General features: G+C 54.0%; 43 protein-coding genes, 1 rRNA gene, 4 pseudogenes and 1 riboswitch (2 of these 49 running past the window's edge). Of the genes and pseudogenes, 28 read left to right on the forward strand and 20 right to left on the reverse strand.

Going from position 1 to position 57,671, the window contains the following annotated elements; all coding sequences use genetic code 11:
* Together JMJ04_RS18135 and pyrF are read left to right on the forward strand one after the other, a co-directional pair.
* On the forward strand, positions 1-295 hold the 3' portion of the coding sequence (locus tag JMJ04_RS18135; protein ID WP_201371849.1) for a phosphoribosyltransferase family protein. 368 nt of this gene lie to the left of the window's left edge; the window shows 295 of its 663 coding nt (coding positions 369-663); its start codon lies off the left edge, out of view; its stop codon occupies positions 293-295.
* 122 nt (positions 296-417) lie between these two features.
* Positions 418-1,257, forward strand: coding sequence for an orotidine-5'-phosphate decarboxylase (gene pyrF, locus JMJ04_RS18140; RefSeq protein ID WP_201371850.1), 840 nt, complete (start codon positions 418-420; stop codon positions 1,255-1,257).
* A gap of 103 nt (positions 1,258-1,360) precedes the next feature.
* Here pyrF and JMJ04_RS18145 read toward each other — a convergent pair whose 3' ends face one another.
* From JMJ04_RS18145 to JMJ04_RS18165, 5 genes are all read right to left on the reverse strand, one after another.
* Complete coding sequence (locus tag JMJ04_RS18145; RefSeq protein ID WP_201371851.1) at positions 1,361-1,750, reverse strand: MazG nucleotide pyrophosphohydrolase domain-containing protein; 390 nt, start codon at positions 1,748-1,750, stop codon at positions 1,361-1,363.
* A gap of 158 nt (positions 1,751-1,908) precedes the next feature.
* Positions 1,909-2,478, reverse strand: a complete 570-nt coding sequence (locus JMJ04_RS18150) for a putative glycolipid-binding domain-containing protein (protein WP_201371852.1) — start codon at positions 2,476-2,478, stop codon at positions 1,909-1,911.
* 21 nt (positions 2,479-2,499) lie between these two features.
* Positions 2,500-4,548: an arginine--tRNA ligase gene (locus tag JMJ04_RS18155; protein ID WP_201371853.1), complete on the reverse strand. Its 2,049-nt coding sequence runs from the start codon at positions 4,546-4,548 to the stop codon at positions 2,500-2,502.
* Positions 4,549-4,946: 398 nt separating this feature from the next.
* The gene (acs, locus tag JMJ04_RS18160) at positions 4,947-6,890 is read right to left on the reverse strand and encodes an acetate--CoA ligase (RefSeq protein ID WP_201371854.1); all 1,944 of its coding nucleotides are present in this window, start codon (positions 6,888-6,890) and stop codon (positions 4,947-4,949) included.
* A gap of 365 nt (positions 6,891-7,255) precedes the next feature.
* Positions 7,256-8,440 (reverse strand): acetyl-CoA C-acetyltransferase, encoded by a 1,185-nt coding sequence (locus tag JMJ04_RS18165; RefSeq protein ID WP_201371855.1) that lies wholly within the window; start codon positions 8,438-8,440, stop codon positions 7,256-7,258.
* 169 nt (positions 8,441-8,609) lie between these two features.
* Here JMJ04_RS18165 and JMJ04_RS18170 point away from each other — a divergent pair, with 169 nt between their 5' ends.
* From JMJ04_RS18170 to JMJ04_RS18210, 9 genes are all read left to right on the forward strand, one after another.
* Positions 8,610-9,209 carry a DUF3267 domain-containing protein gene (locus JMJ04_RS18170; RefSeq protein ID WP_201371856.1) on the forward strand — a complete coding sequence of 200 codons (600 nt, stop codon included), beginning with the start codon at positions 8,610-8,612 and terminating at the stop codon, positions 9,207-9,209.
* 116 nt (positions 9,210-9,325) lie between these two features.
* On the forward strand, positions 9,326-9,946 hold the full coding sequence (locus tag JMJ04_RS18175; protein WP_201371857.1) for a Chromate resistance protein ChrB: 621 nt from the start codon (positions 9,326-9,328) through the stop codon (positions 9,944-9,946).
* A gap of 127 nt (positions 9,947-10,073) precedes the next feature.
* Positions 10,074-10,226 (forward strand): hypothetical protein, encoded by a 153-nt coding sequence (locus JMJ04_RS18180; RefSeq protein WP_201371858.1) that lies wholly within the window; start codon positions 10,074-10,076, stop codon positions 10,224-10,226.
* Positions 10,227-10,429: 203 nt separating this feature from the next.
* Positions 10,430-11,314 (forward strand): hypothetical protein, encoded by an 885-nt coding sequence (locus JMJ04_RS18185; protein WP_201371859.1) that lies wholly within the window; start codon positions 10,430-10,432, stop codon positions 11,312-11,314.
* 3 nt (positions 11,315-11,317) lie between these two features.
* The gene (locus JMJ04_RS18190) at positions 11,318-11,881 is read left to right on the forward strand and encodes a cob(I)yrinic acid a,c-diamide adenosyltransferase (protein WP_007905259.1); all 564 of its coding nucleotides are present in this window, start codon (positions 11,318-11,320) and stop codon (positions 11,879-11,881) included.
* 51 nt (positions 11,882-11,932) lie between these two features.
* A complete protein-coding gene (locus JMJ04_RS18195; RefSeq protein ID WP_201371860.1) occupies positions 11,933-15,139 on the forward strand; it encodes a DEAD/DEAH box helicase in 3,207 nt (1,068 codons plus the stop codon).
* Positions 15,140-15,760: 621 nt separating this feature from the next.
* Entirely contained in the window at positions 15,761-16,822 is a 1,062-nt protein-coding gene (locus JMJ04_RS18200; protein WP_201371861.1) for a PAS domain-containing protein, read from the forward strand.
* On the forward strand, positions 16,765-18,150 hold the full coding sequence (locus JMJ04_RS18205) for an ATP-binding protein (protein WP_201371862.1): 1,386 nt from the start codon (positions 16,765-16,767) through the stop codon (positions 18,148-18,150). Before JMJ04_RS18200 ends, JMJ04_RS18205 begins: the two co-directional genes overlap by 58 nt.
* A gap of 10 nt (positions 18,151-18,160) precedes the next feature.
* The gene (locus JMJ04_RS18210; RefSeq protein ID WP_201371863.1) at positions 18,161-18,526 is read left to right on the forward strand and encodes a response regulator; all 366 of its coding nucleotides are present in this window, start codon (positions 18,161-18,163) and stop codon (positions 18,524-18,526) included.
* Positions 18,527-18,837: 311 nt separating this feature from the next.
* Here JMJ04_RS18210 and JMJ04_RS18215 read toward each other — a convergent pair whose 3' ends face one another.
* The 4 genes from JMJ04_RS18215 to JMJ04_RS18230 form a co-directional block, all read right to left on the reverse strand.
* Entirely contained in the window at positions 18,838-19,593 is a 756-nt protein-coding gene (locus JMJ04_RS18215; RefSeq protein ID WP_201371864.1) for a DUF3995 domain-containing protein, read from the reverse strand.
* Positions 19,594-19,825: 232 nt separating this feature from the next.
* Positions 19,826-20,485 (reverse strand): response regulator, encoded by a 660-nt coding sequence (locus JMJ04_RS18220; protein WP_307811696.1) that lies wholly within the window; start codon positions 20,483-20,485, stop codon positions 19,826-19,828.
* Positions 20,486-20,517: 32 nt separating this feature from the next.
* Positions 20,518-21,969, reverse strand: coding sequence for a HAMP domain-containing sensor histidine kinase (locus tag JMJ04_RS18225; RefSeq protein ID WP_236038063.1), 1,452 nt, complete (start codon positions 21,967-21,969; stop codon positions 20,518-20,520).
* A gap of 196 nt (positions 21,970-22,165) precedes the next feature.
* Positions 22,166-22,894 (reverse strand): hypothetical protein, encoded by a 729-nt coding sequence (locus tag JMJ04_RS18230; RefSeq protein WP_201371865.1) that lies wholly within the window; start codon positions 22,892-22,894, stop codon positions 22,166-22,168.
* A 511-nt stretch (positions 22,895-23,405) separates the two neighbouring features.
* On the opposite strand from JMJ04_RS18230, the gene JMJ04_RS18235 reads away from it, so the two are divergent.
* The 3 genes from JMJ04_RS18235 (at position 23,406) to JMJ04_RS18245 (ending at position 26,808) form a co-directional block, all read left to right on the forward strand.
* Positions 23,406-24,332, forward strand: coding sequence for an SWIM zinc finger family protein (locus tag JMJ04_RS18235; protein ID WP_201371866.1), 927 nt, complete (start codon positions 23,406-23,408; stop codon positions 24,330-24,332).
* 252 nt (positions 24,333-24,584) lie between these two features.
* Entirely contained in the window at positions 24,585-25,250 is a 666-nt protein-coding gene (locus JMJ04_RS18240) for an RNA polymerase sigma factor (protein ID WP_201371867.1), read from the forward strand.
* Positions 25,237-26,808 (forward strand): hypothetical protein, encoded by a 1,572-nt coding sequence (locus JMJ04_RS18245; protein WP_201371868.1) that lies wholly within the window; start codon positions 25,237-25,239, stop codon positions 26,806-26,808. Before JMJ04_RS18240 ends, JMJ04_RS18245 begins: the two co-directional genes overlap by 14 nt.
* A gap of 23 nt (positions 26,809-26,831) precedes the next feature.
* Here JMJ04_RS18245 and JMJ04_RS18250 read toward each other — a convergent pair whose 3' ends face one another.
* The 6 genes and pseudogenes from JMJ04_RS18250 to JMJ04_RS18275 all read right to left on the reverse strand — a co-directional run bounded on the left by JMJ04_RS18250 (position 26,832) and on the right by JMJ04_RS18275 (position 35,606).
* A complete protein-coding gene (locus JMJ04_RS18250; protein WP_201371869.1) occupies positions 26,832-27,608 on the reverse strand; it encodes a PHP domain-containing protein in 777 nt (258 codons plus the stop codon).
* Positions 27,609-27,772: 164 nt separating this feature from the next.
* The gene (locus JMJ04_RS18255) at positions 27,773-29,089 is read right to left on the reverse strand and encodes an RNA-guided endonuclease InsQ/TnpB family protein (RefSeq protein WP_201371870.1); all 1,317 of its coding nucleotides are present in this window, start codon (positions 29,087-29,089) and stop codon (positions 27,773-27,775) included.
* Positions 29,052-29,647, reverse strand: a pseudogene (locus JMJ04_RS18260) (IS607 family transposase); the annotation flags it as partial. The pseudogene JMJ04_RS18260 and the gene JMJ04_RS18255, both read right to left, overlap by 38 nt.
* 87 nt (positions 29,648-29,734) lie before the next feature.
* The gene (locus JMJ04_RS18265) at positions 29,735-30,427 is read right to left on the reverse strand and encodes an O-methyltransferase (RefSeq protein WP_201371871.1); all 693 of its coding nucleotides are present in this window, start codon (positions 30,425-30,427) and stop codon (positions 29,735-29,737) included.
* A gap of 143 nt (positions 30,428-30,570) precedes the next feature.
* Positions 30,571-30,801: pseudogene (locus JMJ04_RS18270) on the reverse strand (RRXRR domain-containing protein); the annotation flags it as partial.
* Positions 30,802-31,163: 362 nt separating this feature from the next.
* A complete protein-coding gene (locus JMJ04_RS18275; protein ID WP_201371872.1) occupies positions 31,164-35,606 on the reverse strand; it encodes a DUF6788 family protein in 4,443 nt (1,480 codons plus the stop codon).
* A 294-nt stretch (positions 35,607-35,900) separates the two neighbouring features.
* On the opposite strand from JMJ04_RS18275, the gene recD2 reads away from it, so the two are divergent.
* The 3 genes from recD2 to JMJ04_RS18290 all read left to right on the forward strand — a co-directional run bounded on the left by recD2 (position 35,901) and on the right by JMJ04_RS18290 (position 39,811).
* Positions 35,901-38,216 carry an SF1B family DNA helicase RecD2 gene (recD2, locus tag JMJ04_RS18280; protein ID WP_201371873.1) on the forward strand — a complete coding sequence of 772 codons (2,316 nt, stop codon included), beginning with the start codon at positions 35,901-35,903 and terminating at the stop codon, positions 38,214-38,216.
* A 133-nt stretch (positions 38,217-38,349) separates the two neighbouring features.
* On the forward strand, positions 38,350-39,231 hold the full coding sequence (locus JMJ04_RS18285) for a sulfurtransferase (RefSeq protein WP_201371874.1): 882 nt from the start codon (positions 38,350-38,352) through the stop codon (positions 39,229-39,231).
* A 184-nt stretch (positions 39,232-39,415) separates the two neighbouring features.
* Complete coding sequence (locus JMJ04_RS18290; RefSeq protein WP_201371875.1) at positions 39,416-39,811, forward strand: iron-sulfur cluster assembly scaffold protein; 396 nt, start codon at positions 39,416-39,418, stop codon at positions 39,809-39,811.
* Positions 39,812-39,924: 113 nt separating this feature from the next.
* Here JMJ04_RS18290 and JMJ04_RS18295 read toward each other — a convergent pair whose 3' ends face one another.
* Together JMJ04_RS18295 and JMJ04_RS18300 are read right to left on the reverse strand one after the other, a co-directional pair.
* Positions 39,925-40,683, reverse strand: coding sequence for a uracil-DNA glycosylase family protein (locus JMJ04_RS18295; protein WP_201371876.1), 759 nt, complete (start codon positions 40,681-40,683; stop codon positions 39,925-39,927).
* A complete protein-coding gene (locus JMJ04_RS18300) occupies positions 40,664-41,290 on the reverse strand; it encodes a flavin reductase family protein (RefSeq protein ID WP_201371877.1) in 627 nt (208 codons plus the stop codon). Before JMJ04_RS18300 ends, JMJ04_RS18295 begins: the two co-directional genes overlap by 20 nt.
* A gap of 423 nt (positions 41,291-41,713) precedes the next feature.
* Positions 41,714-41,853: riboswitch (cobalamin riboswitch) on the forward strand.
* Positions 41,854-41,900: 47 nt separating this feature from the next.
* Between JMJ04_RS18300 and JMJ04_RS18305 the strand changes: the two genes are divergently transcribed.
* The 5 genes and pseudogenes from JMJ04_RS18305 to JMJ04_RS18330 all read left to right on the forward strand — a co-directional run bounded on the left by JMJ04_RS18305 (position 41,901) and on the right by JMJ04_RS18330 (position 48,126).
* Positions 41,901-43,004: a FecCD family ABC transporter permease gene (locus JMJ04_RS18305; RefSeq protein WP_201371878.1), complete on the forward strand. Its 1,104-nt coding sequence runs from the start codon at positions 41,901-41,903 to the stop codon at positions 43,002-43,004.
* Complete coding sequence (locus JMJ04_RS18310) at positions 42,998-44,380, forward strand: ABC transporter ATP-binding protein (RefSeq protein WP_201371879.1); 1,383 nt, start codon at positions 42,998-43,000, stop codon at positions 44,378-44,380. The genes JMJ04_RS18305 and JMJ04_RS18310 overlap by 7 nt, the downstream gene beginning before the upstream one ends.
* 296 nt (positions 44,381-44,676) lie before the next feature.
* The gene (locus tag JMJ04_RS18315) at positions 44,677-44,964 is read left to right on the forward strand and encodes a MoaD/ThiS family protein (RefSeq protein ID WP_201371880.1); all 288 of its coding nucleotides are present in this window, start codon (positions 44,677-44,679) and stop codon (positions 44,962-44,964) included.
* A gap of 105 nt (positions 44,965-45,069) precedes the next feature.
* A pseudogene (locus tag JMJ04_RS18325) lies at positions 45,070-46,373 on the forward strand (MFS transporter).
* 214 nt (positions 46,374-46,587) lie between these two features.
* The gene (locus JMJ04_RS18330) at positions 46,588-48,126 is read left to right on the forward strand and encodes a YifB family Mg chelatase-like AAA ATPase (protein WP_201371883.1); all 1,539 of its coding nucleotides are present in this window, start codon (positions 46,588-46,590) and stop codon (positions 48,124-48,126) included.
* Positions 48,127-48,226: 100 nt separating this feature from the next.
* Here the strand turns inward: JMJ04_RS18330 and JMJ04_RS18335 are convergent, their stop codons facing one another.
* Positions 48,227-49,189 carry an LLM class F420-dependent oxidoreductase gene (locus JMJ04_RS18335; protein WP_201371884.1) on the reverse strand — a complete coding sequence of 321 codons (963 nt, stop codon included), beginning with the start codon at positions 49,187-49,189 and terminating at the stop codon, positions 48,227-48,229.
* Positions 49,190-49,986: 797 nt separating this feature from the next.
* Here JMJ04_RS18335 and JMJ04_RS18340 point away from each other — a divergent pair.
* Both JMJ04_RS18340 and JMJ04_RS18345 read left to right on the forward strand, forming a co-directional pair.
* Positions 49,987-50,955: an RIO1 family regulatory kinase/ATPase domain-containing protein gene (locus JMJ04_RS18340; protein ID WP_201371885.1), complete on the forward strand. Its 969-nt coding sequence runs from the start codon at positions 49,987-49,989 to the stop codon at positions 50,953-50,955.
* Between the two features lie 192 nt (positions 50,956-51,147).
* Entirely contained in the window at positions 51,148-52,059 is a 912-nt protein-coding gene (locus JMJ04_RS18345; RefSeq protein WP_201371886.1) for a diacylglycerol/lipid kinase family protein, read from the forward strand.
* Between the two features lie 3 nt (positions 52,060-52,062).
* On the opposite strand, the pseudogene nth reads toward JMJ04_RS18345, so the two are convergent.
* Both nth and JMJ04_RS18355 read right to left on the reverse strand, forming a co-directional pair.
* Positions 52,063-52,778 (reverse strand): annotated as a pseudogene (gene nth / locus JMJ04_RS48720) (endonuclease III).
* Positions 52,779-53,099: 321 nt separating this feature from the next.
* Entirely contained in the window at positions 53,100-53,387 is a 288-nt protein-coding gene (locus JMJ04_RS18355; protein ID WP_007904990.1) for a hypothetical protein, read from the reverse strand.
* A 540-nt stretch (positions 53,388-53,927) separates the two neighbouring features.
* Between JMJ04_RS18355 and JMJ04_RS18360 the strand changes: the two genes are divergently transcribed.
* The 4 genes from JMJ04_RS18360 to JMJ04_RS18375 form a co-directional block, all read left to right on the forward strand.
* The gene (locus tag JMJ04_RS18360; RefSeq protein ID WP_201371887.1) at positions 53,928-55,151 is read left to right on the forward strand and encodes a GTP-binding protein; all 1,224 of its coding nucleotides are present in this window, start codon (positions 53,928-53,930) and stop codon (positions 55,149-55,151) included.
* A 28-nt stretch (positions 55,152-55,179) separates the two neighbouring features.
* Positions 55,180-55,974 carry a hypothetical protein gene (locus JMJ04_RS18365; RefSeq protein ID WP_201371888.1) on the forward strand — a complete coding sequence of 265 codons (795 nt, stop codon included), beginning with the start codon at positions 55,180-55,182 and terminating at the stop codon, positions 55,972-55,974.
* A gap of 104 nt (positions 55,975-56,078) precedes the next feature.
* Positions 56,079-56,942: a prephenate dehydrogenase gene (locus JMJ04_RS18370; protein ID WP_201371889.1), complete on the forward strand. Its 864-nt coding sequence runs from the start codon at positions 56,079-56,081 to the stop codon at positions 56,940-56,942.
* A gap of 655 nt (positions 56,943-57,597) precedes the next feature.
* Positions 57,598-57,671: ribosomal RNA gene (locus JMJ04_RS18375) — 16S ribosomal RNA — on the forward strand (it continues 1,405 nt past the right edge of the window).

Raw genomic sequence — 57,671 nt, forward strand, 5'->3', positions numbered from 1 at the left:
TGTCCTGGTGGTAGAGGATATTTTGACCACGGGCGGCTCGGCGCGCCAGACGATTGAGGCGGTGCGCCGCTATGGCGGTAACGTGATCGGCTTGAGCGTGCTGTGCAATCGTGGCAATGTGGGACCTGAACAGGTTGGAGGCGTTCCCATTCATGCGCTAGTCGAACTCCCGCTGCAAACCTATACCGCCGAGGAGTGCCCCTTCTGCCGCGACGGGGTTCCGGTCAACACCGAACTGGGGAAAGGGCGTGCCTTCCTGGCCAAACAGCAAGCCGCCGACGCACAGAAGTTGTAGGGTCCAAGCTGGCTTGGATTTCAAGCGCTGAGGGTGCGGATCTCGTAGGAGCAAGTCTATGCAAGCATGGACCCTATAATAGTATTCGCCGATCAGGTTATTTCATAAAAGGGGACATACAGATGAACTTTGCCGAGAAACTTCTCGCCGCCTCGCGTCGACAGGAAAGCCTGCTCTGTGTTGGACTGGATCCCGATCCTGGACGCCTGCCTGCTTCGCTACGCCAGGAGCCGGTGATGAGTGCAATTGTGCGTTTCTGTCAGGATATTATCGCAGCGACGGCCCCATATGCGTGCGCCTTTAAGCCGAACCTGGCCTTCTTCGAGGTCCTGGGGCCGGCGGGCCTCCAGGCGTTCCAGGAAGTAGTTCAGGCTGTACCTGCGCATATTCCCGTGATCGCGGATGCCAAGCGCGGCGATATCGGCAATACCGCGCGTGCATATGCGAAAACCTTTTTTGAGACCTATGGCTGCGATGCCGTGACGGTCAATCCCTATATGGGCTATGATAGCGTGGCTCCCTTCCTGGAGTATCGCGACAAGGGTACGCTCCTGCTGTGTCGCACCTCCAATCCAGGAGCGCGCGACATGCAGGATTTGCGCGTGCAGGATGAGAGCGGGACGCTACGCCCCCTCTATGAGGTTGTCGCCCAGCGCGTGCAGTCCTGGAATACTGCGGGCAACTGCGGGCTGGTGGTTGGGGCGACCTATCCCGAGGAACTGCGCCAGATTCGCACTATCTGTCCCCAGATGCCGATCCTGATTCCGGGGATTGGTGCCCAGGGAGGCGACCTGGAGGCGGCGGTCCAGGTGGGTGTGGATGCGCAGGGTGAGCTTGCGATTATCTCTTCCTCGCGTGCCATCCTCTACGCTAGCGAGGGCGAGGACTTCGCCCAGGCCGCGGCGGCAGAGGCCCGGCGCGCACGCGATCAGATCAACGCCGCACGCCAGAAGCAGGGTTAGTTGTTTCGGCTCTGACGCCTGACCGGGAGCGCGTGCGGCGCTTCCAAGCATGAGGGAATGGGCATGATTTGTGGGCATTCGCCCACAAATCATGCCCATTCCCTCATGCTTCTTTTTCTGCTTTATACTTCCAGGTACGATGCAGATTCTTGGCCATTTTCTCCAGGTAGGCCTGTTGTAGATCGACGCCGGTATAGTTGGCTAGCTTAAAGATGTAGGCCAGGCAATCGGCTAGCTCCTGGCCCAGATTTTCACGATGGATAGTCAGGGCCTCCTCAAGTGTTTTTACTTCTTGATCCGTGTGGGCAGGATCGATCATGAAATAGACCTGCTTCAGTACCTGCGCGACTTCGCCAATCTCTCCACTTAACATCGTCATGTTTAAGAAGATGTCAGTCGCGAAGCCTTTCTGGGCGTCCAGCCAACGGTGAAAGGCCTGGAAGTCTTCGATGGTATGCATCTCATTGGGAAAGTTTGTTGTCTCGCCTTGCATTTTTTGATCCCTCAAAGGCAACGTGGAGGTTGCCACACTTGCCACAAAATTTTGTAGAGAATGCTGCGTGAGCGTAGTGAGTGTCGCATGATGTTCTGAATGGTCCATGCGATACTTGCTACGCTCATGAATAAAAGACGTCTGATTGGTGATCTCGATTAGCGGACGGTGAGTTGCTCAAAGAGATGTGGATAGTTAATGACGAGGCCGTCATCATCAACCGTGATCTCGGTGCTGAACTCGCTATCCAGTGACTCATAGCGGTAGACGCGCTCGCCTGGAAGATTGCTCAAACAAGTGTAGCGCTGGCGGATGGGTGTGACCTGCATGTCAGGCAAGGCGACATACGCTACCAGAATTTCCTTTGACTCATCGACTGCCAGTTGCAGACGACGAATGGGCAACGTATTGGTAAAAGGGGAGATGGAGATGTCGATATCGATGCAGCCTGCCAGGTCTGGGATGGGTTCTCCTTCTGCAAAGAACCAGTTTCCTTTCCCATCGGCGCACAAGTGGAGGTCAGCCTGCAAGCGTCCCAGAATATCGATATCAAACTGGGTGACTTGCCAGTCGGAGTTACAACGGACAACATAATGGGCGCGTAAGGGCATCCCTTGTTCCATGGTAATGGCCTGCCCATCGGCGAGCACCTCCTCTTCACGAGCATGGAGGAAGAGGTGCTCAAGACCGGGCTGACCGAGATGGGACCATAAAACAGAACGTTTCACGGTAACTCTCCGCAGTGGTGTCTAGATGCGCTCCAGGGGTTCAAAGCCTAGAATGCGCAGGACATTATTCATTGTTTGAACCGTGGCTTGAACGAGCAGGGCGCGGAAGGCCTTCATCTGTTCGTTCTCTTCTTTCACGATTGGAGGCGTATGTTCGTAGAAATCGCTGATATGAGCTGCCAAGTCGTAGGCATATGTGGCTAGTGCCGAAGCCGACATCTGCTCAGCTGCCTCCGCCAGGCGGCGTGGGTAGGCATCAATGTGCCGCAACAGTTCCCACTCGCTCTGCTCAAGCTGTTCTGGTAGACCATTCAGCCTGGTAGGAATAGTATAGCCAGAGGCCTGCAAACGGCGCAAGATGCTGTTTGAGCGCGCATAGGAGTACTGGAGGTAGACGCCGGTATCGCCATTGGGGCGGAGCACCTCGTCTATATCCAGGGCGATGATCTGTTGCAGGTTGAAGCGAATCATGAAGTAGCGAATCGCCGACGCTGCCAGCACAGATGCCGTCTTCTCATCGATCTCGGGGCGTTCATCCTGGCGGCGAACCTCGCGCATGCGCTGTTCCGCTGTGGTGATCAGGTCATCGGCCTTGATCTCGATGCCTTTGCGTCCCGACATGGCGTAGAAATCGCGGCCATCGGAGGTATCGATGCCCAGGCTGGCGGCGGTCGCGGCCGAAAGCGTGACGACCTCGTAGCCCAGGTGTTTTGAGTTCTCGGCTTGCTCGGTGTAACCTAAGCGGCGCAGGCTTTCGTATACAACCTGCTGCGGGTAGGACTGGCGCACATCGATGACGTTGACCACGCGCTGGGCATGGCCAAAGCGTTTGGGATCGCCCTCCTGCTCAGGTTTGAAGGCATCCTTAGGCGTGCGCATGGTCCAGAGTTGGCGCCCATCATGCTGGGTACCCCAGGGCACGAAGTGGAACTGAACGTTGAACTCGGGATCGTCGGTAATGCCAAACTTCCAGAGCTGGTTGGCGATATCCTTGGCGGTGTAGGTCGCGGTCCCATCGCTACGCACCAGGATCTTATCGCTCATGCGCTCACCATCGCTCTCGCCGTCCCCAAAGGGGAGAATCCAGCAGCCAGCGGCGGGGCCAGCCTCAGGCTTTTCGAGCAAGTTATGCTTGCGCAAGAAGTCGAAGGTATGCTGCCAGAGTCCGGCCTGCAAAATCGCTGACTCCCAGGTCAGGAGATCATAGGAGATGTTGAGGCGTCCCATGGTCTTAAGATGGGCTTGCACGATCTGGTGTGAGAGATCAGCGGCCATCGCAGGATAATCGGGGCCAGCCTCTGGTTCATCGCCATGTTCAATGGAGTGTAGCACCTGGCGGCGTAACTGAATCGCGGCGATACCCTGCTCCGACTCCTTCTGCTCATAGAGCCTGTTCACGGCCACATAGATGCGTGAGCAATAGTAGTCAAACGACTCGTCGGGAAGCTGCTCATTGCCTTCGGCCAGTTGTAACTCGCCCTTTTGCAGGAGCAGCATGCCAACTACCACATCCGCGACCTGGACGCCCGAGTCGTCGATATAGTTCTCAGCCTCGACATGGTAGCCCTGTGAGCGGAGCATACGCACGACGGTATCGCCCAGGCAGGAGTTACGCAGGTGGCCGACGTGCGCGGCCTTATTGGTGTTGATCGCGGTATGTTCAACGATGATGCGTTGATTAAGCCCGACCTGGCTCTGACCAAAGTCGGGACCCTCTTCGAGCACACGCTCGATAATGCTGCGGCCCACACCCGCGCGGTTTAAGCGGAAATTCACAAAGCCGGGCTTGGTCGCGTTGACATTCTCAAGCTCAGGAACGTGCAGCCCATTGATATAAGTCGCCAGTGCCTCCGCGATTTGCAGAGGGGGGCGACCGAGCTTATTCTTGACCCAGGGCATGACGGGAATAGAGTAGTCGCCAAAGCTGGATTGGGCTGAGAAGCGCAGGTCGATAGGAAGCTGTTCGGCGTCGTAAGCGATTCCCTCACGTTCAATGTATGCAGCCGCCGCACGCTTAATTAGCGTGGTCAAATAGGCATGAAGATCTTGTTTTTGCTGTACTTCGGGCATATGGCTCTGCCTCACTCACCTGGCGGGCGACATGCGAGCCTCCTGGATAGATGGAAAAGGCTCTGTCGCCGCGCTTTCCTTTCGTGTTTTCACCCTTAACAGGGAGGCGTTTTTACAGAGGAACGTGCCAAACCTCGCGAACCCCCTCCAACCATCCCAGAAAAGAAGATGCGTGTGGGGGCCTAAAAGGAATATCTTCTCTTCTTAGCATATAGACTGAGTTGTGTTCTACTATAACCTAGCTTTGATGTACGGTCAAGATTAGAAGGGGAAATAGCAGGGGTTTTCGAGCCTAGACAGCATGAGAGACGACATTAAAAATAAGTTGATAGTGAGGTGCCCTATGCAGCCTTAGGCTGCATAGGGCACCTCACTATCAACTTATTTTTAATAAATCATTATGCGTCGAGGGTGCTGGTATCACCGACCGGCTCGCCGAGCTCGCGGGCGCGAATGACGCGGCGCATAATCTTACCCGAGCGGGTTTTGGGCAGGCTCGGCACAAATTCGAGCTCGTCAGGTACGGCCAGGGGACCAACGTTGGTGCGCACATGGAGCTTCAGTGTCTTCTCCATCTCGTCGGAGGCCTCATGGCCATCCTTGAGGATGACAAAGACCTTAACGTGCTCACCCTTGACCTCGTCTGGCTTGCCAATAGCGGCAGCCTCGGCTACCGCGGGATGGCTGACCAGGCTGGACTCGATCTCCATAGAGCCCAGGCGGTGTCCGCTGACCTTGATGACGTCATCAACGCGGCCCTGGACGCGGAAGTAACCATCCTGGTCTTTTGTCGCGGCATCGCCAGCGAAGTAGACATCGGGAATGGTATCCCAGTAGGTCTGGTAGCGTGCGGGATCGCGATAGATAGTACGCATCTGCGAGGGCCAGGGATGGCGCACGATCAGGAAGCCGCCTTTGTTCTCTCCGACCGCCTTGCCGTTTTTGTCCACGATATCGGCCTCGATGGTGGGGAATGGACGCGAAGCGCTACCGGGCTTGAGCGGTAGGATGACGGTTGGACTGATCAGGATCGCGCCGGTCTCGGTCTGCCACCATGTATCCATGATGGGGAGTTCGTCGCGACCAATATTGCGACGGTACCACATCCAGGCCTCGGGATTGATGGGTTCACCCACGGAGCCGAGAACGCGCAGACTGGAGAGATCATGCTTCGCGGGCCACTCTTCGCCAAAGCGCATCAGACCACGGATACCGGTGGGCGAGGAGTAGAAGATGCTGACCTTGAACTTCTCGATGATGCTCCACCAGCGATCGGGGGCGGGATAGGAGGGAGTGCCCTCGAAGAGGACGCTGGTCGCGCCATTCATCAAGGGGCCATACACGATATAGCTATGTCCCGTGACCCAGCCGATGTCGGCCGAGCACCAGTAGACATCCTCGGGCTTCATATCGAAGACAAACTTCGTTGTGGTGTAGGTGCCCACGGCATAGCCAGCCTGGACATGCACAACGCCCTTGGGTTTGCCAGTGCTGCCGCTGGTATAGAGGATATAGAGCAGGTCTTCGCTATCCATGGGCTCGCAAGGCACAACTGTGTCTTCGGGAATCTCTTTAAAGAGCTCATCAAGGTAGAAGTCGCGCCCCTCCTGCATGTTGATCTCGCTGTCCAGGCGACGTACAACAAGCACCTTCTCCACGGTTGGCGTCTCTTCCAGGGCCTCGTCAGTGATCTTCTTGAGCTGGATATGTTTGCCGCCGCGATAATTGCCGTCCGCCGTAATCACGACCTTGGCTCCCGCGTCATTGATACGCTCACGCAGGGCGTTGGCGGCAAAGCCACCGAAGATGACGGTATGGACCGCGCCCAGGCGCGCGACCGCCAGAAGGGCGGCAACTTGTTCGGGGATAGCAGGCATGTAGATAGCGACGCGATCGCCTTTCTGGATGCCCAGGTTTTGCAGGGCTTTGGCCATGCGATTGGTCAGGACATAGAGCTGCTCGTAGGTCAGCGTGCGGTTGGAGCCATCGTCACCCTCCCAGTAGAAGGCAACCTTGTGGCGCGTCTCGCTCTCCAGGTGGCGATCCAGGCAGTTGTAGACGATATTGAATTTGCTGCCGGTGAACCACTTGAAGAAGGGCTTCTCCGTCCATTCAAAGGTCTTCGTCCATGGCTCGAACCAGTGCAGTTCTTTAGCCATGTCTTCCCAGAACTCGAAACGGTTCTCCAGTGACCACTGATAGAAAGATTCGTAGTCATTGAAGCCCTTGGAGCGCATATAAGCGGTAATGTTGGCGTTTTCTACGACATCGCTGGGTGGGGGAAATAGGCGATCCTCAGTTAAAATAGTGTCTGTATCCTCGAAGTTGAGGTTATTACCCATTGCGATTCCTCCTGGTTAGTTCCTATCGGAAACCTGAGCGCGCTTGTCCCCGAATGGGGGAAGCGCTAGTCGCGAGAGCGACGTTGGTTTCCGCATAAGAAGTTAGTAAGATACTTCGTTGTCTTTCAATAGATACCTTTGAATGCAACGTGAGGCACGTGTGATGAAAGGCGCTGAAGTCCACTGTTCACCATTGAAAAGCGGTCCTTATCGCATCCCTAGTAGTAGCCCATTATAGCATAAACCATGTGCCTGCGATTGGCGAAACTTCTCGCGCCTGTGGCGCTTACTGAGGTAAGAGGTGTAGCGCTCTGGAGCTTGCCGCAGGCAAGCTCCAGAGCGCTACACCTCTTACCCTGAATTTGTTAGCCAACGTTCTCGAAGACGGCTGCGATGCCTTGCCCGCCACCGATGCAGAGGGAGGCCGCGCCATATTTTAAGTGGTTGCGACGAAGCTCATTGAGCAGCGCGAGGGTGATGCGTACGCCGCTGGCGGCCAGGGGATGGCCGATAGAGATGCCGCCGCCATTAACGTTGGTCTTGTCGCGATTCAGGCCTAGCTCTTTCTCCACGGCCAGGTACTGCGAAGCAAAGGCCTCATTAACTTCCACGCGGTCCAGTTGGTCGAGGCCGAGATCGGCGCGCTTGAGCGCCTGGCGGATGGCATTAGCGGGACCGATGCCCATGATCTCAGGGGATACGCCGACAACGCCCCAGGAGATCATGCGTGCCAAGGGCTTGAGGTTATGCTTTTTGACGGCGTCCTCGGTGGCCAGGATCACGCAGGCGCCGGCATCGTTGATGCCGCTAGCGTTGCCGGGAGTGACGACGCCGCCCTTGCGGAAGCGTGCTGGGAGTTTGGCAAGGGCTTCAAGCGAGGTATCACGAATGCCCTCATCCTGGGCAAAGGTGATTGCGTTGCCCTTGCGATCCTTAAGCGTGACGGGGACGATCTCTTCGGCCAGGTAGCCTGCCTGCTGGGCCTTGCGTGCCGCGACCTGGCTGCGCAGGGCATAGGCATCTACCTCTTCGCGTGAGAGCTGATACTTCTCGGCCAGGTTCTCGGCTGTGATCGCCATGCCGCAGCCAATATAGCTGTCAACCAGGGCTTCCCACAGGCTATCTTCGAGTTGGGGCGCGGCGCCTAGCTTGAAGCCGTTGCGGGCGCCACGGATGACGTGGGGGGCCTGGGTCATATTCTCGCCACCGCCCGCCAGCGCGATCTCTCCCTCGCCCAGGCGCAGCATTTGGGCGGCATTGACGATGGCTTGCAGGCCAGAGCCACAGAGGCGATTTACGGTGAGCGCCGGGGTCTCTATAGGCAGTCCTGCTTTCAGTGCCACATGCCGCGCGAAGTAGATCGCGTCTTTGCTCGTTTGAATGACATTCCCCATCACCACCTGGTCCACCTGCTGGGGATTGACACCACTACGCTGGAGTGCCTCCCTGGCTGCGATGACACCCAGGTCGATAGCTGACACATCGGAGAGCGAACCCTGGAGGACACCCACAGGGGTTCTCGCGCCCGCGATGACATAAATATCTTGCATGTATCACCTCTCTGTGTTTACAAAGCACCATGCTTATCTTTCCTCAGTCTAGCACCTGAGACGAATTCTATGCAAGAATGGACTTCTCGGGAAGGGTAATAAAATATAAAAATTGTGTATACTTACATATGAAGCGTGCCTAGCATCTAGGTATACAAGGAGGGATACGATGAAGGCTGTGACAAGTCTACCACAGGGATATACCCCGTGTGGCGAGGTGAATTTCGCGAAAGATAAAAAGCGCGCCTGGATCCTCAATGGTGTTGGTTTGCTGCTCTTTATCTTGTTTGCCTTGGCTTTTGCCTATATTGCTTTCTTGTTTCATCGGGAGAGCCTGGGCCGGAGTGCATCGGTGACGATTGGTGGCTGGCAGTTGTTGGAGGGCATTCTGGCGATGGCATTTACCGTGTTTGGTTGTATGCTTGTGCATGAGTTAATACATGGAATCTTCTTCTGGGTGTTTACGCGAGCCTGGCCACACTTTGGCTTTAAGTGGATCTATGCCTATGCCTCGGCGCCAGAATGGTACATTCCGCGTACGCCGTTTCTCATTATCAGGCTGGCACCTTTTCTCCTCATCACGCTCATTGGTGTTGCTGTACTGCCATTTGCCTCACTGGGTCTCAGCCTGTTTCTCTGGCTTCTATTGACACTAAATGCGGCGGGCTCTGTCGGCGACTTCTATGTGATTATACGTTTGCTCTTTGCGCCCTCTCCCCTGCTGGTGCATGATTATGGAGATGGCATGACCTGGTATCGTGGTATCTAAGCACCTCTAGTGCTCTACGCTTGACTTTATTCACCTATTTCGAGTACCATTGCTATAAGCTATTATGCGTAACATGTGTTACGTGTGCCACTCAATGAATGAGGTGTAGCGAGAAAATGCCCGAGCATGATGCGATGCGCTGGTTACAATTGACGTACAAAGTACCAAGCGAGCCGTCCCAGAAGCGCGTTTGGGTATGGCGACGCTTGCAAAACCTGGGTGCATATGCCTTGCAGAACTCGGTATATCTCTTGCCGCATTCGGAAGAGGTGGAGAAGCATTTTACGCAGCTTGCCCACGACATTCAAGAATTGGGGGGCGAGGCCAGTCTCTTCTCCGTGTTCGCGCTGGATGAAGCCGACGAGCGACGCATCTTGCAGGCCCTCTTAGATGCACGTAACAGTGAATATTCTGCTGTGGTACAAACCTGTAGTCAGTTTTTCTCACATGTGGCGTCTGCGCTACAGGAGTCACAAGAAGAAACTCCCCCTTCACACGAGACCCTGAGCGATCTCCTGGAGAAGGTTCACTCCCTCTTTCGCTCTGCTCGGAGGCATGATCTGCTAGGAAATATGACTGCCACCAGGCGCGCCATGGCCGCCGAAGCCTTGATGCTTTGCGAACAACTCTTCCGCGTCTCCCTTGAGCGCGATCATGTCAAAGCTCGGCGTGTGCTGGAGCGCTATCAGGATACGATCTCTCCCTTGCCAGATCCAACTCTGACAAAATTGCCATAATGCATTGCTTTTCCGCCGTCGTTTGGGTACAATTGCTGTAATGTTACAACCGATTACGAGCCTCAATCGTATCATTTGTACAGAGGTTACTTATCACCCTGAATAGATGTTCACTAAGGGGAAAAAGATGCAAAAACAAATACCATCGCGCAAAGCTGGCGCTAAAGCGGTTGCTCTTGATCGCAGCAAAGAACTCAAACGTTACTATACCTATGTGCTTATTGCGACTCTTCTATGCGCGGCATTCGCCCTTAGTCTCTACGCGATCTTTGGTCTTTAAACCGTTTTAAGACTGGTTGCATACAATGCTGGCACTCTGACTGCAAAGAGGGGTGCCTTTTTCTATGTCCAAAAGTGGGAAGTGTTGTTGGGTGTGTAGACGCTTCTGTGTGCAAGACATCCACCTATGAGATACAATAGGCTATGCATGTATGCACATCTTCTCTAATTAAGTGGAAATGCCTTTAGTCTGGCGAGGAAGCGATGCGTTTACCCAATTCCAGGCCCGGCAACTCAATCAAGGCACGCCCCTCACGTGAGGCTGTACCTCGACGGTTGATTGTAACTGCTGGGGTGGCGGCCTTTGCGGTCTGTGATTGGTCGCTATGGGTCCTCTTGCGTGATGGCCCGTGGGGACCTCCTATGCGCCTGGTGCTGGGGAATGAACTGGTTTCTGATGCCGTAGAGCGAACCATGGAGGCAGTGTTACTCTGGCCGCAGGATGCTTCGTTAGTACAATTGAAGGCGGATTGGCAGGAGCAGAAGGTGCAGGTGTGGGGAAGCGATGAGCAGGGGGCTGGTATTACGCTGATACATAGTATTTTGCTGCGCGCCAATCGGGATCAGCTACGCCCAAATCTACACCAGCAGCCAGTTCCGAGCCTGCATGTGAGTTGGGTGCCTGTGGTGGAGATTGAGACGGGAGAGCGCGAACTAGATCCAGAGGTGCGCCCGGGTTTGCTCAGTGCCCTCTATACATTGCGATCCTATGTGCAACGCGAGCCAGAGGTGATCCTGCGTTACCTGGCTGATATGGATAAAATGAGTATAGGGGTATCGCCAGAGGAGTGGTGGCAACAGGAGGGGCGCAAAGTAACTGGCGGTCGCGAGACACTACAACTCAACGTCATTCGCGAGCCGGTGAGTGGGGATGGAATGCTTACCCTTGCCGAGGCCGCTCTGCTCTATCGCGCCTTCTTCCCACCCGACGAACCTATTGACCTCTCAAACCTGCGGCGTCGCTTCCTGGCCACTAACCGCTTGCTCCCTGGGGAGGAAGAGCGTCCCGTGCGTGGACGAGAGATGGATTGGCGGCGGGTAAGCCGGGCGTACCGTTATCTTGCGCAAGAAGTTGAAAGAGAGGGATAAGATATGGCGAAAGTAACCACCGGGACAGGCGATGCCGGGTATACCGGCTTATTGGGGGAGCAACGTGTGCCGAAATATGATCCACGTCCTGATACCTTTGGGACCGTCGATGAGGCAACGTCAGCTCTTGGCCTGGCCCGCGCCGTCGCGCAAGATCCACATGTGAAAGCCATTATTTTTCAGGTGCAACAGGAACTGTATCTCCTGATGGGAGAACTGGCGACGCCTCCGGAGAACTATGAGACTATGGGGCTGCGGATGACAATTGAGCATGTCCAGCGTCTCGAACAGGTTGAAGAGGAGTTGAAGCGCGAGGTCGAGATCCCCAACAAATTTATTATCCCAGGGGATACGGTGGATGGGGCCGCGCTGGACCTGGCGCGCACGATTATTCGCCGCGCCGAGCGCATGGCGGTCAAACTCCTGCACGATAATGTTATTCAGAATGGCGAGGTGGTGCGCTATCTCAATCGCCTGTCAGATATGATCTTTATCCTGGCGCGCTATATTGAGGTGAAGTCCTCGCTCGCGCAGAAACCTAAAGAGATGAATGATCCCATCGCATAGCCTCCTGTGAGGTTAATGAGAACATAAGTTGAAGCTGGAGAGGGGCTAGACGTGTCTGTTTTACATGCGACGTGGCAAACGGTCGAAGAAGGGAAACTCTTCCTCTGGGGAGAGCGCTCGCAACTCCGGTCAGAGGTGGAGGCGACAACCTCTGATGCTGCACCTCTCCATCCATTTTGCTCATCGGCACAGGAACTGCGTGCCCAATTTGAGATGATTTTATCGCAACGGGGAAGCCTGGAAGCCTCAGATGATGTAATGACTGTGCGTTTGCCTTCGACGAGCAAATACCCTCTTCCTTCGCCCAGGCTTGTGCTAGAAACACCTATTACAAGTAAAAGCAAGCCGCAGTTACTCGACTGGTTGGTAGAGGCGCTCTCTCTTGATGACACCCATGCCTGTGATATGTTGCTTGCCCTGCCCGAGCAGCCTCCCGCCTCTGGCGAGTATCACAGCTATGGCAGCGATTTACGCTTCTGGATGAAAGCGGCCCAACTGGCCCTGGAGTTGGTACAACGCCAGAGCTTTTTGCCCTCCCTAAAGGTTCCCGAACCTGCCAGGGTGTCGAGCCGGGGCGGTAGTAAGCAAGCTGTGAAGATGAAAGCCGCAGCCTCCTGGTCGCTGGCGCTCATGCCAGAGGATCAGGAGCGCGTGGCGCGCCTGGCACGCGCTATGCCGCCTGCCTGCCGCGCCTTTCGCGTGACTGGTACGATGCAGCCAGTAGAGATTGATCCGCAGGAGCTTTTACTCAACTTCTTACAGCGCAGCGTCGACGCGCTGGTACGAACCTCAATGGAAAAGATGGAGGAGCAGGGACGCCTCCCACGAGGAATGTCTCTCTCGGCCCAGTGGGTACAGGCACTTGCCTCGTCACATGGAGGCGAACTGGCCGCCTCCGAAGAAGACTTGCAGGCTTTTACTGAAGCTGTCGTAACCTGGTTGCGGCCCGTTGTGACCCGCGCCGAGTTTCGTCCCTTTCGTACCTGTTTCCGCCTGGAGCAGCCAGGGGGAGAGCGCACAGACGACCAGGAGACGCAGGAAGGGGAGTCAGACCAGGCGACAGACTCCTGGAAGCTGAGCTTTCATTTACAGGCCAACGATGATCCCAGCCTCTTAGTCTCTGCCGAGCAGGTCTGGCAGGCGCGCGCTGGCTCCTCTACCTTTCTCAACCGCGCCTTTCAGCATCCTCAAGAAGCTTTGCTGACGGATCTGGGGGTTGCCATTCGCCTCTTCCCGCCTTTGGAGCGAGGGCTGCGTTCCGCTCGCCCCACTGAGGTAGCGTTAAGCACGGAAGAAGCCTACCATTTTCTCAGTGATGCGGCCCCTCTCCTGAAACAGAGCGGCTTCGGGGTGCTGGTGCCATCCTGGTGGGGAAGCCGTGGCGCTCGCCTGGCAGCTAAACTGCATGTGAAGGGCAAAGAGTCAACCGCAAAAGAGAGTAGTGGCTTCCTGACGCTGGATAGCTTGTTGCAATATAACTGGCAGATGTCATTAGGGGGAGAGATACTCAGCGAGCAAGAGTTTCTCGAACTAGTAAGCTTAAAGCAGCCTCTGGTCAAGGTGCGGGGTCAATGGATCGAGCTACGGCCAGAGGAGCTCGAGGCGGCGAGTGAATTCTTCGCGAAGAAGCTTATGCGTAAAGAGGAGCTGAGCCTGCGCGACCTGTTGCGCTTAGAGGCCGGGGCCGAAGAGCAGCAGTCCTTTGGCGTATCGCATGTTGAGGTTGAGGTTGAGGGTTGGTTGGATGACACGCTCAAACGCCTACAGGGGAAGGAACAGTTGGAGGTGGTGGAGATTCCCACCACATTCCAGGGACAACTGCGTCCCTACCAGGTTCGTGGTGTCTCGTGGATGGCCTTCCTCAAGCGCCTGAGCCTGGGTGCTTGCCTAGCGGATGACATGGGCCTGGGAAAAACCGCTTCGCTAATTGGTCTCTTGCTCTACGAGCGGGCGCATCTGCCCCAGGGCGCGCGGGCCTTGCCGACGCTGGTCATCTGTCCTATGTCTATTGTGGGCAACTGGCAGCGTGAGGTCCAGCGCTTTGCTCCTTCGCTCTCCGTGCATGTCCATCATGGAGCTGAGCGGCTCTCTGGCGAGGAATTTGTGCAGGAAGTGCGTCAACATGATGTCGTGTTAACAACCTACGCCCTGGCGTTACGCGACCAGGAATTACTCAACCAGGTAGCGTGGGAGAATACTGTCCTTGACGAGGCGCAGAATATCAAGAACGACGAGGCGAAGCAGACGCAGGCCATCAAGAAGCTGAAGTCGCGCTATCGGCTGGCCTTGACGGGCACGCCCGTAGAAAATCGCCTCTCTGAACTGCGCTCCATCGTTGAATTTCTCAATCCTGGCTACCTTGGCTCGGCGCAGGACTTTCGCCAGCGCTTTGTCCTGCCGATTGAGCGCTATCACGACACGGAGCGCTCGCAAGTGCTCAAGCAACTTGTACAGCCCTTTATCTTGCGCAGGGTCAAGACCGATAAAAGTATTATCCAGGACCTGCCAGAGAAAATGGAGATGAAGGTGCTTTGTAACCTGACGCAGGAGCAAGCCTCGCTCTACGACGCGGTCGTCAAGGAGATGCTAGAGAAAATCGACGATGCCAAAGGCATTGAGCGCAAGGGCATGATCCTTTCGGCCCTGTTACGTTTGAAGCAGGTCTGCAATCATCCCGCGCATTTTATGGGGGACGAGAGTGCTCTGGGCAAGCGTTCGGGCAAAGTATTGCGCCTGGAAGAGATGCTGGATGAGGTGCTGGCGGAAGGCGATAAGGCCCTGATCTTTACGCAATTCGCCGAGATGGGCCAACTATTGCGCCGGCACTTGCAAGAGCAACTGGGGCGTGAAGTCCTCTTCCTTCATGGCGGTACGCCGAAGAAGGTGCGTGATCAACTAGTAACGCGTTTCCAGGATGAGCGCGACGACGCCCCGCTCTTTCTCTTGTCTTTGAAGGCGGGTGGCGTTGGACTGAACCTGACGGCTGCCAATCACGTCTTCCACTTCGACCGCTGGTGGAATCCCGCGGTGGAGAACCAGGCGACGGACCGCGCGTTTCGTATCGGACAGCAGCGCAATGTCCAGGTACACAAGTTTGTCTGTGTGGGGACGCTGGAGGAGCGTATTGACGCCATGATTGAGAGCAAGAAGGTGTTGGCGGAGAACATTATTGGCAGTGGTGAGAACTGGTTAACGGAGATGTCGACCTCGCAATTGCGTGAATTGTTTGTGCTGGGCCGCGAGGCCGTAGGAGAGTAAGAACTCTTTTCAAAAAACTCAAATGCATTAAATTCAATCTGTGTTCTAAAAAATAGAGTGGGGTTTTCCTTTTCGCTAATAATATCTATCCTGGGCCTACCTCTGAAACGAATAATCCGTTCCATTCGTGAAAGAAGTACGCCCCATCCCGGCGATCGCGATAGAAAGGACCACGAGTCAATGCAAGCACCCGATACCCCATCTTCCCAGGAGGACACAGGACCTGTTAAAACAATTCTCATTATCGAGGCGGTAAATAACCTGAAGGGTTAGCAGCTTACGTAGCACAGGGCCTGATAGGCCAGCAATTTTCTACTTGGTTTGCTTGATCTGTTGGACGTTCCCAATGCGGCTCGTCAGATGCACACTTTTGATGCTCGTCCCAGCTGCGCCCTTCACCTTTTCCTTCTCCCTTTGGAGAGCATCACATTGTCCTGAGCAGCTAGTAGATCTCGTTCTTTGGTCAGATCATTTCCTGTGCTATACTGGGTACTATATGTGATGCAAACATATCCTCGGACGCCCATCTTGCCTCATCATTCCAAAGATCGTCCGTCTTCCATACACCATCTACTACTCGCCAGAGACCGTAGGAGTAGCTAGCTCAGGAGAGCCATACTTATGCATTTGCATCAACCCCTGGAAGAACTGGGTATCTACGAGGCCATCATTGCTTCTTCCGATGATGCCATTGTTAGTAAAACACTTGAAGGTATCATTACCAGCTGGAACCCAGCAGCTATATCACTCTTTGGCTACACGGCCCAAGAAGCGATTGGACAATCGGTTCTGCTCATCATTCCCGAGGAATTGCACGCTGAAGAAAAGGAAATCCTTAAGACATTGCGTCAGGGCAAGCGCATTGAGCATTTTGAAACCGTTCGGCAGCGCAAAGATGGCACCAGGGTCGAAGTTTCCTTGAGTATTTCCCCCGTCAAAGATCGGAACGGTACCATTATTGGGGCGACAAAAATTGCCCGTGATATTAGCGAACGCCGCCAGGCAGAACGCGCTCGCCTCCATCTTGCTGCTCTGGTCGAATCAGCAGATACGCCCATCATTGGGAAAACGAGTGAGGGCATCATCACCAGTTGGAATCGAGCGGCGCAGCATCTCTATGGCTACAGCGCTCAGGAGGTGGTGGGCCAACCAATCACCCTTATTTTCCCGGTTGATCGTCAGGATGAATTTATTACGATCATGGAGCGTATTCGCCAGGGAGAACGGGTTGAGCTCTATGAAACGGTCAGGCAATGCAAAGATGGCACGCGTGTGTCGGTCTCCGTCGTTGTCTCTCCTATTTATGACCATGGGGGTCTGCTCATCGGAGCCTCTGACATTGCCCATGACATCACTGAACGCAAGCGCGTTGAGGCCCAGGAGCAGATACTTGCCCAGCTCAGTCAGGTATTGGCCTCCACTCTTGACTACCAGGAAACGCTGACTGCGGTGGCACACCTGGCGGTCCCGCGCCTGGCAGATTGGTGTATCATTGAGCTGGTGAATGCGGCGGGACACCTGGAACTGGCCGAGTTCGCGTCTATCGATCCCGAGCAGGTGCGCTGGGTGCGCACCCTACGCGAGCGCTTCCCCGTCGATCCTGATGCGCCACGAGGGGAGCTCAGGTGCTGCGCAGCGGACACGCAGAACTCTACCCCGAGATCACCGATGAGCTGCTGGTAGAGGCGAGGAGGAACGAGGAGGAGTTGGCGCTGGCACGGCAGATTGGTCCTACCTCCGCGATGCTGGTTCCCCTGGTCGCACGAGGGAAGGTCACGGGGGTGTTCTCTTTGATAACCACCACATCGGGTAGACACTACAACGCGTTTGATCTCACTCTGGCGGAAGAAGTGGGACGGCGCATCGGTTTAGCCCTGGAGAATGCACGGCTCTATCGAGAAGTCCAACAGAGTCGCGACCAATTCGACATTATTCTGCAGGGCGTAGCGGATGGCATTATTGTCTACATACCTGATAATCGCGTCCTCTATGCCAACGAGGTCGCGGCCCAGATGAGCGGGGCGGCCTCGGTCCACGAGCTGCTGGACCAGCCAGACGAGATCCTGCTCACTACCTCCCCACTCATTGATGAGCAAGGACATACATTATCTCCCGAGGAACTTCCTCACCGCCGAGTTCTGGCCGGAGCCCAAGAAGCGCAGGCCACACTCAGTGTTCAAGGAACTGAACGTTGGGTGCAGATCATCTCCCGTCCAGTACGCACACAGAGTGGTGCTGTGACCATGGTCATTTCCATTTGGCATGATATTACCGAGCGAATGCGGGTTGAGCATCGCAAAGACGAGTTTATCAGTATGACAAGCCATGAACTTAAAACGCCGGTCACCAGCTTGAAAGGATTTACCCACGTCCTGCAGCGCCGCCTGACGAAACAGGGAGACGAGCAAGGCCTCTCCTACCTGGCACGCATGGATGCCCAGCTCGATAAGCTTACCAGGCTTATCAGTGACTTGCTCGATATCTCGAGGATGCAGGCTGGCAAACTTGCATTGCGCATCGAAGCTTTTGATCTGGATGCGCTGCTCAACGAGATCGTGGACAATGTGCAGGCGACCACCACGAGCCATCAGCTACGTATCGAGGGACGCACAGGAGCACAGGTGAAGGGTGATCCAGATCGTCTGGGGCAAGTGTTCATCAATCTACTGACCAACGCCATCAAGTATTCTCCAGCGGCTGAGCACATCATCATCCATCGTTTCCACGAGGGGAAGCAGGTCATCGTAAGCGTCCAGGATTTTGGCATTGGTATTGACCAGAGCCATCATGATCGCATCTTTGAGCGCTTCTATCAGGTAGGCCCTGAAGAGAAAACGTACCCAGGGCTGGGTATTGGCCTCTACCTGGCTCGGGAGATCGTCTCGCGCCATCAGGGTCGCATATGGGTAGAGAGCCGCAAAGGGGCTGGGAGCGCATTTTTTGTCGCGTTGCCACAGATGGAGCCAAAAGAGCATACGTGGCCAGCAGACCCAACAAAGAGAGAAGGGTAGGAAGAGAACGATGCCGCATACAACACAACGTATTCTCATCGTGGATGATGACCCGGATATTCTCGAGTTCCTCCACATCATCCTGGAAGAGGAGGGCTATGAGGTGGTGATGGCAGACAGAGGGGATTCCCTCATGCAACTGCACAATGGCGAACTTCCCCACCTTATTGTCCTGGATGTCTTGCTTTCAGGCAAAGATGGGCGCGATATTGTGCGATGGCTGAAGAGTCAACAGGAGACTCGAAAGATTCCTGTCCTAATGTTCTCAGCGCATCCTAGTGCTGAGCAAACAGTACGACAAGCGGGAGCGGATGATTTTCTGGCCAAGCCCTTCAACATTGAGACATTCCTGGCAAAAGTCGCTCACCTCCTGTGATAGGTTTTCCCCGTCAGCAATCCAAGAGAGCAGGGATGGTCAGCAGCGAAGAGTGACAGGCGGAATCTTGCTTTTAGCAGCACAGCTCTACAAGCACGTTCACACATTCGGTAGTTGTAAATTCACGAGCCAAAGGGGGCTTGAATGGTGAGCAAAACTCCTCTCCTTTGGTCCAGTTTTTCTCGATCGAAGAAGGTGCGTGATCAACTGGTAACGCGTTTCCAGGATGAGCGCAACGGCGCCCGCTCTTTCTCTTGTCTTTGAAGGCGGGCGGCGTTGGACTGAACCTGACGGCGGCCAATCACGTCTTCCTACAAACCATCGTTTGTCTTACTTTCACCCGGATTATCTCTTCCTTCGCGTCTCTGAACCACTATGCTAGCTGGCTCGCCGTCTCGTGTCTGGGCATCGCGCCCGCTACAGTTCGCCAGCCAGGCCACCATTATGAATAGAATGCCCTCGATCGTCCAATTTAATCCGCCAGCAGCAATATATGTCCAGAAGTGGCCTGCATGGATATTGAGAAAAGCAACAATAAAGTAGCTAAGCCCGTAGAGGATCATCCCAATACCGAAGATCCAGGTTGCAAAGATCACCAACCAGCTTGGAATATTCTGGTTGCGAGGTCGCATAAAAGCAATGGGAATACTGAGAACGCTGACAGCAAGGCTGAATATTATCAACATACTATCGTGCCTGATCACACCGGTCAGCACAAAGAAGAACAGACTTACATATGCGTATACAAGGGTAAGAATCTGCATTCGGCTCTGGCTGATACGCTTTCCTCTCCATATCAGGGCGAGAGGGAACAGAGCCAGGGCAGCAAACACCATAACATCTACGGCCCAACTGATGATATATGACGCGGGATTTTCGGCAAATTGGCGTTGGAGTTCCTGTGTCGACCCAGAAGCCAGAAGCCAGGTGCCTCCAAAGGCCCAGTAGGCGTGTTCTAAGGCAAACAGCAGTGCCCAGGCACACGCGGCGTAGCCTGTCCACACGATCCGCCGCGATAGCAAAGAAGAATGATTTGATAACGACATGTTGTCATGTCTGGTTTCCATAATGCACCCTTTCATCTCTGCACACTATCAACAGAGGGGGTAAATTGAAATCTCATGCCATCCTGGTAAGCCCTTTTCCAAAAAACACTGTCCGTATGAGCAGAAGAATGCCGGAGAGCCGGACCAGGATCACATATGTTTGTTCTAGAGAGAGCATACAGCAGGAGTGGTATTTTGTGATGCATCAGATGGCCTGTTTAGAGCAAGACATTTGGCGTAGTGCTCGTCACAGTCAATCGCGATGGATGAGTCCTTGTTGCCAGGCAAAGACAGCGGCCTGCGTGCGATCCATCAGATGGAGCTTCGAGAGAATATTACTCAGGTGCCCTTTGACAGTCTTCTCGCTGATGATGAGGCGCGCGGCAATCTCAGTATTGGAGCGACCGCCAGCGATCAGACGCAGAACTTCAAGCTCGCGCTCGCTCAGTTCGACAAATGGATTGGGAGCCTCGCTTCTGGTGCCACGCAGTTCGCGCACCACGCGCGCGGCCACACGGGGATGCAGCACAGATTCACCGCGTACTGCCTTGCGCGCGACCTCCACTAGCTCGTCGGGAGGGATACTTTTGAGGATATAGGAGAGCGCGCCGGCTCGCAGCGCTGGGAAGATATGCTCATCGTCGTGGAAAGAGGTGAGCACGATGATCTGAGAATGCGGACTTACCTGTTTGAGGCGGCGCGTAGCTTCCACACCATCCATGCCAGGCATCATCAGGTCCATCAGGATAACATCGGGGACCAGCTCTGCAGCCAAACGCACCACGTCCTCTCCCGATTCGGCTTCACCGACTACGTTGCAGTCAGGCTGAATAGCGAAAAACGCGCGGATGCCTTCGCGTACAATGGCGTGGTCATCGGCGATAAGGATAGTAATCAGTTCTGTTTCCGGCATGTTGTCTTTCTCCTGAAAAGAGTCCTCTGCTCTTAGGAAGCATCTTTCTCTGTTTGTGGACACCAGACGATAATAGTTGTGCCCTGGCCTTTGCTACTCTGGATGTCGAGATGCCCACCAAGGGCCTGGACCCGCTCGCGTATGGAGGAGAGGCCAACGCCTTGTTGTTCTCTGTTGTGTACGTCAAAACCGCAGCCATTATCATTGATCGCGAGTGTCACAACCGTAGCGCAGGTCAGATGGAGCTTCACAAGCGATGCCTGGCTATGGCGTGCGATGTTTGCCAGTCCTTCCTGTGCGATTCGAAAGAAGGCGTTCTCAACCTCCAGCGACGTTGCTATGTCTCCGTCCACCTTTAGTTCAACAGGGATGCCCGTCTGTTCCTGCCAGGAATGTGTATATTCCTGTAGGGCTTGCGCCAGGCTTCTGTCCTCCAGATCAACCGGGCGCAATTCGCGAATGAGCGTCATCAGTTCGCGCTGGGTCTGGCGGACCAAAACTTCTGCTTTGAGCAAATGTGCCTGCGCAGCCTGTTCATCATGTCTCATTAGAGCCTTTGTGGTGCTTACATGCAAAGAAACCGCGAAAATCTGTTGCTTGACACTATCGTGCAGGTCGCGAGCCAGGCGATTGCGCTCTTCTACAGTTGCCAGGTCCTGACGCATCCTGAGCAACTGCTGCAATTGCTGAGCCATATGATTGAGGCGGTGTGCCAACTGTCCCACTTCGTCGCGAGAGGGATCGCTGACAAAAGTGGAGAAATCGCCCAGGCTCCAGCCTTCGACAGCTGCCGCGATTTGCTGAAGTCGGCGGACCAAGCCGCGGGCCGTGACGGCACCGAACGCCAGGCCAACCACTCCCGCGCCAAGAAAGAAGATGGCGGCACTCACCCCGAAGAACAGGAGGAATGTAAGCACGTTCTCCCAGGAAAAGCGTACATAGTGCCCACTGACGACCAATATACCCTGAGTGGTTGTTCCTTCCAGCAGCGGAGCGACAATATACTCCCTACCCTGCTCAAAAGAGGTGCGGAGCAACGCGCTCTGAGGAGAGGATGGAGACGCATGGGAGGAGAGCAATCCTCGGGCGTCTTGCTGAACGCTGGCTGGTAACGCAGACCGCAGATCATATCCAGGAACAGGGGCGTGATCCCCGGCGGCTACAATCACGCGTCCTTGTGTGTCAACGGCAGCTATATAGCCCTGAAAGGCAGGATTACTTTCCTGGAGCAGTTCCCAAGCCGCTTGCAATTGCTGTTGGTAGGCAACTCTCGTCGCGGGAAAAGTTGGACCCGCGATGCGTGCGAGGAGCTGTGCGTGGTGTTCAAGAGTCTCTCTGTCTTGTGAGAGAGTCACCCCAACGCCTATCAGGGTGACGAGCAGTTCAAGCAAACACAAGACGATGACACAAGTTATCAAATATGAGATCGTTAATTTCCATTGCAAGCGATGGAACCGCTTCAGCACAAAGGTTGGGAACTTCACTGTTATCTTCTCTCTCCAGGCAGGTCATTCAGATGGCTACGCTCGTCAGGATATGCATCTATGCTCATGGGAATGGATACGCTGCACTCCACACGAATAATGGTACCTCAGAACTACCGATCTGTCATGCGTCTGGCGTTCTGGCAAGAATATGAAACGGCATCTTCTTTTTTTCGGTCTCCCCACTCACCAGGCTTTAGCGCTCGTCGAGCGAGTGGCGTGCCAGCCAGGCGAGGGCACAGAATAGGACGCCTCCGAGCAGAAACCACGAACCCCAGATGAGGTTTTGATCGATAAACTGCTGTACTGTGAGCGGAGCTTGTGTAGCAGGAGCACCTATCATGAGGTATTCCTGTTGCCAGCTAATCATGCCTGACACAGCCAATCCCTGTAGGATCCCGCCGTAGAGTTCATGAACTATCATAATCACACCACCGAGCCAAGCAAGCAGAAGCAACAGCCAGCGCGGAATGAAGCGCCCCCAGGGCTGGATCAGCGATAGCGAGATCGCCGCCCCGAACGCACAGAGGGCACCGGGAGCTATGATCCACGCAAAGCCATTTATGGTAAAGCAGTAGACTACATAGGCCGTCATAGTCATTACTCCTACTGCGGTTGCACTGAGTTGCATACTGTGGAACATCCTCTCGCCTCGCATGCGAAACAACGCGATGAGCCCACCCAGAATGCACAGCATGCCAACAGTCACGACCCAGGCGAAGATGACTCCACTACCAGTAGCAGGGCCGTTCTCCAAATGTATATTGCCATTAGGGACGGTGAGTACTCCCGTAGTGGCGGCCTCGATCCCCCAATAGAAGTGAGCGAGGGAGAAGAGCAACGACCAGGCACATGCGGCGTACCCAAACCATGTAGCAGAGCGTCTCCGCTTGCTAATCTCCGAAGCGCCTGAAATAGTATTCACTATTGTATTCATCCTTTCTGAAAAAACATAAAGACAACATGCCGTCGTTACGTCGATAACACGCTTACGCGCTCGTCTGGTCTCATCTTTGCCAGGTAGTATGTCCAGCCCTCTTGTTCATCAGGCTGTTCTTCTGAGCACGTTGCCTCTACATTCGTTCACATGCCAAGCATACTCCAAGAGGGGAGTTTAGGGATGCGTCAAATGCCCTGTTGAGAGCAAGACATTTGATCTGCTATCATGAAGCGTTACTCTTGGAGAATCTGAACTTGTCCCTCTTTCATGGAGATATGGAATGCGTGTATACTTGCCATGAAAGAGGGACAAGATGAAAAAAGCCAAAAGAGCCTTTATGTCTAAGTACAAACGAGAAGTGTTCGTTAGTAGGGTGGGCGATGGCCTCAATGCAAGATGAAGCCCTGGTTGAGAACGCCTTGCGGTGTGCGGATGTTTTCACCGCAATCGAAGATGTGGAAACTTCTCAGAACATTTAGGAAGGTAGAGTAAGAAGATGCCCAGGCGCAGATCAACTTATGGCAGCAGGCCATACCGCTATGATGACGACGATGAAGGATACTCTGGCTACGGATGGCGCTCTACCACTCCTATACGCAGTGAGCAGGGCATTAAGGCGAGGAGCAAGCGTGGGCAGATCGGGACCCACTGGTGGTCAAAACGCTGGCTTGAGACGCTAGAGGCCCTGGGAATAGGGTCACGCCTGGCCCGTGGGCGTAGCTATGCCCGCTCGGGCCAGGTGCTCGCGCTCGAAGTAAAGGCGGGCTGTGTGACGGCAAGCGTGCAGGGAAGTTCTCCCCGCCCCTATAAAGTGGCGATTTATCTCTCTCCCCTCAGTGACCAGGATTGGGAGCATATTCTTGACATTATGGCGCAAGACGCCTTGCTGGCTGCGCGCCTGCTCTCAGGAGAGATGCCCCAGGAGATCGAGGCACTTTTTGTACGTGAGCGGATCTCGCTCTTCCCCGAAGTAAGCGATGATCTGAGCACGAGTTGTTCCTGTCCAGACCCGGCCAATCCCTGCAAGCATATCGCGGCGGTCTACTATTTACTGGCAGAGCGGTTTGATAGCGATCCCTTCATGTTATTTACCCTGCGCGGACGTAGCAAGGAAGCGGTTGGGGAGGCGTTACAGCAACGCCGCAGCCAGGTGGAAGAACTCTCTCAGGCTGAGGATTTTCTCCTGGCTACGCAAGCCACACCACTTCAGCTGCTAGAAGAACGCCTCGATACATTCTGGCAAGAGGGAGAGGAGCTTGAAGATTTCGCGCCCCGTCCAGCTCAATTGCCAGGTCCCAGCCCCATGTTGCGCGAGCTGGGAGATGCTCCTTATACCGTCGTGGGTGAGAATCTCACCGACTGGTTTGAACGCATCTATGTGAAGGCTGCCCAGTATGCGCGCGACCGATTGGAGAACGAATAAGCAGGAAAAGAGGAGGTGTGATTAGCAAGCGTCCGCTTGCTAATCACACCTCCTCTTTTCCTGTGGCAAGCTGAACTAATGAGCCCATTGGTGCGAAATTGTGAAGTAGCTCACTGTAAAAATGTGAAAAATCAGGAATAATAACTCACAGGGTGCTTGACCCTGGACTAAATGATGTGGGGAAGGGGCAATTTGATATTGGTCTCAATATATGAATAAGCGTCAATATAATTCTTGATTCGAAACAAACATATGGCAACTTGCATTGTAGAAGGTAGAGGCCTAGAGCACAGCACCATCGCTGATGCGCGAGGGACGATGAACGCGGTATTCAATGAGCCTCAACTTGTCGAGGAGGCGTGTCAGGGGTCTATTCCAGCCTTTGAGGCTCTGGTAATGTACTATGAGCCTAAGATTCGGCGGATGCTCTATGGCATGACTCACGATGAGCAATTAACCCAGGATCTCTGTCAGGAGACGTTTTTAGCGGTTTACCGTGCTTTACCACGTATGAGTGGGGCCGATTTACGCTTTGCTCCCTGGTTGTATCGCATTGCGCTCAATCAATTGCGGAGTGAATGGCGGCGTAAGAAGCATGTAACGGTAGTCTCGCTTGCTTCGTCTGTAGATTATGATGAAGAATCTGGTGAGGGGAATCTTGAAGATGCAGCTCTCATGGCTCCTCGTTTTGAGGACAATGTTGTGGAAATGGATATGGTCAGGCGCGTCCTGGCGCGTTTGCCATCCAATTCCGCGCTCTACCTGCTGCTTGATGCTGAGGGCTTCTCCTACAGTGAGATAGCGGATATGATGCAAGATACATTGGCAGCGGTGCGCAGTCGCCTTTCGCGTGCGCGCCATGCCTTCCAACGCCTGTATGATGGTCTCGATCAGGAAGGAAATCATGAAGGACGGTAGGCCCAGTGTTGTGGATGGGAGTCAGGTGCCTTGCCCCTGGAGTAAGGACTGCGAGCGCCTGGCAGATGTTTTGGATGGAGAATGGATCTCTGAATTTGAATTGGTACATGATGGCGATGTAGATGCGCAGCTTCTGCAGCATCTTCGTGCGCATCTTCCTCATTGTGCCTCCTGTCGCGAAACCCTTAAACAGGCCCGGCGTACGCGTGAGCTTGGGCGAGGCATGTTGCGCGAATATTTAGCGCGCGCAGAGCAAGAAGTTCCCTCAACGGTTGGCAATATTTTCCAGGCCGTGCGTGCCGAGTCACGACAGCAGGCGAAGGGCGCTCCCATAGCTCAGCCTCTTCATTTATTGCCAGCGAAGTCTGTGCAGCCGACTGTCCCTGATCTCCCCTTTCCTGCTCCTTCCAGGCGTCGATCTTTCAACAAGGCATTAGCCCTGGTTGCGGTTGCCGCCGTGATCATTCTTTCCTTTGGGCTCTTTAGCCGCCTGGCCTGGCTGCGTACGGGAACACTCCAGAGCACATCCAATACCTCATCCGCTACTCAAACCGTAGACAATGGTGTGGTATTGCCACCTGCTCCCGCACCCAACTTGAGTTTCTCCAGTGACTGGTCTTCGGCTGTCGCACTTGTAGCACAGAGTGGGACGCAGCAGATTGCGGTCTTCGACCCGCTCAGTGGCAAACAGCGTGTAATAACGAGCACAAGTTGCGATAACGCTCAGGCAGACGCAATCGCGCATAGCGGCAAGAATATGCTTTATCATTGCTACGATGGGCAATACACTGTCTATCACCTCTTGACGGGCCAGGCCTATCGGCTTGAAGGAGGGCGGCGCAGTAGTGGTGAATATAACGCGGTCTGGTCGACGGATGATCGCTACCTTTTTGCCATGACGCCTCACGCTCTGATGCGTATCGATGTTGCTCACAACAAAGTCGAGCACCTGCCTTACGGCATTAGTGCTACACGTTTGCTTTTCTATTATCAAGATAATCTGTACTTCTCTCTGATGCAGGGAGGGAGTACGCAACTCAAGCGCATTGACCTGGTGAGTGGCGCGCAACAGGTGGTAGTGCAATCCACTGCGGAGCGGCCACAATTCTGGCTCCGACCAGACGGTCAGGCTATTTACTACACGTCGGCCTCTGCTGGCCGGGTTGGCATATATGCCGTGGGAATTGATGGTGGAAGCAGCTATCTCTTCTCACAGGACCAGGGGCTGGTGGGATTCGACCAGGATAATGCTCCTATGACCATACGCAATATTCAGGGGCAATGGCAACTGGTCAAAATTGACGTTGTCACCCAGCAGGTGAAGGCGCGCATCCAGGATGTCGCTCCAGGGGCCAATGCTATTCCATTCGAAAATGTGCTTCTCTCCCCCTATGCGCATTATCTTCTCACCGGCGGCCAGTATGCCAGTAACGCACAGCGTTACTGGCTAAGTGATCTTACCACTGGTGGGGCTCAGGAAGTGTTCCCATGGTCGCAACAGGCCAATTCCTCCACAGTGTCTTCCACCTGGCTGGGCTGGAGTAAAATGCAGCCATGAGGTTGAGGTTGCATTTTGCCTCTTTAGAATGCCATCTCTTCTGGAGCGCGCTGGCGCCAGGTACGGATGGAGGTGATCCCAGCTTCGCGTAAGAGCGGCTCTATATAGTGATGGGCCTGCGTAACCTGCGTGGGATTGTGTGCGTCAGAGCCAACGCTGATGGCGGTATGATGTTTCGCGCAGGCCCGCGCCAGGCGGCGGACAAGATTGATGTAGGTAAATGTGTCATAGCCATTGATCTCAAGCGCGACATCATACTCTGCTGCGTCAGCGGCCAGCTGCTCCAGCTCTTCGTCCAGGTTAGCGGGCAGATAGGGATTGGTGGAGCGCATACGTACGGGATGGCTGACGACACTGAAATAGCCACTTCTGACAGCGGCACGCAGCAAGGTATAGTACCTGGACCAGAGGCGCTCTCCCTCGGCACGTTCGAGGTCTTGAAGGCTCTCAAAGAGGACTCCATCGACTTCATGGACTGAACCGATGAGAAAATCCCAGGGCAGGCCCTGAAGGGTGCTCTGGATAACCTCATTCTGTTCGGGTATAAAGTCGACCTCCAGGCCCAGGCGCACCTCGACATCCCTGTTTTTCCCGGCAGCCTGGACTTCCTCTACATAGTCTGCATAGGTGAGCATCCGCCCTTCCAGAGGCATATGCAGCAGATGGGGATGGGCTTCGCGCATCTGGAAGACGTGCTCTGAGAGCCCCAGAACGCGTATGTCTTTGTTTCTGGCAGCTTCAACCATTTGTTGAGCTGAGCTACGCACAATATGGTTATGAAAATCGCTGGCGATACTCATGCAAACCTGCTACCTTTCTCATACTCGAACATGTGTAAACACTTCCGAGCGGTTAGTTGTTCCTGTTTCTGCGCCGACAGCCATCGCACGAGAACCTTTGGATCAGCCCTCTCGTTTCGGTCTCACACCGGCTCCACAGGCATTTAACGTCACGGTCGTAGCCACTACCCAGGACGGCCAACGTGAGGCTCTGCTCGTTGGCGAAGCATTTCCATTGCGAACCAGGCCAGGTTCAACGCGGCATTGAGATCCCGGTCGATCACCAGTCCACAGATCTGGCACTGATAGGTGCGGTGTTTGAGCGGCATGCGTTTCTTGACATGCCCGCAGCACGAACAGCGTTTGGTGGAAGCAAACCAGCGCGAGGCGATGAAGAGATTGCCCCCGGCGTTGGCGACCTTGGTCTTCAAGAATTGCAACAGTTGCCCCATCGCTGCATCGGCAACGGCTCTGGCGAGCTTCCGGTTGGCCAGCATCCCCAGGATGTTGAGGTCTTCGATGCCGATGGCTCCACAGGTGCGCGCCAACTCGGTCGTGAACTTGTGCTGGACATCCCGCCGGATGTTGGCGATCTGCTGATGCTTGCGCGCTACCTTGAGCCGTTGCTTCTCGTAATTCTTGCTGAACAGGGTTCGCTTGCTTTGAGGGTCTTTCGTCTTCTGTTTCTTACTGAGCTTGCGCTGCAGCTTGCCGAGTTTCTTGAGATGGAGCGCGAACGGCCTTTGGTTCTCAAGCCGTCGTCCATCGCTCACCACAGCAGCTTGCTTTACGCCCACATCCACTCCCACCACTGGTTCAGGCGTTTTGGGACGCTCCCGTGTGATGTCTACTTGAACGGAGACGTACCAGTGGCCCGCTTCACAGCAGACAGTCGCCCCCAGGATCTTGACTCGTTCGCACACGACGTGCTTGCGCTTGTTTCGCTTCTTCGTAGGAGTGGTGGCCTTCCCCTTTTCGACGAAGCGCAGCTTTTCTGCCAGGTTGACCGTTCCTAGTTTGCGCAGCAGCTTGCCTCGGTCCTTCTTCGTTTGGCGTTGATTGAGGATGAAGCGCCCTAAGCCAGGAATGGAGATCCAGTGACTGCCAACCGTGAATTTATCGTTGGAGAGGTAGAACGACTCGTGCGACTTCCCCTTTTTCTTGTACTGGGGGTAGTTCGATCTGCCCGCGAAGAAGTTGTAGTAGGCGTTTTTGAGGTCATCGAACGCACCTTCTACCACACACTTCGTCACCTGATAGGTCCACGGATATTCTTGCTCCCGGATCTGGTTGAATTGCTTCTTGAGTGCGAGGGCATGTGGCGGTTTGAGCACGCGCTGCTCTTCGGGAACGGTTTCCTGCTCAGCTTTATACGCCTGGTACTGCTTTTCCCACTGCTCCCGTCCCCAGTTGTAGATGAATCGCCTCGTGCCACAGGCTCGTTTGAGGTACTCCACCTGTTCGGGGGTGGGATTCATCCGGATCTTGTGCGCGGTTTTCATCCTTCAGCGCCTTTTCTCCCGCTTTGCGGGAATGCCGCAGGCCAGACAATCTCGACGAAAAACAGCGGAGAATGCTCATCACATCCTGGACAAGCTCTTGCTCTGGAGAGAGCGTCTCCGTGTTCATCACGACCAATTTCGTGTGGTGAGTCTCGCACAGATGCTTGAGCAGAGCAAAGCCAAAGCGCGCCAGCCAATCCTGGTGAGCAATGAGCGCACGCTCCACTTCTCCTGCCACAATGGCATCCACCAGAGTCAGAAACCGTTTGCGCTCAACATCGAGACCCTCACCGATCTCCATCATCCAGTCGTCCACCACCAGCTGCTTGGAGACCGCATCGCTCGAGAGCGCTGCCCGTTGGTTCTGCAAGTCCGGCCATTGAGCAGGACTCGACACCCGGCAAGAGGCTCTCGTTCGGCGAGCGCTGGCCGCTGAGGAAGGTTGAGCGCCGTGGCCAGATCGGTCTCATGATACTAGCGACGCCCAGAAAGCGTTCGTTTGGCTTTGAGCCTGCCTTCCCAGCCCCAGCGCTGCAACGTTTTCACGCTGACACCCACCTGCTTGGCAAACGGTGCAACCTAAGAACACATAATAATTTTAGAGCACTTTCGCACCCTTTTTCAATACCTGGTACATATCTCCTCTTATGCCTCAGGTAGCACAACGGCGATATTGAACCCATCCGTGTAGTCCTCATCCATGGCAAGCGCGATAGCGCGCAGGCGTGGATGCTTGAGCGTTTGAAGATTATACTGGTAAAGACCAGCCGCCCCCTGGTCGTCAAGCGCACTTTCGCTGAGGGCTTGTCCCGCGCGTATGCAGTTATCGGCAACGATGATGCTTCCAGGGCGACTGAGGCGAATAGCCCAGTCCAGATAGTGTGGATAGGAGGGCTTGTCTGCATCGATGAAGACCAGGTCAAAAGGGGCCTGATCTACCAGCTGGGGCAGCGATTCATGGGCGCTGCCAACGCGTACCTCGGCTCGGTCGGCGACCCCTGCCTGTTCAAACGAACGCTGAACTACTTCAGCATGAGCGGGACTGACTTCCAATGTAATCAGGCGACCAGTTGGAGGAAGTGCCCGCGCCAGCCAGATGCCGCTGTAGCCAGCCAGGGAACCTATTTCCAGAATTTTCTGAGCGTTGCAGGCTGCTGCTAAAACCTGGAGGAGCTTGCCTTGGAGCGGATTAATGTGAATGGCCGGTAGCCCTGCCTCCTTGGTTGCGGTGATGGTTGTGCGCAGCGCCTCGTCCTCGGGCGCGAAGAGCTGAACAAGATTTTCTTCGACTTCATGTCGTATACGTGCCTGCTGCTGGAGTTCAGTTTCTTGTTGCATTGGGTATAAAAATCCTTTTCATGAAATAGTCACTGGGCGAGAGGTGCACATGTTAATGCACGCTCTCGTTATATCACAGAATGTGGTCTTCCTTTCAGGCTGGTTGGGTGGTGGGGCTGGTTATGCTCCTGCATAGGGTGCTCCTTACCGGACTGGTCATTGACCAGAGCGATGCCAGTGGTGTTGCTCCCTGGATCAAGCTTGAGCCTGAGCGGGGTCAATAATGGCTGCTCTACGCTGGTCTTGAGCACAATCGTGAAGGGATAGCGTTTGAGCACGGCAGCTTTGCCCGATGAAAGCAAGATGCGTGCGCGACCTGGATGCACTGGGTTCAAAGGGTGCCGGTCGGTATCGACAACGAAAACGTAGGACATACGATGGACTCCTTTTGCTCGTTCCCGAGCCTCAACGCGGGGCAAGCCCCTTGTTGGTAATGGTGGCCTCGACGATGTTCTCAGGCGGCACATCCGACGAGCACTGGGTATACCCACGCCCTGTTTAACCCGCCGGTTGTAGAGCTGCACGCTGGCCTCGCACGCGTAGGTACGATCTTTGACACTCCCTGAGAACGGAGCCCCATCAACGTTGATGCACGCATCAAGGTTGGTGGCTGGGTCTGGTCATGTTCGGGCCTACAGACACCGGTGAGGATGCCTGCAAGCCCCGGCATGCATGCCGGGGTCCATGACATGGAAGCGTTTGTCCAGGGTGGGAGGTCGAAAGGCTGGCTGGGGCGTTATAAGTGCGTGTACTCTAGAGACGTTAGTAACTGCTCGATTGTGAAAAGGTCACGCGTGGCATGGCTGCTGGCAAAGAGGTCTCGGGCCTGGTGAAGAGCGGCCAATGCCTGCTCTGTTGTGCTCTGTGTTAGACCTGGCTGAGGGGAGCGTTGGAGCAGTGAGAAGCCGTGGCTGGCCAGGGTTCGGGCATAGTCCAGGCGTAGCTGATGCTCCTGACAGAGTTGTAGCGCCTGTGCAAAGTAGTGATCACTCTGGGCATAGTTCTGGCGTGTACTCTCGATCTGTCCAAGCAGACAGTAGGCACGCTCAAGAGCGGTCTGGATCTGATTATCCTGGGCCTGTTCTAGTATTGAGTGTGCTAGCCGGGTGGCTACGGCCAGATCGCCACGCACGAAGTGTAGCTTTGCCAGGAGAAAGTTGCCCTCCAGAAGCATTTCACGTTCGATCTCCTCTTGATTCTGGGGAGTGACCGCGCGCTGTAGTGTCTGGGACACCTGGCGTAGCAGGCGTTGTTGTTGTGGCGTAGAGGGTGGTTGTGGCTGCCCTGGGTGAAAGGCGTTGGCCTGGTGTAGGCGCAGTTCGCCTAGCTTGAGGAGCGCATAGCGAGCGTTACGTGTACTTTTGATGCCACGACTGATACGCAGCGCTTGTAGCAGATAGGTACGTGCCCTATCCAGGTCCCCTTTATCGATCTGAATGCCTGCCATTTCAAGCGTAAACCAGCTGAGGTTATCGTCGTTCTTGACTTGCTCGCATGTGGCGATACAGCGGAGCAGCAACTGCTCGGCCTCCAGTAGGTCTCCATTCTGATGTGAAAGCTCGCCAAGGTTGCCCAGGCCCAGGGCGACGATGGGCAGCTCTTCAATTCGTTCGGCCAGCTCAACCGCGCGTCGCAAGTACTTACGCGCTTCATTATGCTCACGCCTGAGCATATAGACGGCGCCTATATTGTTGCAGGTGACAGTCTGGTGGGAGACCAGTCCGGCCTGTTCAAAAATCTCAAGCGATTGAAACAGGTGGCACAGGCTTTCCTGAGTATCTCCCATGCATATTTCGACGGTACCCAGCCGCTCATAGGCGTAACCCAGCTCGACTGGATCACCGCTTAGCGCGCGCTCAATGCGGGTCTGTGGCGCTTCGGAGGATGTAGATGGCGAATAGGGATATATACCGGGCAGCCAGTAGCCATCATGCTGCCTCTGCCCCGCCAGCGGAATTGCCGCTGAGAGAATCTCCAGGGCTTCTTGTAGTAAGCGCTGAGCTTCCTCAAAATGCCCGAGTAAGCGTAGCAGGGCCGCGTACTGCGATTGAAGACTTGCCCAGGTTATTCCGCTAATAATGCCTGCTTCTTGCATCACAACGCGTCCCCGAATAAAGCACTCCTGGGCCAGGCGATAATTTCCGGAGGATGACCAGGTATAGCCGATCATGCGCCAGAGGAGGGCGCGAATCTGAGCTTCCTGGTGGGCCTGGTCTGCTTGTGGCATATGAGAGGGATAGGCACGTTGCATAAAACTATAATCGGCGCGGATCGAGAGCATGCTATGATAGCATGCACGTGCGATCTCATAATTCCCTAAAACCAGATTGCACTCGGCGATACGCTCAAGGACGCGACACACACGGAGCGGGTCTTCAACCGCTTTCTCCAGAGTGCGCGAGGCAATATGGCCTATCTGGTGCACAATGTCTTCGGTCTCGGCCTCATGAATAGGCATATAGGCAATGGCATAGAGAACCTGGCGATAAAAGTTTTGCGCCTCAGGATAAGCTGCCAGGGCATAGGCGTGATGGCCAGCTAACTCAGCATAATGGCCAACCTGCCTGGTCTCGCCGCCACCACGTATAAGATGGTAGAGAATATCGGCCGCCAACTTCTCCTGGGGGGCCATACTATTGGCGCTCTTAATCGCTTCAACCGCGCGCCGATGAAACTGCGCTCGTCGTGCCGCTGAGAGGCGCTCATAGAGATGACTGATGATAAGCGGATGCCAGAAGTGATAGGTAATATGCGCGCCATTCCCCTCTTCCGTCAACAGTCCCGCCTGCAATGCCTCGTCGAGGAGATCTAGAATCATGTCCTCACTATGCTCGCTTGCCATTGGTAGCAGCAGATTCAGTTCAAAGGAGCCACCAAGCACAGCGGCCCTGTTAAGCAGTGAACGGCAGTTGGGGCTTAGCCTGTGGAGGCGGCGTTCAAGGACGGCAGAGATGCCCTCTGGTAGGGCTGAGCTAGCGAGCTCTTCTCTGATGTCCTGTTGCAGCGTAGGCTGCGAGGAGGCCCCTTTGAGGAGGGCGTCTGGTGATCCTGAGAGGGCGTGTTTGCTTATGGGAATAGTTACGAAGCGAGCAAGCTCCTCGGCGAAAAAGGGATTGCCGGCTGCCTGCTGTTGAATCGTATGCACCAGGTCACGAGGCAGATAGGAGACAAGCGTTCCGATCTGGTCGCTAGAGAGTGGGGCGACCGGGAGATTGACCAGGGCCTGTTCCCGGCAGAGGTCCGCATTCATCGTCCGAATTTTATGCTGGGCGGTGAGCTCTTTGTCGCGACAGGTAGCGATGACGAGGATATGCTGTTGGCGGAAGTGATGAATAAGATATGTGAGTAGGTCCAGGCTACTATCGTCCGCCCAGTGAAGATCATCCAGGACCAGGAGGAGCGGTGCCACCTGGCTTAAGCTCTCAAGGAGGTGTAAGGTGGATTCCCACAGGTGCAGGCGATCCTGTTCAAGTGAAATCGCCGAGGGTGGCGGACTGGGATTGGTGAGAGGCGTAATCTGTGAAAGCTCAGGCAGGAGTGTGCGGAGCTGTTCCAGGTGTAATGAGAGTTTGAGAGGCTCTGAGGCTGCTGCTTCAAGTGTATGATAGGGGGAATCTGCATAGATGGGAGCAAGCTCTGGAATGCTTTGCAGGAGTGTGCGGAGCAACTCGATCCAGGGGCGATAGGGAATTGTAATTTCTTGTTCAAAGGAGCGGCTCCAGGCGACGGTCCAGCCCTGAGTGTAGGCTTCCAGGCTTAGCTCCTCTGCCAGGCGTGTCTTCCCAATACCAGCCTCGCCTTGAAGCATGAGGAAATGTGGGACACGCCGTAGTGGTTGAGTCTGTGCGAGAGGAAGGGAGGATGCCTCTACGCAGACTAACTGCGGTTCTGCGCTTGTAATGGCGTGCATAACGTTGCGCAGTATCTCCTGTTCGTGTCCGCGGCCAATTAAGGGACTTCGATTGTGGCGGCTCAGCTGGAAGGATGGGCGCGCGAAATGTAAGGTCGAAGTAGCTGTGAGCGTATGAAGTACATGGGCCACGGTGGCTGGCTCTTGCTGGGGAGCCGTCTCTGGCCTGGGTATGCCCGGTGTAGGAGAAGCAGGTACCGCAGGCATGGGGGGAGGGGAGTTCTCAGCAAGGAGAGGAACTTGCCCCTTGAGAAGGGCCTCATAGAGCTCTGTAGTCTCAGGGAGTGGCTCGCCCTCATATTCATTTTCTAATAACTTAACATGCTGAATATAGGCTTGTAGCGCCTCCCCACGGCGATCCATATGTGTAAGCAAGATCATCAGGCGTTGGAGCGCAATCTCATTGGTTGGTTCGACGGTGCGTAAATGGTCCAGCGCCTCAATGGCGTTGATGGGCTTTTCTTCTGCGATATAGAGTTGGGCCAGGCGTAGCAACATACCTACCCAGGTCCGCTGTAAAGCATCCCGCCGTGGCGTGGCCCACTCGGAATAGAGTTCTTCCAGTAAATAGCTCCCTGCATAGAGGTTTGCGGCCTCTTCTAGCCGTTGCAGAGCTATCTCCTGGTCTGTGGCTGCGCTGGCCTCCTTGACGCGCTGCTCAAAGGCCTCGGCATCAACCCAGATGCGCGAGCTATCGGCAAGCTCTAAAATGTCGCGTTCGAGGCGGAGCATACGCGAAGTGGCGGGGCGCTCCAGGTCAGGCTCCAATATCTGGCGTAGCTCATGAACGGCACCATTGAGGCGATTTGCGGCAATCTCAGCCTCCAGGTCAGGCCAGAGATGATATCTGATCTGTTCGCGATGCATTCTACGACCTGGGCTGCTCAGCAGATAGCCTAGCAGGGAGCGTGCGCGTTTACGATGCCAGGTACGGCTTTCTACTGGTTCCCAGGCGTCACCTTGTTTACGCATGATGCGATACTGCCCAAGCAGATATACCCGAAGAACTGGTTCTGTCTGGGATAGATCTGAGGAAGATGGAAGAGCAGGGGTCTCTAGTGGAGCGTCCTTTGCGTGTGCGAGCTCTAGTGCGATCTCTGGTGGCAGTTTCGCGCCGATATAGCGGCTGACTGTACGCCCTTTTTCACTCCAGTAGGCATACCAGTAGGGGCCGTGACCTGCACCTTCTCGGCATTTCCGGCAGCGTTCTTTTCCACACCGCGTGTACTGTTGACGATATGTCACTTTTCCGCTGGGTTTTCCACTCATAACAAACTGTTCACTTGCGATCTGCCGTAATGGCAAGTAGAGTGATGCAATACAAGGACAGGTGTGTCGCTGTGGGTAAGGGATGTATTAGCTATTATATCCTAAGTCATCCTTTCTCACAACAACGTAGCTAAATATAGCAACAATGCGTATAGGTATAAATGACGCTTTTGTTAGCAGTGTATAAATGCTCCTTCCCCTGTGCTAAGATAGGGGTGTAGAAAGAGAAGGATGTTTGCACTGATTGCTTACTCTAGATACCGCAAACCAGCGGGCAATGTGGAATAGGTTTGTATGGCAACGCTTGAAGGGTCTGTAGAAAATATCGTCTTTCGTAACGAAGATAACCACTATATGGTCGCGCGTTTTCGTCTCAGCAGCAACAAATTATTTCGGGACGATTTGACAACCATTGTGGGCGTCTTGCCTGGCGTACATGTTGGCGAGTTGTTATCGCTTGAGGGTGAATGGGAGCACGATCCGCGCTATGGGCGCCAGCTGCGTGTAACGAACTTTACCCAGCGTCTCCCCTCATCGCCCGAGGGCATTCTCCGCTACCTGAGTTCGGGCCTGGTCAAGGGCATCGGACCAAAGAAGGCGGGCTTGATTGTTGATCACTTTGGCGAGCAGACACTGGCCATCCTTGAGCAGCAGCCAGAGCGTCTCGGCGAGGTGAAGGGTTTGAGCCTGCGTGACCGCAATCAGATTATCCATACATGGCTAGAGCAGAGCGAGATCAAGGAGCTGCACCTCTTTTTGCAGTCGCACGAGGTCTCCATCAATCTAGCAACACGTGTGTATAAGCAATATGGCCGCGAAGCGATTCAAGTAATTCGCGCGAATCCTTATCAATTATCTGAGGATGTGTATGGCATCGGGTTCCGCACGGCGGACGAGATCGCCCTGAAACTAGGGCTACCTGCTGATAGTGTCGCGCGCCTCGCCTCGGGTCTGAAATATGTGCTGGCCCAGGCCGCCAATGAGGATGGACACTGTTTCCTGACCGAGCGTGATTTGCTGTTGCGGGCCTCCGATGAGTTGCGTATTGCGCCAGAAACGCTTGACCAGGCCTTACAAGCCTCGCGCGACGACAAGGATCTCTTTCTTGAACCAGCTCACCAGGATCTTCAAACCGCGAAGCACTCAACAACCCATGAGAGCCTGTTTGAGGAATCATCAGCTTCCCAGGCTCACGTCTATTACGCTCCCTTCTGGTATGCTGAAAATGGCTCTGCGCGCCTGTTGAAGTTTCAGATGCAGGCGCCCAGTCACCTGCCACCGGTCTCCCAGCAACTCTGGGAGAACGTCTTCCAGTTGCTCAAGCAGCGGCGCAATATGCTTCTAACGGACACGCAACGCCAGGCGGTACAGCAGGCCTATACACAGAAGGTTTCCATTCTAACTGGTGGTCCTGGTACTGGCAAATCAACCTCTATTCGGGCGCTGCTGATGCTGCTCCGCAATCGAAAAGTTGATGTGGCCCTGGCGGCACCCACGGGCCGGGCTGCCAAGCGCCTGAGCGAGGCGACTGGCAGCCAGGGCACAAGTCTTGAGGCCAAGACGCTGCATCGCCTGCTGGAATATACCCCGCATGATAATAGCTATCAGCGCAACGAAGACCATCCCCTGCCACATCAATTTGTGATCGTCGATGAGTTCTCCATGGTCGATATCTTGCTGTTCTACCATCTCCTCAAAGCCCTGCCGCGCAACGCCCATCTCTTGCTTGTTGGTGACGCGGACCAACTGCCATCCGTGGGACCAGGCAATGTGTTGCGCGATCTGCTTAGAAGCGAGGTTATTCCCGTGGTGCGCCTGACGGAACTCTTTCGCCAGGCCCAGCAAAGCAAGATCATCGTGAGCGCTCACCAGATCAACAATGGGCAAATTCCCTCGCTTAAGGTCGAGCCACATAGTGACTTCTTTTTTATGCACGAGGAGGACCCGGTGCGTGGTCAGCACCTGCTGATTGACCTGGTAAAGCGCCGTTTGCCTGCGCGCTATAACTTTCACTCCCTCACAGACATCCAGGTGCTCTCTCCCATGTACAAAGGGGCCATGGGTGTCACCTTGCTCAACGAGAAGCTACAGGAGAGCCTGAATCTTAATACGCATGTCCAGGTTGAATGGGGAGACCGCGTCTTTCGTATTGGTGACAAGGTCATGCAGACGCGCAATGACTATGATAAGGGCGTTTTCAATGGCGACGTGGGCTGGATACGCGCCATCGATAAGGAGAACTCCACGGTCAAAGTTGAGTTTGTAGAGGAGGCAGGACCGCTTTTTGTCAGCTATGCCTTTCATGAGTTGGACGAAGTGGTGCTGGCCTACGCGGTGACTGTGCATAAGAGTCAGGGGAGTGAGTATCCCGTGGTGATTTTGCCGCTCTATCGTGAGCATCGTATGCTGCTCCAGCGAAATTTGTTATATACAGCAATTACGCGTGCCAAACGCTTTTGTGTCATCATAGGGCAGCCGCAGGCGTTGGAGATGGCAGTCCGTAACGACCGGGTGGCACTACGAAACACCGCTCTGGCCGAACGTCTTGAGCATCTCTTCCGGGGCACACATAACGACTTGTTTAATTCCGAGTTGGATAGTAGAATATAACGAGTGTCCATTTTGTTATCCCTGGTAATGTATGGACGTTATCGGGCATGCTTTGAGACGTTTCATCCTATGGCAACCATTTTCGAAGCGTTTGCTATAGATTTTATAGGTATTTTGAGGAAGGGTTTGACACATGTCAGGAACAGAACAGACTACTGCGGCTGTGAATGCGGCCTCCGGGTACGCGCATCCAGAGGTATTGGTTGAGACAAGTTGGGTTGCTGAGCATCTAGAGGATGGCTCAATTCGCATTATCGAGGCTGATGAAGATGTCTTGCTGTACGAGATTGGTCACATTCCAGGGGCGGTGAAGCTTGACTGGCATGTGGATGTGCAGGATAGACTCTCGCGCGATTTTGTTGATCAGCAGGAATTTGAGCGCTTGATGAGCCGTTGGGGCATTACCAATGATACCATGATTGTGCTGTACGGTGACAAGAACAACTGGTATGCCTGCTATTCATTCTGGCTCTTCTCGATGTATGGGCATACGAAGATGAAGATTATGAACGGTGGCCGTACAAAGTGGGAGGCCGAGAAGCGTCCTCTGACCAAAGCGGTGCCGCAGATAACTCCTTCTACCTATCATGCGCAGCCTGCCGATGAGGCACTTCGTGCTTATCGCGAAGATGTGCTGGCCGGCCTCAAAAATCCCGGACGTCGCCTGGTGGATGTACGTTCACCACAGGAGTACACGGGCGAACTTATTCATATGGTCAACTATCCCCAGGAGGGCGCGCAGCGTGGCGGGCATATCCCTGGTGCGAAGAATATACCCTGGGGCACAGCAGCCAACGCCGATGGCACCTTTAAGTCAGCTGAGGAGCTACGCCAGATTTATGGCAGCAAGGATGTCACACCCGATGCCGAGGTCGTGACCTACTGCCGCATCGGCGAGCGCTCTGCCTATACCTGGTTCGTGCTGACCAGGCTGCTGGGCTATCCTCGTGTACGCAACTATGATGGTTCCTGGACCGAGTGGGGAAATCTGGTGCGCTCTCCTATCGAGAAATAGAGCAGTAAGCCGATAACAAGAAGGTATAAGCCATAAATTATTGCAGGGAGTAGCGATAGCCAGCAAAGTGGAGAGGGCCGCGTCTCTCCCCCAGAGGCAGGTATCGCTGCTCTTTGCGTTGCAAGATAGATGCAAGGAGCAGGCGACCCAAAGAGCCTGTTTCAGTCCTAAGGAGGCTTCCTACATGGATCGTCAAGAGGCGATTGAGTTTCTGCTTGATCACTACGAAAATCCGCGCCACAATCATGCTGTAGAGCAACCAGATGTTAGCCTGAGCGGCGGTAATCCTGGTTGTGCCGACGTGATCACTATGCAAGCTCGTTTTGGGCAGGATGGCAAGCTGGAGGATATTGGCTGGGAGGGCGAGGGTTGCACCATCAGTCGAGCCGCAGCCTCGTATGTTACTGAGCTGGTTGAGGGGTTGACCCCTGAAGAGATTGAGGCCCTTAGCTTTGAGGACCTGATGGATCAGCTTGGGCGCGAACTGGTCATGACGCGCCCGACCTGTGCTACTCTGGCGCTAGGAACACTTAAGAAGGGCGTACATGAGTATCATATGCGCGAGCGGGCGAAAGAGTAGCCTGCTTGCAGCGCACTGTTACAAGCAAGAGGCATAATCAAAAAAGGGCACGATTCACTGGAGAGGGGCGAGGGGATGGTGAATGTGGAAGAGTCGTGCCTTTTTGCGTTAGCTTATAGCTCATACTCTATGCGCCATTGTGCAAGCAGCTGCAAGGCTTGCTGTAGGAGTTGCTGGTGCTGGGAATCGTTGAGCCAGCGGCTCACGCCCGAGGGATGAGGGAGGGGCAGGAAGAGGGTGCCATCGCGCTCGCTATAGGTGCCAATCAGGTCTTCAAGCTTCGTTTTCCCTCTTGCCAAAGTGCTTGACATGTTTGTTCTTCCCTTGTTATAATTCTTTTGCTCGTAGTGGGGGGATACGGGAGGCGGTTGCTGAACCACTGGTATGTTTCCTCGATCCGTCTGAGGATCCTGCAAGAGGAAGGTTTCAATCGCCATGGTTCCCACCAGGAGTACGACACGTGGGCGAACGAGGCGTAACTCGGCATCGAGAAAGGGGCGGCAGAGCTCCGTTTCCTGGCGTGAGGGCTTGCGGTCGCCATTGCCACGAGGATTTTTCCCTGGATCGCAGTGTGTGAGTGAGCTCAAATACGCATGCTCATAGAGATAACCTGCGGGGAAGCCTGCTTGCTCTAGCCAGCGTTGGAGAAGAAGACCCGCTGGACCACTCCAGGGTTTATTATTGGCGACTGAGCGGTGTCCAGGAGCCTGTCCAATGACGAAGACCTGGTCGGCTACCCGACCGCTGACGATAGGTTGGGCGCAGGGAATATAGCCTGCCTCCTGGCAGTGTCGACAGGCCTTGATCTGTGTTTGCAGGACCTGGAGTTCTTCTTGCCTGGAATGTGATGTATTAGTTGGATCCATCTTCATGGGCGGTCCCGGTCGTGGTTAGCGTTGGCTTGCGTTGTAGATTTCCAAGATGCCGATATTGCCCTTGATAATAGAGCAGTGGCGATGGGTCCGCATGCTGGCTAGAGCCATTCTGCCCATTAGCTATGGCTACATCATGTTGCTGCTCGAAACCATCCTCCACGAAGAGCGTGCGCTCGGCCGTTCCCATGGCTGCAACCTGTCCAAGGAAAATGTTGTGATCGCCGCCAGGGTATTCCGCGACGACGCGTGCATCAATGAAGGCCAGCGTTTTGTCGAGAATAGGCGCACCCGTTACCGCGGTATGATGCGTCGCGTTGCAGAAAAAGTTAAAACGTTCCGGAGTTGAGGTGGCAAAGCAGTTGGAAAGCTCTTCTTGCTGCTGTGTCAGCATGTTGACAGCAAAGATTTTGCTATCGCGAATCAGGGGGAGTGTCTGACTTTTGAGATCCACACAAATCAGAATCAGGGGTGGCTCAAGCGAGACGGAGCAGAATGCGTTCACGGTTAAGCCGCCCAGAACCTCTTGATGACGCGTCGTGACGACGGTAACGCCAGTGGCAAAGCGACCCATTACCTGTCTAAAAAAATTTTTTTCTAATGCCATTAACTTATCCTCATAAAGCATATATATGTGCTAATCATGCCTGCTGGCTCTTCATTGAACGCGGGTGGTGGCTCTTCTTCCCTGTCATGAAAGCGATGACGCTGCTCCCAGCTGCCAGGATGGCTACTTCTGACTAGTTGTAGTATCCTGCCTGCCCTGATTCTTGTCAACTGTACCTAAGTTCAGGCTCCCACGTTACTTCCGGGCATGAGACCTCATGCATTGACACAGGTAAAAATGATTGCCTATACTTAATTATTCGTATCAAACCTGGTACTTTCGTAGTTCTCGTCGATATGATCTTCTTCCGAAGCCCAACGCCACTGGCGTGTCTAGCGCTTCGCGCTCAGGGTTTTCGGATCAGAAGTATGTGTTGTTGTGCTGTGAAAGGGCGCGTGCTTATTGAAGCAGGCAGCAATGCGCAGGGAAGATGGTGTGAAACCGTCGCAGTCGCGCTACTGTAACTGGTGAGTTGCTCTCCCCTCTTCGTAAGAGGTTATGCCACTGTCTAGCAGATGGGAAGGCAGGTAGAGCCGCGCTATAAGCCAGGAGCCAGGATACCTGTATTCGACCAGGACAGAGAGGTTCCTTCGCGTGTAAAAAGGATCTCATGAAAACGCTTTTTCCTGTCTCTCCTAAAGAGAGCCTGCCTATGCCGCCTCCTGTAGGCCATCGAAGGTCATCGGCAGTCGTCTATGGCCTGCTTATCGTCCTTTTGCTAGCTGCCATGTTGCTAGCGGTCAGCCTTGGCTCGACACCTATTCCCCTTGTTACAATTGCACAGGTGATCGTGAATGGAACGGGTCTATTTCATTTTCAGCCCACCTGGGACCCCAGCGTCGAAATTATTATCTGGCAGTTACGTATGCCCGTGGTGGTGGGAGCGGCCCTGGTGGGAGCTGCGCTTGCGGTCGCAGGCGTCCTCTTTCAGGGGCTCTTGCGTAATCCCCTTGCGGATCCCTTTCTTATTGGCACCTCGTCAGGCGCGGCCCTGGGGGCGACCATCTCCTTTGTCTTGCCGGTCGCGGCGCTCTATGATACTTTCTTTCCTCTCACGGCTATCCTGGCGTTTATAGGGGCGCTTGCGACGGTGCTATTTGTCTATAGTATCGCACGCGTGGGCGGTCGGACTCCTGTAGTGACGTTGCTGCTGGCGGGTGTCGTCGTTAATTCGGTGATGGTGGCGTTGCAGACCTTGCTTTTGACGCTCTTCCCACGCAATGACTTCTCCTTGCAATCGCTGTTTAACTGGCTCTCCGGTGGGATCGCGGTCACTGGCTGGTGGCAAGTTCTGCTGGTGGGGTTGTTGGTCCTCATCGGGTTATTTGTGTCCTCACGCCTAACGCGTGTGCTGGATGTTTTTGCGCTTGGGGAGGAGAGCGCGGCCTTCCTGGGTTTGCATGTCGAGGGCTACAAATTTCTCCTGGTTATGCTGGCTTCACTGATTACCGCTGCCGCGGTCTCTATTAGTGGCCTGATTGGCTTTGTGGGGCTGGTTACTCCGCATGTCATGCGCTTATTACTTGGTCCACGGCATCGCGTTTTGCTGCCCGCCTCAGCGCTGGGGGGCGCGATCTTTCTTGTAATCGCGGATTTGCTGGCGCGGACTCTGATTGCCCCGACCGTGCTCCCTGTGGGCGTCTTTACCGCCCTGGTTGGTGCTCCGTTTTTCCTGTTTCTGTTGCGTAGGCGAAGGAGGGAGTATCAATGGTAGCGTTCGAGAATGGACATCAGCAGCCGCTCCTTGAGACACGCCATGTCTCCTTTGGCTATAGCGAGCAGGCGTTGTTATATGATGTCTCCCTTGCGGTATCATCGGGAGAGATGATTGCTCTTTTAGGTCCCAACGGCGCTGGCAAAACTACTTTGTTGCGCTTACTCAGTGGCGTCCTGCGTCCACAGCGTGGAGATGTTCTCCTCCAGGGGCGAGCTGTGCATGCCTGGGGACGGCGAGAAGTTGCGCGCCGCGTGGCAGTGGTACCCCAGGACTTGCAGATGCCCTTTGCCTTTACCATTGAGCATATGGTGAGCATGGGACGCACCCCCTTTCAATCTACGTTCTTTGCCTCCTCCACCAAAGAGGATGATGCAATCGTACAGGAGGCAATGGAGATCGCTGGCGTGGGAGACCTGGCACAGCGCGTCTTTAATGAGCTTAGCGGAGGCGAGCGACAACGGGTGATGATCGCCATGGCCCTGGCTCAGCAGCCATCTGTCTTATTGCTTGATGAGCCAACGGCGCACCTGGATATCAGGTACCAGATCGAGACCTTAGAGCTGGTGCAGCGGTTGCACCAGCAGCGTGGAGTGACAGTGATTGCAGCCATCCATGACCTGAACCTGGCTGCGCGTTATTTCCCACGCTTGCTGCTCTTTCAGCGTGGAATCGTTGCCGATGGCTCTCCAGCGGAGGTGCTGGCACCTGCCCTGCTCAAGAAGGTCTATGGTGTTGCCGTGCAGGTTGGGATTATGCGTGGCTCAGTCCATCTGAGCGTTCTGCCGCCGGGCGAGGAACCCAGAGATCCGCAGAAGGAGGTTAACTCCCGGATCCATGTCATCGCCGGAGGTGGATCAGGCGAGTTGCTGATGCGTGCCCTCGCTGACGAAGGCTACGCCTTCAGCGCCGGCGCATTAAATGTCGGCGATAGTGATCATACCCTTGCGCTGCGCCTGGCTGACGAAGTCGTGACCGAGCAACCTTACGCACCGATATCTGAAGCGTCGCTTCAATGGGTCCGTCGCGCCTTGCAGCGCGTTGCGTTGCTGATCCTCTGTCCCGTGCCGATTGGTCCAGGAAACCTGGCTTTAGTGCAAGAGGCTGTGGCGGCAGCCCAGAGCGGTATTCCGGTGCTGTTGCTAGAGGCGCCAGAGTCTCAGGAGAGCGTTTGCGTGTCTCCTACTCCTGGAGATGAATACTCACCATCATGGGCGGCGCGTGACTATACAGGGGGCCAGGGAGCTATGCTGCTTGAAGAACTCAAGCGCCTGGGTGCGGTTACACTTCCTACCGTACAGGATGTGTTGGAGTGGTTACGCCAGCACCAGGCCGGTGAGGTGTTTACAGACGCGACCGACTCGGCTGCGCTGTAGGGAGAACCTTATTCTGTGGTCGTAGAACGTATTGCTAGAGGGTATCTCTCTACGAAAGTAGAGAGATACCCTCTAGCATGTTATATGTGCCCCCCCTTGCATTTCATGCCTTCTCCCCATATACTTGCTGTAAGTTTTTCCAAATGTGAGCCTGTGTCAAAGGACAATCGGCTTTATTGAGGTACTTCGCCTTGTTGAATGGGGCGGCTACTCTTTGTGCAAGTACTTCATAAGCGCTATGGGTTGTCTCGCTACCTCGTCGCCAGAAATAAGGTCAAAAACAAGGATACATATGTATGGCTGAAGAACAAAGAACGGTCACGTTGCGCCTACCATCTACCTTGAGCGCCTATAGTGGTGGGAAGAGTCAGATTGCCTTGCAAGCGAGCACTGTCGAAGAGCTATTAGCGCAGCTTAAGCAGCACCATCCAAGTATTTGGGAGTGTTTGTGTACAGAGCAGGGTCAGGTAAAGCAGCACGTTACTATTTTTGTCAACAACGAAGTGATCCGCGATACTGGTAACCAGCAAATCTCCTTGAAACCGGGCCAGGAAGTTATTGTCCTACCCACATTTGGCGCCTAAAAAAGCTCTGGGACGTTTGTGGGTCCATTCTCTTCCAGATGAGCATGATATACTCTGTATAAAGTATTTGTTCTATACAGATTTTTGTTCATTTGGGATTGATGCATGAAAAAGGATGGATATCAGGAACCGCTGGCGCGGGTCGCTGTAGAAGCTGAGATAACGACCCGTGGTGTTGCTTTACCCCCTTCAAAGCCCCCTAGTCATTGGAGTGTGCTACGCAATCGTAACTATGCTTTACTGTTTTGGGGACAACTTATCTCCGCTGCGGGCACACAGATGCAGATTGTGGCTGTTTCCTGGCAGGTGTATCTGTTGACGCACTCCGCGATTGCGCTTGGTATTATTGGCTTACTACAAGCGATTCCTCGCTTACTCTTTTCGCTGGTGGGAGGTGTGCTGGCTGACATCATTGATCGTCGGAAGATGCTGCTGGTAATTGAAATAAGCATGGCCAGTATGTCAACGCTCCTGGCGTTGTTTACGCTCTCGGGGCCATCAATGTCTACCTGGTCTATGTGATTGTCCTCACCTCGGCCTCGGTCTCAGCCTTCGAATTTCCCGCTCGTCAGGCGGTGGTACCAACGCTTGTGCCTCGTGAACAGATCGCCAGCGCAGTCTCGCTCAACTCGGTCATGATGCAGCTTACCTTTGTCATTGGTTCCGCCTTTGGTGGCTATGTCATAGGCTGGCTGGGCGTTGTGGCTACTTACTGGCTAGATGTTGCCACGTACTTTGTGGTGATTGGCACTTTGCTTCTCATGCATATTCCACGCGTGGCCGTGGAGAAGCGTCCTCAATCTGGCTGGAAGGCGCTTGGTGATGGAATACAATTTCTGCGCGCCCATCCCATTATCTTAAGCGTGCTCTCGATTGATTTCTTTGCCACGTTCTTTGGCTCTCCCAAGGCTCTGCTTCCCGTCTATGCCAACGATATTTTGCATGTAGGTGCGCAGGGGCTTGGTGTACTAGTAGCGGCGACCTCGCTTGGCGCGGTGGCCCTGACGCCGCTGACGGGGATCATTAACCGTATTCCACGGCAGGGGTTAGGCGTCGTGGTCGCGGTGCTGGGCTGGGGGCTCTGCATTGTAGGGTTTGGTTTCGCTCCCGGCCCACTCTGGCTCTCGACGCTTTTGCTGGCTGGCGCTGGCGCGGCCGACATGGTCAGTATGATCCTGCGAGCCTTAATTGTCCAGCTTATAACACCAGATGAGTTTCGGGGGCGCATCAGCGCGGTCAACGCCATGTTTGTCATTGGCGGACCCATGTTGGGGCAGTTTGAGTCGGGCGTCGTCGCGGGCGTTGCCTCACCGCAACTCTCCGTCATCAGCGGTGGTGTGGCCTGTATTGTGGCAACGCTGGCAATTGCCTGGCTGGTGCCCTCCCTTTTACGTGTCAAAGTCGAGTGATACAGTTGCACCTATTTTTGCTTGTGGGGGCTTGGGGAAGGGGGACTGCTCTGGGCATACACCTGTTTAGCAGTATACTCTCCTTCCCTATTTTTATGGCCTGTGAAAAACGAAGTCGCACTTTTTATAGCCTATTTTGCTGGTATGCTTGTGTTTTGTGTGTGCTTCGTAGATAATTGGATGTAGATGTGTATGTTGAGGAAGGATGTGTTTTATGCTGGCGATGGCTCGAAGTTGTTCGGTTGTTGGTCTGGATGGCGCATTGATTGAAGTCGAAGTGGATGTCTCCAATGGGCTGACGGCTTTCTTGATTGTGGGTCTGCCGGATGCGGCGGTAAATGAGGCCAGGGAGAGGGTGCGTTCCGCGATCAAAAATAGCGGATATATGTTTCCTATGAAGCGCCTGGTGGTCAACCTCGCCCCGGCGGATCTCCGCAAAGAAGGCCCCTCGTTTGACCTCCCCATCGCGATCTCGATCCTGTATGCGAACGGGCAAATTGATCCTGTGAATGGGCATGGCGATCTATCCCCCTATTTGTTCCTGGGAGAACTCTCGCTTGATGGAACGGTTCGCCACACGAATGGGATTTTGCCCATGGTTGCCCTGGCACGTGAAAAGAATATTCAAGCGGTCTTTGTGCCCGCTGTAGACGCGAAAGAGGCTGCGTTAGTCGAGAATATTACCGTCTATCCGGTTGAGAAACTGGCACAAGTGATTGCTCATCTCAATGGGCAGAAGCTTATCGAACCCTATGCCTATGATATCTCCTTGCTCAGACAGGCAAACGATGTCGAGTATGCACAGGACATGGCTGCCGTACGTGGACAGGAGCATGTCAAGCGCGCGCTGGAGGTCGCAGCCAGTGGCGGCCACAATATCCTGCTAAGTGGCCCTCCAGGATCGGGAAAGACGCTCCTTGCGCGTTCTGCCCCTTCTATCCTGCCCCGAATGACGACTGAAGAGGCCCTCGATGTCACGCGCATCTATAGCGTGAGTGGTATGCTGCCCTCAGATATGCCCCTGGTGCTACAACGTCCCTTTCGTTCTCCCCATCATACCGTGAGCCACGCAGGTCTTGTGGGTGGTGGTCGTCTTCCACGCCCGGGCGAGATCAGCCTGGCGCATCGTGGTGTGCTCTTCCTTGATGAACTGCCCGAATTTGGCCAGAATGTTCTGGAGGTGCTTCGCCAGCCCCTGGAAGATAAAGTGGTAACCATCTCGCGCGCCCAGGGTACCATCACCTATCCCGCCAACTTTATGTTGATTGCAGCTATGAACCCGTGCCCCTGCGGATTCTTTAGTGATCCTATCAAAGAGTGCGTCTGTTCGCCTACGGCAATTGCGCGCTATCAGAAGCGCATGAGCGGTCCCCTATTGGATCGCATTGATATTCATGTCGAGGTGCCACGCGTCGACTACGAGAAGCTCTCTGAGAAGCGCAGTGTGGAATCCTCTGCTGTCATTCGTGCACGTGTCCAGGAAGCACGCGAGCGTCAATTGAGGCGCTTCGCAGGTTCAAGTTTTACCTGTAACGCGGAGATGGGACCAGCCGAGGTGCGTGCCTTCTGCGAACATGATGAGGCGGCTGAGCGCTTGATTAAAGCTGCGATGCAGCAGCTTCATCTCTCGGCTCGTGCCTATCACCGCGTCTTAAAACTGGCGCGTACTATCGCCGACCTGGCTGGCAGTGACATCATTAGCGCGACCCATATCGCTGAGGCCATTCAGTATCGCCCCAAGATAGGGCGCTAGTGTCGCTTTTTATTATAAGTTGAGCATTCTTATGGCTGGTTCACTGCATACTTCGAGAACCAACCATAAGCTGCCAATGTGTTTTTCTCTCCTGTGGGTTTTATGACTGTTTCGCTAGGCATTCCTGGGCGAAGAGGCGGAGCGAAGTGAGTTGAGCGGCGTCTTGCAGGAAGATGATCAACTCCTGGGCCCCAGCCTGCTCAATCTCGACCAGGCGCTTACGAATGGCATCAGGAGTGCCTACAAGAGCCTGCTCACGTAAACGTCCCGAGGGAATGTTGCGTTTGTAGTACTCAGATTTGGCGAGCGCCTCCTCGTCGGTTTCAGCAATGGCACAGTTGAAGAGAACAGTGCGGCGAATTTCATTGTAGTCGCGCCCCACCTCTTCACAGTGATCTTTGATGATCGCAAACTTGCGGGCCAACCCTTCATTATCCAGGTGTCCAATGTTGCAGGCGTCGGCGTATTGTGCGACGAGCTTGAGCGTGACCTTTTCGCCACCACCGCCGATCAACAAAGGAATATGGGGCTTTTGAGCTCCCTTGGGTTGATTGATGGCTCCGCGAACCTGGTGAAATTTTCCCTCAAATACGGCTTCTTCATCTGTCCACATGCTTTTGATGATGCGCACTGCGTCACGAAGCTGGCGCAGACGCGTTGGCCCATCAGGGAAGGGATAGCCATAGGCATTGTACTCATGCTCATACCAGCCCGCGCCAATGCCAAAGTCCAGGCGTCCATGGCTCAGGACATCCACGGTGCTCGCCATCTTCGCCAGGAGGGCGGGATTGCGATAGCTATTGCAGGAGACCATCTGTCCGATACGAACGCGCTTCGTATCGCGTGCCAGGGCCGCTGTGCTGGTCCAGCATTCAAAGGTCGGCTCTTGCGTTGGAGTTGGAACGGTGTGAAAATGGTCAAAGAGCCAGATGGAATCAAAGCCTAGCGCCTCAGCCTCCTGGGCGACGCGCGTCATAGTTTCATATGCCTCAACGGGGTCCGCGATACCAACCAGGTCCATGCGCCACCCCTGTGGAACGATTACACCTACCTTGAGAGCCATACATCTCCTCCTTTGGAACGAACTATTTGCTGAACGCTTGTATATTCTCCTTCCCCTATCTTATGCTTTTCTCTTGCCCAGCGGCAAATGGAATTGGTCAGTTTTTTGATTTTGCTTTGCCGTATCTGCTTTCGCGCTTGCAGCGCTCAAGGGTAGTGTGTATGGGCGTGTGGCATGGGCAAAAGCTCCTACCACACACCCATACACACTACAAGAGGCGAGCTTGCGAGCCGAGACAGAAGAGGATAGAGGACATTCGAGAGGCCCTGATGAAATGGCAATTTTTGCTTGCGTCTATAATGGTCTTATGGTAAAATAATCTCATACTTCATTTTCACGGAGGTGTACATATGGCGCAAGTAATTCTCTTCTCAGTCTCCAGCAGCAAGGTGGCAATCGTTTAACCAATACCTGTTGCGCGCTGAAAAAAGCATAGGATCACTTTTGGTCGTGTGTGCATGGCTTCTTCGTGAGCGGCCTCCGCACCCCCTCTTTTGTGCAGTTATGTTTATATGCATGGCTGTATCTCCTATGACTCTCAAAACCACAGCGTAGATGTTCTATGGTTCCCACCTCGTTATGCTATAGAGCAGGTTGAATTTGTGGTTTAAGAGGGCGAATTTCACCCTTCCCTGAAGCCAATACTCGTATTCCTTGCAGACAAACACTTGGGCGAACTATGCCCTCTCCACGGTGTTTTCATACCTGCATCCTGCTGCTGGATACTCCCACCCCTTTTCTTCCTGCTGTTCATTATGCCGCAGGACTTCTTATAGACATGACCACAAGGAGTACGTGTGTACGAGAACAACGATGAGTTCGATTTTGAAGAGAATAGCTCTTCATTCGTCAAGATGAAAAATAAGTATCGCACCAAGCACCAGCCCAAGCCCACGCGTAAGACGAGCTATGAAAGCAATAAAGATGTCCAGCTCTGGTTGAAGGAGCAGGCCGCAGATGCCAGTGCCTCCAAGGAATTTCATCCGACGATGCTCTCTTCACAGCGCGATGGACCCTGGATTCAATCCTCGCTCTCGCAGTTCTATGAAGAGGACCTGATCTCTGATGTACTTTATATCGCCAAAAGCGGGAAGGAGGCATCTGTCTTCTGCTGCGTTGCTCACCCTTCCAGTGGATATGATGTGCTGGCGGCGAAGGTGTATCGCCCGCGTATGTTTAGAAGCCTGCGCAATGATGCCGTCTATCGCCAGAGTCGTGTGGTGGTTGATGAGCATAAAAAGGCGATGAGCAATTCCCGGGCTAAGCGAGTCATGTCGCGTAAGAATACCAAGGCGCGTGCCTTGCAGGTCTCTTCATGGATCAGCTATGAGTATGAGACGCAGATGCAGCTCTATGAAGCAGGCGTCCATACACCAAAGCCTCTCTCGCACATTGGTAATGCCGTCCTGATGGAGTACCTGGGTGATAGTGAGCGCCAGGCTCCGCTCTTGCGTGAAGTGACACTGGAACCCGAAGAGGCCAGGCCACTCTTCACGCAGATTCTTACCGACATAGAGTTGATGTTTTCATGCAATCGGGTGCATGGCGACCTCTCGGAGTACAACATTCTCTACTGGGAAGGGAAGGTGATCATTATCGATTTTGCCCAGGCCGTTGATCCGCGTCATAGCCCGGCCGTTCTGGAACTGCTGCAACGCGACATTGAGCGCGTATGCACCTTTTTTGCGCCATATGGGATTGAGGCGAACGCGCGAGAGCTTGCGTATGAGATCTGGCTACGCTATATGGGGCCGTTGCCTGAGTAGGTGTGCGGCATTTTTTGCGGGGGCATAGAGAATAACCACTCTCTATGCCCCTGCTTGGTTTAGTCTGAGAAAATGGGGCGTGTGTGAGGGAGATTTCTGGATGAATTGTGGAGCTATGGAGAATATGCTACAATCGAGCGAAAATATGGAAACATGCCTAGCCTGACCGGCACAAGGACAATGGATAGATACATGGAGAAACCAGGTACTTCTCAACCGCCTCTGATTATTCTCAATCCCGCCGCTAACCGTGGAGATATGGTGCTGCATCGCTCCTTGATCGCGAGCTATCGTCAACGGCATGAGCTGGAGTATATCGAAACTCGTCTGCCAGGAGAGGCGCAAGAGCTGGCGAGACAGGCGGCGCAATCCGGACAAGCGGTTGTGGTGGTTGGAGGGGACGGTACGCTCAACGAAGTCATCAATGGTATTTTATCTTCGGGGAGTCGCGTTGCCCTCGGGATCGTTCCCGCTGGATCAGGAAACGATTATGCCTGCAATACACTTCAACTGCCCCGTGAGCCAGAGGCAGCGCTGGAGCGTGCCTTGCATGGAAGCCCGGTTGAGGTTGATGCGGGCATCGTCAACGGTCATTATTTTATCAATGCCTTTAGCGTAGGCCTGGACGCGGACATCGCCGTGGCTGTGGGGCAGCTCAAGAAATATCCTCTGATGAGCGGTGCCCGCCTCTACTATACCGCTGCCTTGAAGCAGCTCCTCCTTGGTTACCGGCACTGTCCCTGGTTGACCTTTAGTATTGATGGGGTTGAGATTGTTCCCGAGAAACAACAATTTGTCCTGCTGGCGGTCTCCAATGGTCTAGCCTATGGCGCGGGCTTTCGTGTGAACCCGCAAGCCGACTACCGCGATGGTTATTTTGATATCTGCGCATTCTCATATACTCCGTTGCTGCGTGCACTCAAGCTGTTACCAGTGCTTCAAAGAGGTGAACATAGTAGTGAGCCAGAAGTCAAATTCTATCGGGCCAAATCGGTGCGAGTAAGTAGTGCGTTGCCAGCCAATATGCAGTGTGATGGCGAGACCCTGCGTGCTTCTACGTTTGAGGCCCAGGTGCTGCCAGGAGCCCTCATTGTGCGCATATAGCTTTCACATCTTATCCTCTAGGCCTGACTGGCTGTCTGTACTTTTTGTGGGTAGGGATGCTGAAGGGCAGTGCATGGCCAGGGTACATTGTGTGCAAAGTGGCTTGCGGGCATCACAAATAGCGCGTCCATGAAAGATCAGCAGGTGCGAGAGGTCCAGCCAGTCCTGCTGAGGAATGATGCGCATGAGCTCTTGCTCTACTTTTACCGGATTGGTCTGCTGGGTCCAGCCCAGGCGGCGCGAGAGGCGACCTACATGCGTATCAACCACAAAGCCCTCTACGATCCCAAAGGCATTCCCCAGTACCACATTGGCCGTTTTACGTGCCACCCCGCTAAGCTCAATAATCCCTCCATAGTGCAGGGTACCTCGCCATGGTACTCGCTTAGAATTCGTTGGCAGGCCGAGCGAAGATTGCGTGCTTTATTGCGATAAAAGCCTGTTGAGCGAATATCCTGCTCAAGCTCCTCCTGGCTGGCGCTGGCGTAATCCTCAACGCTGCGATATTTCTTGAAGAGCCTGGCGGTAACAATGTTGACGCGTTCATCTGTGCATTGGGCGGAGAGCTGCGTTGCTACCATCAGCTCAAGCGGATTAGAAAAATTGAGCGAGCACATCGCCTCTGGATAAAGCCGGCGCAATTCAGCGATAATCGCGTGTACCTGCGTCGGCGAGCCAGGCTCTGGCCCTGCATATGTTGGGATAACTGTCTGTTCCATAAAACGCATCGTACCTTTTTCTGGCTAACTCATGTGAGTGTATAGCTTGCTACCCTTTTAATCTTATTGTACCGTGTGGTGCAGTTTGACAGCCAATAGCTGTCAAACTGCACCACACGGTACAATAAAGCGAGCGCCGCAGGCGCGAGAAGTCAAGCCAACAGCTTAACCAGATTGCTGTAGAGACACTTGTATCTTGTCGATAATAAAGAGTGGTTTCCCACAAAAAAACGGCTTCAACATTGAAGCCGATTATTACAAACATGTTGATGAATTGTCAAGTCCTTACAAGTGCTTTAAGAATGAAGAAAAAGGATCTAGCTAAAGACCTTTTCCATAGTGTTCTCGTTGTGAGCGAAGCAACACCCGCAATGCATCCGCCTGTCCACGGTTCCAGGCGGCAGAGTGGACCTCGCGCCCTACGATAGGTAGAGAGCTTTTTTCACGGATCTGTGCAGCGCGCTCACGTTGCATGATTTCATGCACAATCTGACGGTCGCTGAGCTTCCAACCCTGAAGTTTGGCTTGTTCTGCGAACCACATGACACGCGAGAAGCCAGCATGATATTCCTGCTCTGTTTGTTCATTGCACAAGGGGGTATCTCGCATTATGGTGCCTCTCATTTACAAAAATATGCAAGATGAATGTAAGAGTTTATGTTACGATTATGTCAGAAAAAGGAGCTAGACGTCAAGCATTAGCTTCCGATTCACTACGCTCATAGGAGTAAAAACTTGTAGTGTTTGTTGAACTCTTGATTTTGCGAATGCGTCTTCTCTGGATTTGCTTCATGTCAACCGACTAAGATTTAACCTGCTCAAACGGCTATACGTATATATTTGTGTCCTGGCTTTTGCCTAGTTATACTGATTAGAAGAGGTAAATACCTACTTTTGATCATTGCTTAATAAAGTCCATTGAAGTTCTGTAAATTTTTACTTGATATTCTCTCGTAGTAGGTAAGCAAGTGCGATAGGCTCGTCTCCAACAAGCGTGAGCTATCCGTGTAATAGATACCGTTTGCTCTTGACGGATTGTAAATTACATACTAATCGTTATAATCACAAGCATGTGTTGGCACATGCCTGAACTTATACTGATGGGCGAAGCGTTTTTTGCGCAACCATATCAGGGAAGGAAGAATGAGCGTGGCAAAGCCGAAATATTCAGCAGGCGATGAGAAACAGCGTAAAGATCTGGGGAAGAAACTGACCGACAGTGTCTGGCGTCAGAGTAATCGTCCGGGATCCATGAAGGATCTGGGCATTAGCGCACTCAAGAATCTTCCCGCGAATATCGGCATGGTCCAGGGCTTAATGAAGGCCATCAACTGGAATCAGGCCCAGCAGGATGTAATACAGGGATTAAGCAATACGGTTGCGATTGTGGGTATGCCGAACACAGGCAAGAGCACACTCTTCAATCAGATGAAGGGACAGACGCTCTCGCCCGTTTCCGCCCAGGTAGGGACCACGCGTACTCTCGTGCGTACAGACTTTGGTCCCTTTACGCTGATTGACACTCCTGGACACTTACCTGATGTCATGGAGAGTGGCATGGAGCAGGCAAGTGTGGTAGTATTCTTGCTTGATGCAGCCAGGGGATTGCAGGCTGAGGATCGCGAGCTGTACAACAGTATCCGCAAGCTCGAAAAGCCAACTATCATTGCCGTCAACAAAGTTGATACCTTGCGTGGCGGTGAGAAGGGTGATCAGATTGCAACAGAGATGGCTGTCTTGCTAGGTTCCCCAGGCATTATTCCCATTTCGGCCAAGAATGGTAGAAATGTGGCTGAAGAGCTTATTCCAGCTATCATTGATGCCAGCCCAGAGGCCGCGCTCGCCATTGGTCGCGAGTTGCCAGCCTATCGGCGCCAGGCCGCGCAACGCATTATCCGTAACGCTACCCTGGTGAGCCTGGCGGCAGGCATTGAGCCAATTCCTTTTGTGGATATTCCGATCCTCCTTGGCACGCAGGCGCGCCTGGTGCTTCGCCTGGCGGCATTATATGGTGAGCCAATGGATAATACTGAGGCCATCAAGCACGCTCGTGAACTTATCACAACTATGGTAGGCGGCCTGGCGTTCCGTTACCTGGCTGAGCAGGCGGCCAAGCTCGTACCCTTTGGTGGTGATTTTGTGGCTGGCGCGATTGCTGGTGCGGCTACATGGTCAATTGGCGAGGTTGCGCTGGAGTACTATGAAAATGGGAAGCGTCTGAGCCCGAGTCGGTTGCAGCAGGTCTACAAAACTGCCTATCTCCGTTTTCGTAAGGAGAAGACCTCGGATGAGTTGCTTGCGGAGGCCAGGAGCGAGAGTACCCTGGGGGAAAAAGATCCGCTGGCAGCCTTAGATGAGGCAAAAGAAGCGTAAGCAAAAATACAAGAGAAGAAGGGACAGTATGAGCGAGTCAATGCTCTTTCCCTATGAAAAATATATGACCCTGTCCGAGTCTGTACCGGTATATTATCCTGCCGGTGACGAGACTCGGGCTAAACAGGTATTTCAAATTCTGACCAGGGCAACTGAGCAATTAGAGCAGTTGTTTGGTCAGAAGCGCCCGGAGCTTGAGATTCTCCTCCTGGCGCCCGAGGATTTTCAGATAGCTCCGCATGATGAGATGGAAGAGGTGGGTATGCCACATCCTTATTGGACGGATGTGACATCTCCTCCCACAATTGTCGTACCAGCTGAAGTGGATTTGATCTTTGGCGAGATAACGCCTGCAAAGTTTTCTTTCATGCTCTATCACGCCCTTGTTCTGGCCTTTCTCGAGAACGATCCACGCCCCTGGCCGGAAGATAATCCCCTCTGGGCCGATGAATGGCAAATCAAGTTTGGTGCCCTCTGGCTCTCGCAGACGCTGGATGGTGAAAAAGGGGTTATCAATACAGATCTGTTCGCAGAATATGACGATATTTTTGAGGTAGAGCCTGACGGCAAAACCCCCAATACGGTGCGCGGCTTTGATTGGTATGAGGATACCTCGCCTGAGGACTATCTATGCTATCAACTCCTGTTAGAGCAGATGGCCGCTGACCTGTTGCAAAAATACCCGGCAGCCATTCTTCCGCGTTTTCTGGCTTTATATCGCGTGGAGCGTGATGTGTGGCTTAGTGATGAAGTAACTTCTCTCCTGGCTTCGGTACTTGGTCCGGGTGGTGAGGAGTGGCTGGAGGACCTTGTCTACTTCTAGCGCTCTCTAGTAACGTCATGAGCTAGCAATCTGTACATGTCGGTATGCTTTCAGGCATACCGGCTTGTGCTTTTTCATATCGTAATTTGGGAAGAGGCGATGCTATGTTTAATCGTGTGGCAATTGTGGGTCTGGGCCTGATAGGAGGGTCTATTGGCCTGGCTTTGCGTCGATCTAAAGCCGCGCAAGAGGTGGCTGGTTATGACCTGGGAAAGGGTGTGTGCCAGCAGGCTCGCAGGGTAGGAGCCATAGATGCAGCTTATGAATCGTTAGAGGATACCGTGCGAGGAGCAGATCTTGTCATTTTAGCGACCCCTGTTGGCGCGATTCGGGCGTTACTGCAAGCCCTTGGTCCTGTATTAACGCCTGGGACTGTGATCACCGATGTGGCAAGCACCAAGGCACAGGTAATTAGCTGGGCGGAGGAATTTCTACCCGAAACTGTGGCGTTTGTGGGAGGCCACCCCATGGCTGGTAAAGAAGTAACTGGCGTTGAAGCCGCAGATGCAGACCTCTTTCGTAATCGTGTCTACTGTCTAACACCCACGGTTCGCACGCGCTCAGGAGCCATCAATAAGGTAGTGGCGCTGGCGGAAGTGTTAGGTGCCCGCGCACGTTTTCTGGAGCCGGCTGAACATGATGACCAGGTGGCGACTGTCAGCCATCTACCCTTTCTAGCCTCGGTAGCGCTCATGGAGACGGCTGGAGAGAGCGCTTCCTGGCGAGATGCGTCGCTACTGGCAGCCAGTGGCTTTCGCGATGCTACCCGTCTGGCCGCTGGAAGTCCTGAGATGTATCGTGATATTTGTTTAACCAATCGAGATGCCGTAAGTCGTGGTCTGGATGAGTATATAGCGGCTTTACAAGAGCTACGAAGATTGATCGTAGATCATGATACGAGTATAGTTGAGCACTTCTCAGAGGCTCAACAGATGCGCCTAAAATGGCAAGCTACTTATGAAGAATAAGGACCAGGTTTTTTGAAGCACTAAATTTGGTGTGTTGCAAAAAAAAGTGCCAAAAGGGGTTGACAAGGTAGCAATGTTATGGCATACTTACCTTCGCTCCAACGACAACGGCTAAATCATTGCTATGTGTCGTGCTGATTGTACCACGCTAAAGTGGTTCTACACGGGATCCTAACTCTTCCCCGCGGTAATGGCGTACAGCATGCGCCTTGCTTCGGTGTGTCTGCTAAAGCTTACCGCTTCATGACGACACAAGAGGAAAAAACGGATTTCGCAAAGATCACAAAAAAGGGGTTGACAAACCCCAGGCGGTATGCGATACTACCGGAGCAGTCGACGAGCGAACAAAAACAGCGAAAACACTGCAAGAGTTCGAAACGCCCGACACACAAGAGGCAAGCCCATGGGTTTGCCGGGTTGCGGTTCAACAGCAAAAGAAGAACGAACCAGAGCACCCTGAACAACTGAAGAGTGGAATGCAGAAGTACAACGGAACTTCGTTGGTTGAGCGCCGCTCAATCGCGGAGAACACCGTTCCTGTCAATTCTGCGAACAAAGCAATGAAGTAACGACAACGTGCTTCTAGCCTGGACGCAAACTTATTATGCTTACTACGTCGCTGTGTAGCAGTGATGTGGAAGATACATTCATCACTTGAATGGCGAGTTTGATCCTGGCTCAGGATAAACGCTGGCGGCGTGCCTAACACATGCAAGTCGAACGCCCTCT

The organism is Ktedonobacter robiniae, from assembly GCF_016587375.1.
Classification (GTDB): Bacteria; Chloroflexota; Ktedonobacteria; order Ktedonobacterales; family Ktedonobacteraceae; genus Ktedonobacter; species Ktedonobacter robiniae.

What these genes read in the sequence shown, in the direction of transcription:
- pyrF (WP_201371850.1), top strand. Translation starts at nt 418, where the DNA reads ATGAACTTTGCCGAGAAACTTCTCGCCGCCTCGCGTCGACAGGAAAGC.
- JMJ04_RS18145 (WP_201371851.1), bottom strand. Translation starts at nt 1,750, where the DNA reads ATGCAAGGCGAGACAACAAACTTTCCCAATGAGATGCATACCATCGAA.
- JMJ04_RS18155 (WP_201371853.1), bottom strand. Translation starts at nt 4,548, where the DNA reads ATGCCCGAAGTACAGCAAAAACAAGATCTTCATGCCTATTTGACCACG.
- acs (WP_201371854.1), bottom strand. Translation starts at nt 6,890, where the DNA reads ATGGGTAATAACCTCAACTTCGAGGATACAGACACTATTTTAACTGAG.
- JMJ04_RS18165 (WP_201371855.1), bottom strand. Translation starts at nt 8,440, where the DNA reads ATGCAAGATATTTATGTCATCGCGGGCGCGAGAACCCCTGTGGGTGTC.
- JMJ04_RS18170 (WP_201371856.1), top strand. Translation starts at nt 8,610, where the DNA reads ATGAAGGCTGTGACAAGTCTACCACAGGGATATACCCCGTGTGGCGAG.
- JMJ04_RS18175 (WP_201371857.1), top strand. Translation starts at nt 9,326, where the DNA reads ATGCCCGAGCATGATGCGATGCGCTGGTTACAATTGACGTACAAAGTA.
- JMJ04_RS18180 (WP_201371858.1), top strand. Translation starts at nt 10,074, where the DNA reads ATGCAAAAACAAATACCATCGCGCAAAGCTGGCGCTAAAGCGGTTGCT.
- JMJ04_RS18185 (WP_201371859.1), top strand. Translation starts at nt 10,430, where the DNA reads ATGCGTTTACCCAATTCCAGGCCCGGCAACTCAATCAAGGCACGCCCC.
- JMJ04_RS18190 (WP_007905259.1), top strand. Translation starts at nt 11,318, where the DNA reads ATGGCGAAAGTAACCACCGGGACAGGCGATGCCGGGTATACCGGCTTA.
- JMJ04_RS18200 (WP_201371861.1), top strand. Translation starts at nt 15,761, where the DNA reads ATGCATTTGCATCAACCCCTGGAAGAACTGGGTATCTACGAGGCCATC.
- JMJ04_RS18210 (WP_201371863.1), top strand. Translation starts at nt 18,161, where the DNA reads ATGCCGCATACAACACAACGTATTCTCATCGTGGATGATGACCCGGAT.
- JMJ04_RS18215 (WP_201371864.1), bottom strand. Translation starts at nt 19,593, where the DNA reads ATGGAAACCAGACATGACAACATGTCGTTATCAAATCATTCTTCTTTG.
- JMJ04_RS18220 (WP_307811696.1), bottom strand. Translation starts at nt 20,485, where the DNA reads ATGCCGGAAACAGAACTGATTACTATCCTTATCGCCGATGACCACGCC.
- JMJ04_RS18235 (WP_201371866.1), top strand. Translation starts at nt 23,406, where the DNA reads ATGCCCAGGCGCAGATCAACTTATGGCAGCAGGCCATACCGCTATGAT.
- JMJ04_RS18240 (WP_201371867.1), top strand. Translation starts at nt 24,585, where the DNA reads ATGGCAACTTGCATTGTAGAAGGTAGAGGCCTAGAGCACAGCACCATC.
- JMJ04_RS18245 (WP_201371868.1), top strand. Translation starts at nt 25,237, where the DNA reads ATGAAGGACGGTAGGCCCAGTGTTGTGGATGGGAGTCAGGTGCCTTGC.
- JMJ04_RS18250 (WP_201371869.1), bottom strand. Translation starts at nt 27,608, where the DNA reads ATGAGTATCGCCAGCGATTTTCATAACCATATTGTGCGTAGCTCAGCT.
- JMJ04_RS18255 (WP_201371870.1), bottom strand. Translation starts at nt 29,089, where the DNA reads ATGAAAACCGCGCACAAGATCCGGATGAATCCCACCCCCGAACAGGTG.
- JMJ04_RS18265 (WP_201371871.1), bottom strand. Translation starts at nt 30,427, where the DNA reads ATGCAACAAGAAACTGAACTCCAGCAGCAGGCACGTATACGACATGAA.
- JMJ04_RS18275 (WP_201371872.1), bottom strand. Translation starts at nt 35,606, where the DNA reads ATGAGTGGAAAACCCAGCGGAAAAGTGACATATCGTCAACAGTACACG.
- recD2 (WP_201371873.1), top strand. Translation starts at nt 35,901, where the DNA reads ATGGCAACGCTTGAAGGGTCTGTAGAAAATATCGTCTTTCGTAACGAA.
- JMJ04_RS18285 (WP_201371874.1), top strand. Translation starts at nt 38,350, where the DNA reads ATGTCAGGAACAGAACAGACTACTGCGGCTGTGAATGCGGCCTCCGGG.
- JMJ04_RS18290 (WP_201371875.1), top strand. Translation starts at nt 39,416, where the DNA reads ATGGATCGTCAAGAGGCGATTGAGTTTCTGCTTGATCACTACGAAAAT.
- JMJ04_RS18295 (WP_201371876.1), bottom strand. Translation starts at nt 40,683, where the DNA reads ATGAAGATGGATCCAACTAATACATCACATTCCAGGCAAGAAGAACTC.
- JMJ04_RS18300 (WP_201371877.1), bottom strand. Translation starts at nt 41,290, where the DNA reads ATGGCATTAGAAAAAAATTTTTTTAGACAGGTAATGGGTCGCTTTGCC.
- JMJ04_RS18305 (WP_201371878.1), top strand. Translation starts at nt 41,901, where the DNA reads ATGAAAACGCTTTTTCCTGTCTCTCCTAAAGAGAGCCTGCCTATGCCG.
- JMJ04_RS18310 (WP_201371879.1), top strand. Translation starts at nt 42,998, where the DNA reads ATGGTAGCGTTCGAGAATGGACATCAGCAGCCGCTCCTTGAGACACGC.
- JMJ04_RS18315 (WP_201371880.1), top strand. Translation starts at nt 44,677, where the DNA reads ATGGCTGAAGAACAAAGAACGGTCACGTTGCGCCTACCATCTACCTTG.
- JMJ04_RS18330 (WP_201371883.1), top strand. Translation starts at nt 46,588, where the DNA reads ATGCTGGCGATGGCTCGAAGTTGTTCGGTTGTTGGTCTGGATGGCGCA.
- JMJ04_RS18335 (WP_201371884.1), bottom strand. Translation starts at nt 49,189, where the DNA reads ATGGCTCTCAAGGTAGGTGTAATCGTTCCACAGGGGTGGCGCATGGAC.
- JMJ04_RS18345 (WP_201371886.1), top strand. Translation starts at nt 51,148, where the DNA reads ATGGAGAAACCAGGTACTTCTCAACCGCCTCTGATTATTCTCAATCCC.
- JMJ04_RS18355 (WP_007904990.1), bottom strand. Translation starts at nt 53,387, where the DNA reads ATGCGAGATACCCCCTTGTGCAATGAACAAACAGAGCAGGAATATCAT.
- JMJ04_RS18365 (WP_201371888.1), top strand. Translation starts at nt 55,180, where the DNA reads ATGAGCGAGTCAATGCTCTTTCCCTATGAAAAATATATGACCCTGTCC.
- JMJ04_RS18370 (WP_201371889.1), top strand. Translation starts at nt 56,079, where the DNA reads ATGTTTAATCGTGTGGCAATTGTGGGTCTGGGCCTGATAGGAGGGTCT.